Source organism: Amycolatopsis sp. lyj-108, from assembly GCF_046549005.1.
In the GTDB taxonomy this organism is placed as follows: Bacteria; Actinomycetota; Actinomycetes; order Mycobacteriales; family Pseudonocardiaceae; genus Amycolatopsis.
This window is the reverse complement of the sequence record NZ_JAJPWQ010000002.1, coordinates 622547-678459: the sequence shown is the minus strand read 5'-3', so window position 1 is coordinate 678459 and position 55913 is coordinate 622547. Positions and strand designations below refer to the sequence as shown.

Sequence of the window (55913 nt, the reverse complement as noted above, 5' to 3'; positions counted from 1 at the left end):
GCGGAGAAACCGCAGGTCGGGGCTAGAGTTTGACCATCGGGACGCTGCCGATGAGCATCAGCCGGACCTTGCCCGCGGCGCCGAAGTCGATCGTCGCCGTGGCACGCGGGCCCACACCGTCACAGGCGATGACGGTCCCGAGTCCGTACTTGTCGTGACTGACCCGGTCGCCGATGTCGAGTTTGAGCGCGACCGTTTCCTTCCAGCCCTTGCCGAACGGACTCGTGCCCGTCGACCTCGACGGCGAGGCGCCACCGCCACCGCGGCTGCCCCAGGTCGTCGCGGCACGCGGCGAACCGCCCGACGAACCGAAACCACCGGAGGACGAGGAAGGCGCGAGCCTGCGCCAATCGACCAGCTCGGCGGGAAGCTCGTCGAGGAACCGCGAAGCCGGGTTCATCTGCGGCTGGCCCCACGCGGAGCGCACCATCGAACGGGAGACGTACAGCCTCTTCCTCGCCCGCGTGATCGCGACGTAGGCGAGCCGGCGCTCCTCGGCCAGTTCCGTCGGGTCACCGAGCGCGCGCATATGCGGGAAGATCCCGTCTTCCCAGCCCGTGCCGAAGACGACGGGGTACTCGAGCCCCTTCGCGGTGTGCACGGTCATCAGCGTGACCACGCCCGCGTCGTGCCCGTCACCGTCATCGCCACCGTCGGCCGCGGGGATCGAGTCCGCGTCGGCCACCAGCGAAACGCGCTCCAGGAACGCGGGCAGCGAGCCCGGCTCCGGCACTCCGGGGTCCACGGCCTCGAGTTCGGGGAGTTCACCGTCCGGACCGGCGACCTCGGCGGTGAATTCGGTGAACTCCCGCGCGACGGTGACGAGTTCCGTCAGGTTCTCCACCCGCGACGCGTCCTGCGGGTCGTCGGACTCTTCGAGTTCCGCGCGGTAGCCCGTGCGTTCCAGGACCGCTTCGAGGATGTCGGCGACTTCGGCGCCGCTCTCGACGACTTCGCCGAGTTCGTCCATCAACTCGACGAAACCGGTGATCGCCTTGGCGGAGCGCGGGTTCAGCATCGGCACCTCGCCGTTGACGGCGCCGCGCAACGCCTGCGTGAACGAGATGCGCTCGCGCTCGGCGTACGTCGCGATGACCGCTTCGGCGCGGTCGCCGATGCCGCGTTTGGGGACGTTGAGGATCCGCCGCAGGCTGACCGTGTCCTCCGGGTTCGCCAGCACCCTCAGGTACGCGAGCATGTCGCGGACCTCGCGCCGTTCGTAGAACCGCACGCCGCCGACGACCTTGTACGGCAGGCCGAGGCGGATGAAGATCTCTTCGAACACACGCGACTGGTTGTTGGTGCGATAGAAGACCGCGACGTCGGAGTAGTCCGCTTCGCCCTTGTCCGCCAGCGCGTCGATCTCGCCCGCTACGAACGCCGCTTCGTCGTGCTCGTTGTCCGCGACGTAGCCGACGATCTTCTCGCCGTCACCGGAATCGGTCCACAGCCGCTTCGCGCGCCTGTTCGGGTTTCGCGCGATGACCGCGTTCGCCGCGTTCAGGATCGTCTGCGTCGAGCGGTAGTTCTGCTCCAGCAACACCGTCCGCGCGTTCGGGAAGTCGCGTTCGAACTCCTCGATGTTGCGGATGGTCGCCCCGCGGAAGGCGTAGATCGACTGGTCCGCGTCACCCACGACACACAGTTCGGCGGGCTCGATCCCGGCCTCGTTCGCCTCGGTGCCGACCAGTTCGCGGATCAGCGTGTACTGCGCGTGGTTCGTGTCCTGGTACTCGTCGACCAGTACGTGCCGGAACCGCCGCCGGTAGTACTCGGCGACGTCCGGATACGTCTGCAGGAGTTCGACCGTCCGCATGATGAGGTCGTCGAAGTCGAAGGCGTTGGCCTGGTTCAACCGCCGCTGGTACTCGACGTAGACCTCGGCGACGCGGCGTTCGAGGTCGTTGCCCGCGTCGGCGACCGCCGTCTCCGGAACGATCAGTTCGTTCTTGAGGTTCGAGATGTGCACGGCCAGCGTGCGCGCCGCGTACCGCTTCGGGTCGATGTCGAGATCGCGGGCGACAAGGGTGATGAGCCGCTTCGTGTCGTCCGAGTCGTAGATCGAGAAACTCGACGACATCTCCAGCGTTTTGGCCTCACGGCGCAGGATCCGCACGCACATGGAGTGGAACGTCGACACCCACATGGCGTTCGCACGGCGGCCGACGAGGTCGCTCACCCGCTCCCGCATCTCCGCGGCCGCCTTGTTGGTGAACGTGATCGCCATGACCTGGCCGGGGTGTACGTCCCGTTCGGCCAGCAGGTACGCGATCCGGCGGGTCAGCACCCGGGTCTTGCCGGAACCCGCGCCCGCGACGACCAGCAGCGGCGAGCCCGCGTGGGTCACGGCTTCGCGCTGTGCCGGGTTCAGGTCGTCGAGCAGGTCCGCGTGCCGGGGCTTGGCCGGACCGTCCGCTGGGAGATCGAAGAGGGTGTTCATCGCCGGTCCACGCTACAGCGCCGGGCGTAGGCGGTGTTGCCGCCTGCCGTCCGACGCGCGGACGGTGTTCGCGGCGGAGGATCGGATGCCATGGACACCAACGGAATTCCCTCCCGGCTCAGGGCCGCCGACACCGACCGGGAGCGGGTCGTCTCGCTCATCCAGGCCGCCGGCGGCGAAGGCCGTCTCACCCTCGAAGAAGTAGAAGAGCGGCTCGGCACTGTGTATTCCACCAAGTACACAGACGAACTCTCCGCGCTCACGGCCGATCTGCCGAAACCCGTGCCGAAGCGGCGGCCTGTCGTCTTCGGGCATCCGGCGGTGCGGGCCCACCTCGCGGTCGCCGTCGTGCTTTCGGTGCTGCTGATCGTCCGCTGGACGGCTTCGGGGGTGCCGTTCTTCTGGCCGGCGATGCCGATGTTCTGGCTGGCCATGAGCGTCCTCGTGCACGCCCGCGTCCGCGGAGCACGCCGCCGCGTCAAGCCGGAGGACGGTTTCGCTGTGGCATAATGATCGGCATGCGGCACGTGACGCGATTTTTTTACGGGACCCGGACTCCGGCTCCCGTGATCGCATAGTGCCGAAATGCCATCACCCGAAGCCCCGGAGTCCACGGACCCCGGGGCTTTACGCTGTTCCGGGGGCCAGCAGGGAATCCGGACCGAAGAAAGGTCCCGATGAACACCACACAGAAGCCGGACGCCGAAGAACCCACCGCCACGGCCGAAGAGATCGGTGAGCTCCGCAAGGAGATCGACTGGCTCGACGGCGAGATCCTGCGGCTGGTCAAACGCCGCGTCGAAGTCTCCAAGACGATCGGTGCGGCCAGGATGGCCGCGGGCGGCACCAGGATCGTCTACAACCGTGAAATGGACGTGCTGGCGCGCTACCGCGAACTCGGGCCGGAGGGACGGCAACTGGCGATGGCGCTGCTGAATCTGGGCCGGGGCAGGCTGGGGCGCTGAAGGGGACTTTCCCCGCGTCTCACGTGGCGAAAGCGCCCTTCGCCGCATGGCACGCGGCGAAGGCGTCCTTCGCGAGCGCCGCACGTGTCGTCCGTCCAGTCACGCGAAACCGCCGGTTCAGTCCAGGTGGTCGTGAGTGATGCGGACCACGGCCTCACGTCACGATCGCGTGCCGTGAGGCGAAACTCAGGGTGTTCCCCGAGCCACGACGACGCGGGACAGGGCAAACTGGACACATGATTAACCTCATCGCCGTGATCATCGCGATCGCCGGTGTCCTGGCGACATTGGGCCATCTCGGTTACCTCGCCATGCTGAACAACGCGGCGGGTAAGCGCGCGGGCGGCACGCCCATCGCCCAGTACGTCAAGACACGCTGGCCGATCGCAGCGGGTACCACCGCGGCCTCGCTTTTCGCCTGGTTGCTCACCAGTGGGGGAACGACGCTCGACATCATCGCCATTTTGCTTGCAGCGGGTAGCGGGATCACCGCCACCAAAGCTCTGCAATCGACCCAGCAGAAGTACCGCAGCGGCAACTGAGCGGCTCCACCAGCACTGATAGCGCTGCGTAACGTCACCAAGGCCCGTTCGGCCGCGCCCGACCGAGTGAAAGATCTGCAACTTGCAGAGTGGGTGAAGACTTGCGCGTGTCGAACTTTTAGTGTGGATCCCGTGAGGACCCTTGCGTCTGGGTCGGGCGATGCCCGTATGACGCGCGGGGGCGATGGCCCCGCGCGTCCCCAGTCGCATGCGCGTGCATTTGCTCACGAGAGTGCCCGGGAGTCTGCAAGCGAGGGATCCCGTGAAAGCACTGCTCCGTTCGGCTTAACCGGTGTCACATCGCCGTCAGGGACGGCCCGCGAGGGGGTCGCTCGGACATGAACGGCTGGGCGGAACACCAAGGACGGGACGGCGCCACGCACGCGGGCCGCCACCGGGCGGGCGGTACCGAGAGCTGGACCCCACCCGTGCCGCCGAGGCGGCAGCGCCCCACCGGGCACGGCCATCACGCACAGCGTGAGTTCGCCCCGCCCTCCACCGGTTCCCTGCCGCTGCCGCCACCGCGGAACAGGAGGGCGCCGAGCCCCGGCTACGCCCCATCGAGCGGCCGCCTGCCGCTCCCCCAGCCCGCTCGCGAGGTCCCCGTAGAGCACCCAGCCCGCCCGGCCCGCGTCGAGGTCTCGTTCACCGAACCGGTCCGGCCCTCCGCCGAAGAGCGGCGCGTGAAGGCCGCCCAGCGCACGAAGGTGACGCTGACCGCCCCCGCTCCCCGCCGTCCCGAGCCGGTGGAGATCGACGGTGACACCGACGACGTCCGCGTCTACCTCGCCCCGCCCGTCGACGGCCTCAGCACCTTCGACCTCGGCTCGGTGCCCGCCTCGGTGACCCCGCCCAAGACCTGGCGCAAGGCCGCCTGGTTCGCGGCGGCGGCGTCCGCGCTGGTCGTCGTCGGCCTGCTCTTCGCCGGTTCGTTCCTGGTCGGCAAACCCCTCCCGGAGCAGCAGAGCCAGGGCGGCTGGCCCGGATACCGCGGTGGCAGCCCGCTGACGCAGGAAGGCCTCGCCGGCAACCCGGCCACGCCGCCGCAGGGCGGTGCGGCAGGCAACCCGTCGAGCTCCGAGACCGATTCCTCCACCAGGGACGACCGCAGTTCCGCCAACTCCGGCACTTCGTCGGACAACGACGGCTCCGGCAGCAGCGAAACCCAGCCGGATTCGGGCGGGCCGGTCACGTCCGGGCGGCCCGCGCCGTCGTCGAGCGACCGGCCGCAGAAGCCGCCGGTCACGCCCGCGGACCGCACCACCACGACGGCCGCCTGGTACGCGTCCCAGCCGGACGCGCAGACGATGGGCGACAACACCGAGATCTTCCTCAACAACGTCACCACCGATCCCCACGAGGCCTCTTCGGTGACCTCGGGAAGCCTGAGCGAAGAAGGTGCGCAGGGCCTCCGTGAGCGCTACGCGGACGTCGCCTACTTCGAGGTGAAGAAGGTCAGCATCGACCAGCGCCGCGGCGTCACGGTCAACACCGTCGAGGTCACCCACAAAGACGGAACGAAGACCATGGAGCAGCGCACACTGACCTTCGGTGACGACGACAAGATCGTCGACGACGGCATGTAACCGTCCGCGCACGTGCAGGTGTCCTGTTCCTCTGCACGTGCGGTGCGGCGAGCGGTCGTCCCTGGTCCGGGTGGGTGACCTAAGCTGCCGTTCGTCGTATGGCGACGGCATTCCGGCGATAGAGCCTGGCCGCGAACCGTCCGCACAGGGTTACCTGGCGACTGCAGGGTCCGCACCGTTCAGAAGACGGCCGCGCGGACCAGAGGCGTCGGCCGAACGGCCCAGCGCCTGCCCCGGACCAGAGCGAGGAATTTCGTGCTTGATCGACAGCGCATACGGCGTGAGGACGCCGTACGTGTCGAGGACGTCATCCCGGAAGAGATCCTGAACGACACCCGTGTGGACCGCGAGTACCTCGAGCAGGTCTTCCGCGAGCCGCAGAAGTTCGTTCCCGCCCGCACCCGTGAAGAGCCGTCGCCGCGGCCCGAGCCCGAAGAGGACGAGCCGGAAAGCCGCGCCGCCCGGCGGGCCAAGCTGGCCGGGCTGGTGGCCGCCGGACTGCTGGTCGCGGGCGCCGTCGTCACCGCGGGCGTGCTCGCGGGCGGCCAGCCTCAAGGCACGGCGCCGGGCGCCGCCGCACCCGAGGTGATGAGCGGGGCCGCCGCGCTCGGCGGACTCGCCGTGCCGGACTCCACGGAGCCGCAGCGGAAGCAGGACACGCCGACGTCCGCGGGCATCAGCACGACGCCGCAGCCGTCTTCGGGTACCGCCTCGGGTTCGCTCACGCAGCAGGGTTCGACGTCCAGCAGCGCCAGTTCGCAGCCGGTCTCCAAACCGGCCGCGGTCACCACGGCCGAGGGCAAGCTCGAGGCGGTCCGGAAGTTCTACCAGACCGTCGACGCCGATCCCTACGGTGCGATGTCGCTGCTCACGCCGGTATTGGCCGAGTCCGAGATGGGCAGGCTGGTCGAGGCGTGGAGCGCTATGGACGCCATCCAGATCCAGGATCTCCGCGAGCAGGCCGACGGCACCATCCTCGCCGTGGTGACCATGCGCAACGCGGACGGCGGCATGGTCCGGGTCACGCAGGTGCTGGAATTCGCCGACGAAACGACCGGTCTGATCACCGACGCGCGACTGCTGTCCGCGCAGCACATGTGACGGACACCCCGCGTGTAACGGCTCTCCACCCAGTGCGATCAGAGTGTGCCGCGTGTGTGTGCGCAGAGTGAGCGCCTAGCCTTGTCACGAGTCGGTCTCGGAAAAGCCGGCACACAGACCACTACATGTGCATACGCTCCAACGCTGTGGCGTGCTGAAGGCCGCACCGCGTGCGCGGACGACTCCGCGACGTGAAGACGGAGCCCAAAGGGAGGTCGCGTGAGCGACGAGGGTCGCCTGGTCGCCGGTCGATATCGCATCGCCGGGCGGATCGGCACGGGCGCTATGGGGGCCGTGTGGCAAGCGCACGACGAGGTACTCGGCCGCACGGTGGCGATCAAGCAGTTGCTGCTGCAACCCGGTCTTGAGGCTCACGACGCCGAAGACGCCCGCCAGCGGACGATGCGCGAGGGACGGATCGCCGCCAGGCTGCACCACCCGAACGCCATCTCGGTGTTCGACGTCGTCACCGACGACAACGGCCAGCCGTGCCTGATCATGGAGTACCTGAACTCCACCAGCCTCGCCCAGGTGCTGCAGGAGGAGCGGACGCTGCCGCCGACGGAGGTGGCCCGGATCGGCGCCCAGGTCGCGGCGGCGCTGACCGAGGCGCACGCGGTCGGCATCGTGCACCGGGACATCAAGCCCGGCAACATCCTGCTGGCGCCCAACGGCACCGTGAAGATCACCGACTTCGGCATCTCGCGGGCCAAGGACGACGTCACGGTCACGAAGACCGGGATGATCGCCGGAACCCCCGCCTACCTGGCGCCCGAGGTGGCCATCGGCGGCGACCCCGGCCCGGAGTCCGACGTCTTCTCCCTCGGCTCGACGCTCTACGCGGCCTGCGAAGGCCAGCCGCCGTTCGGCCTCAGCGAGAACACGCTGAGCCTGCTGCACGCGGTCGCGGCCGGCCAGATCATCCCGCCGCGTCAGTCCGGCCCGCTCGCCAGCGTGCTCGCTGTGCTGCTGCACCCGGAGGTACGGCACCGGCCCACCGCCGAAGAGTGCGAAGAACTCCTCGACGCTGTCGCGCGGGGTGAAACGCCGCTGGGCGGTCCCGCGGACGAGACCGTGCTCGCCGCCCCGGTCGCGGGGGCGCTCGCCGGCGCGGGCGCGACCCAGGCGCTGGACAGCGAAGCGGCCGGTCACTCGGGCTCGCTCCTCGACGAGCAGGCCGCGGCGGGTTCGTACTACGACGAAGACGACTACCAGCAGCCGCCCGCGTCGGGTTACCCGGAAAACGACTATGACGGGTACGACAACTACGACGAGACGGCGCTGCTCGCCGAACGCGGCCACCCCGGCGGCGGACCGGCGCCCACCCGCGCCGTCCCGATCCCCGCGGGCGAGTACGACGACGATCCCTACGACGACGACTACGACACCCCGCCTCCGCCGCCTCCGCCCACCCGTGCGCAGACCAGCCCGGTGGACGAGGACGACGAGAAGCCGGGCGCGTGGAAGAAACCCGCGATCATCGGCGGTGTCGTGGTCGTGGCGCTGGCCGCGCTGGGCTTCTGGCTGCTGAGCCCGAACAATCCGGAGACGCCCGCCCAGGTGGGGAACTCGTCGACGAAACCGACCCCTTCGGCGACGTCATCGGCTCCCGAGACGACGGAAACGCCGACGGAGACGCAATCGGCCGAGCCGCCCAAGGAGACGACTTCGTCGAAGAAGACGTCGAGCAAGGCGAGCCAGACGGACGAGCCGGATCGGCCGACCAGCACGAAGTCGAGCCCGAAGACGACACCGAAGCCGCCGACTTCTTCCGATGATCCTCCGCCGAGCACCACGCCCACCCCGCCAGTGAGTTCGACCCCACCTGGCGCTTGATCCGAGGCTTCAATTGAGTTCTGAAGGTTCCATCGTCGGCGGCCGGTACCGCCTGGACCAGCCCATCGGGCGTGGCCGGGCGGGCATCGTGTGGCTGGCGTTCGACACGCGTCTGCTGCGCACGGTCGCGATGAAGCGCATGTACCTGCCCGTCGGCCTGCCGCCGGACCGGGCGGAGCAGGCGAAGGCCGTCGTCATCCAAGAAGGCAAGGACGCGGCCAAGTTCGAGCACGCGACCGCCATCAAGGTGTACGACGTGCTGCCCGACGGGCCGGACGTGTGGCTGGTGATGGAGTACATCCCGTCGCGCGGGATGGCGACCTTCCTCGCCGAGCACGGCAGGCTGACCGCGGAACAGGCCGCCGGGCTGGGCATCGTGCTCGGCCGCGCGCTGGCCGCGATGCACGAGGCCGGGGTGGTGCACCGGACCGTCGAACCGGGCACGGTCCTGCTGGCCGACGACGGCGGCGTGAAGCTCACCGACATCGGCATCACCGGTGGCGGGCCGAGCCCGGCGTACCGGGCGCCCGAGGTGGCGCGCGGCGAACCGGCGACTTCGGCGTCCGATGTGTTCTCGCTGGGCGCGACGCTGTACACGGCCGTCGAGGGGGTGCCGCCGTTCGGTGAGGACGGCGAGTCTTCGGAACGGCCGCCGCAGACCGCCGGCCCGCTGGCAGGCGCGCTGCGCAAGATGCTGCGGCCCGAGCCGGATTCGCGGCCGACGATGGCCGACACGGTCCGCTCGCTGAGCGCGATCACCGAGGGCAGGCAGACGGCGTTCATCCCGCCGACCGCGCCCGCCATGCCGACGGTTCCGGCCTCGATGCCGATGCCGATGAACCAGGCCCCGCAGCAGCAGCCGGTTCCGCAGTTCCCCCAGCACCAGCCGCAGCAGTATCAGCCGCCGCAGCCGCAGTACGCGCCGCCGGCGCAGCAGTACGCGCCCGCCGCGTCGGCCGTGGCGAAGTCTCCCGACACCCGGAAGTGGCTGATCGTGGCGGGTGCCGTCGTGGCGGCGATCCTCATCGGTGTGCTGTTCGCGGAACTGTTCCTGATTTAGAGCCGCTCGCGGACCAGCGTCGCCAATTCCACCGGACGGCTGAGGTACGGGCTGTGACTCGCCCGCCAGGTCACCGTCGTTTCGCAGCGCGCGGCGCAGTGAGCCACCAGTTCCGGCGCGAGCGCCCGGTCTTCGGTGCAGGCGATGTACGTGCTCGGGGTGTCCTTCCACGCCGAGCCCTCCGGCGACTCGTCGAAGATCGTGGCGGGCTCGGGACGCAGCAACGCCGTGGCGCGCTCGGCGACGGCGTCCGTGCAGTCGGCGTACATGGCCTCGCGGACGGCGGCGAGGTCGAGGTGGGTCAGGCCCGCGTCGTCGAAGGTCAAGGGCACCTGGTCGGGTTCGCGGCCGGTCTCCTCCTTGAGCCGCTCGTTCCAGTACTGAGCGGTTTCCCCCGGCTCGCTGACGATCGCGGCCAGGAAGATCAGGTGTGAGACCCCCTGAAGCCCGCTCGCGGTGAGCGCGCCGAAGGAGTGCGCGAGCACCACCGGCGGCTCGGCCGCCCGGTCGACGAGTTCCTGGACGGTCCGGGTGGTTTCGGCGATCGGACGCCCGCCGAGGTCGGGGACGGTGACGTCGGCGCCTTCCCGGTGCAGGCGTTCGACGACGTCGTCGAAATGGGCGGGCTGGTGCCAAGAGCCGTGCAGGACGATCAGGGGGCGCACCGGGATCCTTTCGCTGGCGGGTTCCCTGCCAGGTTGTCGACCGCCGACGCGGCTGTTCAAGCTCAGCCGGTTTTCGTGCCCACTCGACCAGTCACGGTTACCTGTCCGGCCCCTTCGCGGATCGCGCTGAGGAACCGTCGCACCGCGGGGTGTTCCCTGGCGTGCGCGGCCACGGCCGCGTGGATGGATCGGACCGGATCCGGACGACGGACCTTGCGGATGGCGACGCCGGGGTGCGGGGCGCCGAGGCCGAGCTCCGGGATCAGCGCGACACCGAGCCCGGCGGCCACGAATCCTTGTGCCGTCTGGTAATCCTCGGATTCGACGACGTGGTTCGGGGCGAATCCGGCCGCACCGCAGGCGTCGAGCAGGATGTCTCGGCAGGCGCCGGGGAGACCGTCGACGCCGACCCACGGATCTTCCGCGAGTTCGCCGAGATCGAGGACGCGTTTGCGGGCGAGCCGGTGGTTCTTCGGCAGGATCGCGCGATACGGGTCGTCGAGGAGGTGGATGTACTCGACCCCTTTGACCCGGGGCGCGCTGCTGGGGAGCACGATCATCGCGACGTCGGCCTTGCCCGACTCGATCTCGGGCATCGAATCGTCGGGCTCGACCAGTTTCAGGTCCAGGCGGACGCCCGGGAATTCCCGGCGCAGCGCGGCGACGGCCAACGGCACCAGTGAGGCGCCCGCCGTGGCGAAATAGCGGATGGCGAGCCTGCCGGTGCGGCCTTCCTTGAGTTCGCTGAGCGCGGCTTCGGCCTTGGCGAGCTGGGTGCTCAGCGTTTCCGCGTGTTCGGACAGCAGCGAACCGGCGGGCGTCGGGCGCACGCCGCGGCCGACGCGTTCGAGCAGTTCGACCCCCGCTTCCCTTTCCAGGGTGGACAACTGCTGGCTGATCGCGGATGGTGTGTAGCCGAGGTTCCTGGCGGCGGCGGTGATCGAACCACTGCTGATCACGGCTCGGAGGACCTGCATGCGGCGGACGTCCAGCATGGTCCGATCTTACAGTTCTGCTTAAGGCTCCCTGCAGTTATTTTCGCTTGTCCTTACGCGTCGGCGCGGCGAAGCTGAGCCAGGCACTAAGGAGGACTGGGGTGGGCGAGACGAAGACCCTGCTGAGGATCGGCGCGCTGGCGCTCATGTGGGGATCGAGTTTCTTCTGGATCAAACTGGGGCTCGGCGCGTTCTCGCCGGTGCAGCTGGTGCTGGCGCGGGTGGCGCTCGGCGCGGCGGTGCTGATCGGGCTCTGCTACCTCGGCCGGGACCGGCTGCCGTCGGGACGGCGGATCTGGGGACATCTGGCCGTCGCGGCGTTCTTCCACAACGCGCTGCCGTTCCTGCTGTTCGCGTGGGGTGAGCTGACCGTCGACTCCGGGATCACCGGCGTGCTGAACTCGACGACACCCCTGTGGGTGCTGCTGGCCGCGCCGATGATGGGCGCGCGGACGAAGATGACCGCGCTGCGGGTCGCCGGGCTGGTCGTCGGCCTCGCCGGCATCCTGCTGATCTTCGCGCCGTGGGAGGCCTCCGGCCTGGTCAGCTGGGGCGCGCTGGCTTGCCTCGCGGCGGCCGCGAGCTACGGGTTCGCGTTCGTCTACGAGGGCAAGTACCTCACCGGCACCGGCGACTCGCCGCTCGCGCTGGCCGGCGGGCAGATGCTGCTGGCGACCGGGTTCATGCTGCTCGCCATGCCGATGGGCGGTTTCGAACCGGTGCACCTGAGCACCGGCGCGGTCGTCGCGGTCGTGATCCTGGGCATCGGGTCGACGGGGATCGCGTTCGCGCTGAACTACCAGCTCCTCGCGAGCGAAGGCGCCGTCGCGGCGTCGATCGTCGGATACCTGCTGCCGGTGGTGTCGGTGCTGCTGGGGGCGGTGTTCCTGGCCGAGCCGCTGAACTTCCGGGTGATCGCCGGGATGGTCGTCGTGCTGGGCGGGGTCGCGCTGACCCGGCTCCGGCCGAAGGAGCAAGGGACCTTTGCTACCACTCCGCAGGTCGAGCGCCCTCTCGCCGCCGATAAGGTCGCGCCATGACGGAAACGACGACCCTGTGGCGCCCGACCGGGCCCGTCGAGCTCGACCTCGTCCGCGAGTCGGGCTGGCGCGAGTGGCCGCCGAGACTGCCGGAGCAGCCGATCTTCTACCCGGTGCTGAACGAGGACTACGCGATCAAGATCGCCCGCGACTGGAACGTGCGATACGACGGCGCGGGCTTCGTGACGCGGTTCGAGGTCGAGACCTCGTTCGTCGAGCGGTACCCCGTCCAGCAGGCGGGCGGGAAGACCATCCTCGAGCTGTGGGTCCCGGCCGAGGACCTCGCCGAGTTCAACACGCACATCGTGGGGAAGATCGAAGTCACCCACGAATTCCGCTGACCTGCGTTCAGCGGGCTAAAGGCGACACGACCGCGACGACGAGCAGGGCGGCCATGACCAGCTCCACCCAGAAATAGAGCCAGCTCGGATAGAACCGCTCCGGTCGTTCCGCGAACCGCGCGACCAGCCGCCCGAAGGCCATCCCGACGAGTGCGACGGCCACCGCGATCGCCGCACCCCGCTGGATCCCGCCGACGTCGAAAGCCGCGAATCCGAGCAGCACCGCGACAGCCACACCGAAGCCGCCGTATACCGCGCGCACTTCGGTCCGCGCCGTCGCCGACTCCAGCGTGATGCCGAACGGCCGGATGAGCCGCCCCGGCGCGGCGAGCCCGAGCAGCCCCATGCCGAGGAAGAACACGGCCACCAGGCCGATGAGGACAGGCGCCACCTAGACGAGACGCCGGTCGGAAGCCCAGCGCGAAAGCTCGTACCGGTTCGAAAGCTGCGTCTTCCGCAGCACGCTCGACACGTGCGTCTCGACGGTCTTCACCGAGATGAACAGCTCCGACGCGATCTCCTTGTACGCGTACCCGCGCGCGAGCAGCCGCAGCACGTCGCGCTCCCGCGGCGTCAGCAGGTCGAGGTCCGGATCGCTGATCGGCGCGGAACCCGGCCGGTCGGCGAAGGCGTCGAGCACGAATCCCGCCAGCCGCGGCGAGAACACCGCGTCGCCGTCCGAGACCCGCACGACGGCGCGCACGAGCTCCTTCGACGAGATCGTCTTCGTGACGTACCCCCGCGCCCCCGCGCGGATCACGGCGATCACGTCCTCCGCGGCGTCGGAGACCGACAGCGCGAGGAACACGACGTCCGGCAGTTCCGGCCGGATCCGGCGCAGGACTTCGGCGCCGCCACCGTCGGGCATGTGCACGTCGAGCAGGACGACCTGCGGTTTGGTCCGGGCGATGCCCGCGACCGCCTCGGCAACCGAGCCCGCCTCACCGACCACGCGGACGTCGTCGGTGATCGAATCCAGTTCGGTGCGCACTCCGGCACGGAAGAGCGCGTGGTCGTCGACGAGGAAGACCTTGACCGGCTCCCGCGTTTGCTGGTTCTCCGTCACGATGCTCCCTCGCTCGCCCTGTCCCGTGAGCATAGCGACCTCACGCCGCGCCCTTCCCCGCCTTGACCGGCATCTCCAGCTGGACCTCGGTTCCTTCACCCGGTGCGGTACGAAGTTTGCACTTGCCCCCGTGCCGTTCCATCCGCCCCCGGATGGAATCGGCGAGACCGTGCCGATCGCCCGGCACGACATCGGGGTCGAACCCCTTGCCCCTGTCCCGCACGAAAACCGTCACCGCCGTCGGCTCGACCTCGGCGTACACACTGACCTCGTCGACGCCCGCGTGCTTGGCGGCGTTGACGATCGCTTCGCGCGCCGCCTGGACCAGCGCGGTCAGCGGCTCGTTCAGCGTTGCCTCCCCCACGACGACCTGCTGCACCGAGATCGCGAACGCGTCCTCGACCTCGCCGCACGCGGCCGCGAGTACTTCGGACAGCTGACCGCTGATGGCCTCTTCCTCGGTCTTCTTGTTCTTGCCGTACCCCGACGGCCCGTACAGCCAGCCGCGCAGCTCGCGTTCCTGACCGCGCGCGAGCCGGGCGACCTCACGCGGCGAATCCGCCTGCTTCTGGATCAGCGCGAGGGTCTGGAGGACCGAGTCGTGCAGATGCGCGGCGATCTCGGCGCGTTCGTCGGTGCGGATGCGGGCGGTGCGCTCGTCGGACAGATCGCGAACCAGGCGCAGCCAGAACGGGACGGTCAGCACGGCCACCCCGAACAGCGTCGCGATCACCGCGACCAGCGCGAATTTGACCTGGTCGATGCTGCCGCTCTGCAGGACGACGACGCCGATGCCCGCCATCACCAGCGCGACGCCGGCGACCACGCGGATCGCGGCCGACCAGCCCCCGCCGCCGAGGAACGCCGTGGCGACCCCGCCCTTGGCGCCGAGGCGCCAGCGCCGTCGTTGCGACTCGTCGGCCTCCCGCCAGACGACGGCCGCGCCGATCATCGCGAGCGCCAGCGGAATGGCGACCCAGCCGCTGATGAAACCGGTCAGCGTGCCGCTGGCGACGGCGAGGCCGACACCCAGCGCCATCAGGCCGAAAGCCTGCTGCTTGTCCTTCGGCGCGGATTTCTCCGGCTCGACCTCACCGGATTGCTGCTGGACGAAAACCCACAGCAGGCCGTACGCGAGAAGGCCGACGCCGTTCAGCGCGGCGAGCAACGCGAACGCGGTCCGGACCCAGAGCACCTTGACGCCGAGGTGGTCGGCGAGACCGCCGGCGACACCCGCGATGGCGCGGCCGGAGCGGCGGCGGTACATCTTGGGCGGCTCGAACGGTGCCGGCGACAGGCTGCCGGCGACGGGCACCAGCGGGCGCTCGATGATCGTCGGCTTCACCTGTCCGGCGAGGTCGTTGGGGGCGGATTCCTGCACGTACTCCATGGTCACACGGAGTGCCGCACTGATCCATCGGGGAAACCCCTGACTCTTCCCGCTGGGGAAACCTCAGGGACGTTCCCGGATGTGGTGAGGGCCCGCCGGAGCGCATTCTTTGTGGCATGAGTGGGAGTGAGACACAGGTTCCGAAGCGCGGCCCCGCGGCCGGCTTCGAAGAGACCGTCAAGGATTTCTGGCGGAGCAGGCCGGTCCGCCCGGTGGCGGGCCGCAAGTTCGCCGGTGTGGCCGCCGGCATCGGCTACCGGTACGGCATCGACCCGACCGTGGTCCGCGTCGCGCTGGTCGCGGCGACCGTGTTCGGCGGTTTCGGCGTCTTCGTCTATCTGCTGGGCTGGCTTTTCCTGCCGCAGGAGGGTGACCCCGTTTCCGCGTTCGAGGGGATGATCGGCCGGGGACGCGCGTCGAGCTCGCCGGCGTTCGCGGTGATGCTGCTGCTCCTGCTTTTCCCTGGTCTCACCTGGACCTTGAGCGGCGGCTGGATGACCGACGGAACCGGCCTGATCGGCTTGGCGCTGATGGCCGTCGCGCTGTACCTGCTGCACCGCAACCGCGGTCAGTTCAACCGGCCGACGATGCCCGCTCCGGCTTATCCGACGGCCGCGTTCTCGATGGCGTCGGCGTCGGCGACCTCCACCTCGACGGCGACCGAGGGCGGCTGGGACCCGCTCGCGGCCGACCCGTCGGCTTGGGACCTGCCGAACGCTTCGCCGTCCGGCGGGCTGCCGCCGCAGACCCCTCCGCCGCCTCCCGCGCCGCCGGCGCCTCGCGGCCGGAAGTCGAAGATCGGCGCCGCGACCTTCGGGCTCGCCGTGCTGGTGGCCGGGGTCGGCACCGTCCTGGGTCTGGACGGCGAGACCTGGTTCACCCCGCAGCACGTCGTCGGGCTCACCCTCGGTGTGGTCGGTATCGGGCTGGTGGCCGGTTCGTTCGTTCGTGGCGGTCGCGGGCTGATCGGGCTGGCGGTGCCGCTGGCGATCGTCGGGATGGCGCTCACCACGGTCCCGTTCGAGAACTTCTCCGTGAAGGGCGGCGTCGGCGACCTGAAGGCGACGCCGAGCCAGGTGTCCGAGGTGCTGCCTGAGTACCACCGTTCGGCGGGGAACATCGACGTCGACCTGACCAAGCTGCCCGCTGGGGCTTCGGTGAGCACGAAGGTCTCGAACGGAGCCGGTAACTCGACGGTGCTCGTGCCGATGGGTGCCGAAGTGAAGGTCTCCTGTGAGACGGGAGCGGGCGAGGTCGACTGCCTCGGCCAGTCCCGCTCGGGGGTCGGCGAAGACGTCGTCGACTTCACCGCGCCGGGGAGCAACGGGCAGAAGATCACTGTGAAGGTCGAGAACGGTGTCGGGAACGTGGAGGTGCGTCGTGGCTGAGTACGACTACGACAACTACGACAGCACACAGACTCAGTCGGCTCGGCCCGCGAAGCGCGGGGTGGACGTCTTCACCCTGATCATCGGGATCGCGACGCTGCTGGTGTCGGGTTACGTCCTCTCGGACGGCGCCTCGTGGCTCCCGCAGTTCGACTTCCGGTGGGTCATGGCCGGTGGGGCGATCTTCGTCGGCGTCCTGCTTCTCGCCGCTTCGGTGCGCAAGAGCCGCCGCTAGCGGCCCCCGCTCACGATCCACCCCACTCCGAAGGCCCCGGCCCCTCGCCGGGGCCTTCGCCTTGCCCGCCCCCGGAGCGGAGGTGCCCAAGGGGCCCAGAGCGCAGTTAGCGGGCTAAACGCGATCCGGTCGCCTGGGTGCCCAGGGCCTGACAGATCGCGGTTTGCCCGCTAAACGCAAGTCGGACCGGGTGCGGTCACTCCCACTCGATGGTGCCCGGCGGCTTGGACGTGACGTCCAGTACCACCCGGTTCACCTCGGCGACCTCGTTGGTGATGCGGGTCGAGATCCGCTCCAGCACCTCGTAGGGCAGCCGCGTCCAGTCCGCGGTCATCGCGTCCTCGGACGACACCGGCCGCAGCACGATCGGGTGCCCATAGGTCCGCCCGTCGCCCTGGACGCCGACGCTGCGGACGTCGGCCAGCAGCACCACCGGGCACTGCCAGATCTCGCCGTCGAGCCCGGCCGCGGTGAGTTCCTCACGCGCGATGGCGTCGGCCGCGCGCAGCGTCTCGAGCCGCTCGGCGTCGACGGCGCCGATGATCCGGATGCCGAGCCCCGGGCCGGGGAACGGCTGCCGCTGCACGATCGTCTCCGGCAGCCCGAGCTCCAGCCCGACGCGGCGCACCTCGTCCTTGAACAGCAGGCGCAGCGGCTCGACGAGCTCGAACTGCAGGTCGTCGGGCAGTCCGCCGACGTTGTGGTGGCTCTTGATGTTCGCCGCGCCCTCGCCGCCGCCGGATTCGACGACGTCCGGGTACAGCGTGCCCTGGACGAGGAACTTGTAGTCGCCCTTGGCCTTGAGGTCGCGCTCGGCCTGCTCGAACACGCGGATGAACTCGCGGCCGATGATCTTGCGCTTCTCCTCGGGGTCGGTGACCCCGGCCAGCGCGTCGAGGAACCGGTCGCGCGCGTCGACGGTCACCAGGTTGACCCCGGTCGCGGCGACGAAATCACGCTCGACCTGGGTGCGCTCGCCGGAGCGGAGCAAACCGTGGTCGACGAACACGCAGGTCAGCCGGTCACCGATGGCGCGCTGGACCAGCGCCGCGGCCACGGCGGAGTCGACGCCGCCGGAGAGCCCGCAGATCGCCCGGCCGTCGCCGACCTGCTCGGCGATGCGCTTGACCTGGTCGTCGACGATGGACGACGTCGTCCACTGCGGCTTGATGCCCGCGATGTCGTGCAGGAAGCGGCGGAGCACCTCTTGGCCGTGCGGCGAGTGGTGCACCTCGGGGTGGTACTGGACGCCGGCGAAGCGGCGCTCGACGTCTTCGAACCCGGCGACGGCTGCACCGTCACTCGAAGCGGTCACGGTGGCGCCCTCGGGGGCCTTGGTGACGCTGTCGTTGTGGCTCATCCAGGCGGGCTGGTTGCTCGGGAGGCCGGCGTGCAGCACGCCGCCTTCACCGGCGACGCGGACTTCGGTGCGGCCGAACTCGCGGATCCCGGTCGGTTCGACCGTGCCGCCGAGAGCCTGCGCGAGCACCTGGTGTCCGTAGCAGATCCCGAGGATCGGCACGCCCGCGTCGACAAGGCCGGGCGCGAGGGCGGGGGCGTTCTCCGCGTACACGCTGGAAGGACCACCGGAAAGGATGATCGCGGCGGGGTCCTTGGCGAGGATGTCCTCGGCGGTGGCGGTGTGCGGGACGACCTCGGAGTAGACCTGCGCCTCGCGCACGCGGCGCGCGATCAGTTGCGCGTACTGCGCCCCGAAGTCCACGACGAGTACCGGACCGGTGGGACTTGGCACCTGAAACCTCCAGATCAGAGCAGTACGCTTCCCCACCATCGTCCCAGGTGGGCCGGGTCACCTCGCCGCCAACCCCCTCACGATTCAGGACAGCGGATGACCGCGAGGCGTCCTAACGTCCGGGACATGGACATCGACTGGAGCAAGGAACTCTCCGAACAGCTCGACTGGCATTGGACACGGCATCTGCGGCCCCGGCTGGACACCCTCACCGACGACGAATACCTCTGGGAGCCCGTCGAGGACTGCTGGACGATCCGGCCGGACGAGAACGGCGCTTTCACGATCGACTGGGCATATCCGGAGCCCTCGCCGCCGCCGGTGACGACGATCGCCTGGCGGCTCGCCCACATCGTCATCGGCGTCTTCGCGATGCGGAACGCGTCGCATTTCGGCGGCCCGCCCGCCGACTACCAGACCTTCCCCTACGCAGGCTCCGCGAAAGAAGCGCTGGAGCAGCTCGACGACGCCTACGCGCGCTGGCGCGACGGCGTCCGCGGCCTCACCGCCGAAGACCTCGCGCGCCCCTGCGGCGAGGCCGAAGGCCCGTACGCGGAGTACCCGCTCGCGACGCTCGTCCTGCACATCAACCGCGAGGCCATCCACCACGGCGCCGAGGTCCTCCTCCTGCGCGACCTCTATCGGGATCGCGTTTAGCGGGCTGAACGCGACGCGCCCATACTGGGGCCGGCCGAGGAAAGGACCCGTCTTGCGAGCGACTCTCATCTACGGCGCCGGCGACGTACGCGTCGAGACCGTCCCGGACCCGAAGCTGAGCGAACCGACCGACGCCCTCCTCCGGGTGGTCCGGTCCTGCATCTGCGGCAGCGACCTCTGGCCGTACGGCAGCATGCCCGCACGCGACCGCGGCGTCCGGATCGGCCACGAGTTCCTCGGCATCGTCGAGGCCGTCGGCTCCGACGTCACCACGCTCAAGCCGGGCGACCTGGCCGTCGCGCCGTTCGTCTACTCCGACAACACGTGCCAGTTCTGCCGCGAAGGCCTCCACACCTCGTGCCTGCACGGCGGCAACTGGGGCGCGAAGGGTGTCGACGCCGGTCAGGGCGAGGCCGTTCGCGTCCCGCAGGCCGACGGCACGCTGGTGAAACTGCCGCACACCGAGGACGACGACCTGCTCGCCTCGTTCCTCACGCTCTCCGACGTGTTCGCGACCGGCCACCACGCCGCGGTCAAGGCGGGCGTGAACGAGCGCACCACCGTCACCGTCATCGGTGACGGTGCCGTCGGCCTCTCCGCGGTCCTCGCGGCGAAGCGGCTCGGCGCAGAGCGCGTCATCCTGATGGGCCGTCACCGGACCCGTACGGACCTCGGCCGCGAATTCGGCGCGACAGACGTCGTAGCCGAGCGCGGCGACGAAGGCATCGAGAAAGTGCGAGAGCTGACAAGCGGCGAAGGCACGCACACCGTTCTCGAATGCGTCGGCACGAAGCCCGCCTTCGAGATGGGCGTCGGCGCGGTCCGCCCCGGCGGCACGGTCAGCCGCGTCGGCGTGCCGCAGTACGCCGAGGGTCCGATCGGCCCGTCGCTCTTCCGCCGCAACATCACCATCACCGGAGGCGTGGCACCCGCGCGCCGCTACATCCCCGAACTGCTCGACGACGTCGTCGAGGGCAAATACCAGCCCGGCAAGGTCTTCGACCGGACCATCGGCCTCGAAGAGGTCCCCGACGGCTACCGCGCCATGGCGGACCGCGAGGCGCTCAAGGTGCTCGTCAAGCCCTGACTGCAATACCTTCTTACCCATGGACATGATCACCCCGGAGCCGCGCCCCGCCTGGATCGCCGGACGCCCCGAGCAGGGCGCTTCGACGATCACCGTGCATCACCCCTTTGACGGCAGCGAAGTCGCCACCGTCGCGGTGCCCGGACCGGAGCAGGTCGAACGAGCGGTGAGCGCGGCGGCGAGCGTCGCGAAGGAGTTCCGCCGTTCCTCGGCGCACAGCCGCGCCGCGGCGCTCGACCACGTTTCGCGCGTCATCGCCGGCCGGGCCGAGGAGATCGCCGAGGTCATCACCGCCGAGAACGGCAAGCCGCTCAAGTGGGCCGACGCCGAGGTGCGGCGCGCGGTGTCGGTGTTCCGGATCGCCGCCGAAGAGGCCCGCCGGTTCAGCGGCGACCTGCAGCGCCTGGACACCGACCCCGCGGGCGAGGGCAGGCTGGCACTGACCCGGCGCCTCCCGCGCGGCCCGGTGCTGGGCATCGCGCCGTTCAACTTCCCGCTGAACCTGGTGGCGCACAAGGTCGCGCCGTCGCTCGCGGTCGGCGCGCCGATCATCGTCAAACCCGCGCCGCGCACGCCGTTGTCCGCGCTGATCCTCGGCGAGATCCTGGCGGAGACGGACCTGCCGGAAGGCGCGTTTTCGGTGCTGCCGCTCGGAAACGAGGAGACGTCGGCACTGGTCGCGGATCCCCGGCTGCCGGTCGTGTCGTTCACCGGTTCGGGACCGGTCGGCTGGTCGATCGCGGACGCCGCGCCGCGCAAACACGTCGTGCTCGAACTCGGCGGCAACGCGGCCGCCGTCGTCCTGCGCGACTGGCCGGATCCGGAAGGTGCCGCGGAGCGCATCGCGACCTTCGGCAACTACCAGGCCGGGCAGTCCTGCATCGCCGTGCAGCGCGTGATCGTCGAACGCGAAGTCGCCGAGGAATTCGTGCCCGCCTTGGTGGAAGCCGTGCGGGGACAGCGAACCGGTGACCCGTACGACAAGAACACCGATGTGGGCCCGGTCGTCGACGAGGCTGCCGCGGAGCGGATCGTCGCCTGGATCGACGAAGCCGTCGCCGCGGGCGCGAAGATCCTCACCGGCGGCAAACGAGAGGGCGCGACGGTGGAGCCGACCGTGCTCACCGACGCGCCACCGTCCACAAAGGCCTGGGCGGAGGAGATCTTCGGCCCGGTGCTCGCTGTGTCCATTGTGGATGGTGTCGACGAGGCTTTCGCTTCGGTCAACGAATCCGCCTACGGATTGCAGGCCGGAGTGTTCACCCGCGACGTGCATCTCGCCTTCTACGCGTCGACCGAACTCGACGTCGGCGGCGTGATCATCGGCGACGTCCCGAGTTACCGCGCGGACCAGATGCCCTACGGCGGCGTCAAGGGATCGGGTGTCGGCAGGGAAGGCGTCCTCGCCGCGATGCACGACCTCACCGAGGAACGGGTCACCGTCTTCACCGGCATCGACCTCTAGTCCGGGGTGACGGCCTGCGCGAATCCGAACACCTTGTCCGGGTCGTAGGTCTTCGCCACCTGCTTCAGGCGGGCGGCATTACCGCCGTAGTAGGCGGTCATCCAGTCGGGCAGGGCGGGGTCGATGTAGTTGACGTAGCCCCCGCCCAGCCCGAGCCCCGTCACCACTTCCGCGACGGAATCCGTTGCCGCGGAACGGTTGCGCGCGTCCGCCTGGCCGTAGATCTGCACACTGCCGATCGCCTTCCGATGCCAGAACGCGGTGGCGTCCGGGGCGATGTCGGCGACCGCGCCACCGAGACCGTCGACCAGCAGGTCCATTCCGCGTCTGCCTTTGAGGACCGACGTCAGCTTCGCGGGATCCGCCGGTTCTTCGAGTATCCGCGATGAGGCCACAAAGGACTGTCGGCTTTCACCGCCGGAGAAGTACTTCATCGCACCGAGATAGTCGAGCTGCTTGACGGACCGCGTAGCGCCGGAGAAGCGGTCCAGGATCTTGCCCAACGAAGCGGAATCGCCTACGTAGCAACCGGAAACGCGTGCGCCGACCGGGGATCCGCCGGACAGCACGACGTTCGCCCACAACTCCGGCGGCGCTTCGGGGAGCCAGCGTTGCCACTCGGCGAGGACGTCGTCCGCGCTGCCCGCCGGAAAACGCAAGGAGAACACCGAAACCGCCGACGGCGCCGGATCCGTGCGGAAGGTGAACGAAGTGACGACACCGAAGTTGCCGCCTCCCCCGCCGCGCAATGCCCAGAACAGTTCCGGTTCGGAATCCGCCGACGCCGTCCGGAGTTTCCCGTCCGCCGTGACGACCTGCGCGGACACCAGATGATCGCAGGTGAGTCCGTATTTTCGGGCGAGTACCCCGATTCCGCCGCCGAGTGTCAGCCCGGCGATCCCGACGCTGGGGCACGAACCCGCCGGCAGGCACCGGCCCGCGCCGCCGAGCGTGGCGTAGACGTTCTTCAACTTCGCGCCGGCACCGATCACGACCCGGTCCCCCTGAACGTCCACTGAGGACATACCGCCGAGGTCGATCATCAAGCCACCGTCGGGAACCGAGTAACCGGCGTAGCTGTGCCCACCACTGCGCGCGGCGATGGGAACTCGCCGTGCGGCGGCGGAAACGGCGGCCTGCACATCTTCAGGCTTGGCACATTTGGCGATGGCGGCGGGCTTGAGGCTGTCGAAGGCCGGATTGAACACGCGCTTGACGCTGTCGTAGTCGGAATCCCCCGGCAGGAGCAGGGAGACCTTGTTCCGCAACGCCGCCCAGTCCGGCGGGCCCGACGGCGACGAGACGCTGGTGCTCGGCGGCAAGGACGTGCCGGGAGCCGAACTGGGCGCCTGCGCGGGAGGCGCGGCGGAACACGCCGTCGCGGCCGCTCCGGCCACGGTCACCCCGGCGAGCTTGAGGAACGCCCTTCTCTCCATGCCCGTTAGACGCCCAGCGGGCGGGCAGGTTGCGGCGCTACCCCCGAAGGTGTGCGCTCACCGGCACGACCAGTGGCGTACCGGACACCGGATCGGTCATGACCTTCGCCGACAGGCCGAAGATCTCGTCGAGCAGCGGCTCGGTGAGGACCTCCGCTGGCGGCCCTTGCGCGACGATCCGGCCGTCCCGCATCGCGACCAGCTTGTCCGCGTACCTGGCGGCGAGATTGAGGTCGTGCAGCACCATCACCACGGTGGTCCCGCGTTCGTTGTGCAGCCGGTACACCAGGTCCAGCACGTCGATCTGATGCGCGAGGTCGAGGTAGGTGATCGGTTCGTCGAGCAGCAGCAGCCCGGTCTCCTGTGCCAGCGTCATCGAGATCCACGCCCGCTGCCGCTGCCCGCCGGAAAGCTGGTCGACGACCCGGCCGGCGTGCTCGTCCATCCCGGTCAGGCGCAGCGCCCGTTCGATCGCCTCGTCGTCGGAGGACGACCACTGCCGGTACCAGCTCTGATGCGGATGCCGCCCCCGCCGGACCAGGTCGGAGACGGTCAGCCCTTCGGGTGCGGACGGCGTCTGCGGCAACAGGCCGATGATCTTGGCGACCTCGCGGGTCGGCAGCTTTTCGATCCGCTCGCCGTCGAGCAGCACCGCGCCCTGCCGCGGTTTGAGCAACCTGGCCAGCGCGCGCAGCAGCGTCGATTTGCCGCAGCCGTTGGGGCCGATGATCGCGGTGACGGTCCCGTCGAGGACGTCGAGGTCGAGGCCGGTCACGACGGGCGTTTCGCCGTAGCCGAGTTCCAATTCCCGGGCACGCAGTCTGGCGTTCACGCGCGCTCCTCCTTACGGCTGCGGACGAACAGGAAGATCAGGTAGGGCGCGCCGAGGATCGCCGTCAGCACCCCGACCGGGAGCCCGGACAGTCCCGGCGTCACCCGGACGGCGAAGTCCGCGCCGACGGTCAGCAGCGCGCCGAGGACCATCGATCCGAACAGCGGCGGCTGCGCCGAGCGGACCAGCCGCAGGGCGATCTGCGGGGTGGCCAGCGCGACGAAGGTGATCGGGCCCGCGGCCGCGGTGGCGACGGCGGCCAGTGCCGCGGCGAGCAGCAGCAGGGTCCCGCGGGCGGCGTCGACCCGGATGCCGAGGCCGCGCGCGGTGTCGTCGCCGAACTGCAGGCCGCCGATGGTGTGCCCGGCGACCAGCGTGATCGGCGCGAGCACGGCCAGCGCCAGCAGGACCGGCGCGACCGATTCCCAGCCGACGTCGGCGAGGCTGCCGACGATCCACGTCGTCGCCCGCGCGGCATTGTCGACGTCTCCGATGGTCAGCAGCCAGTACACGAGGTTGTAGCCGACGGCCGACAGCGCGATGCCGATCAGGACCAGCCGGTAGCCGTCGATCCCGCGCCGCCACGAAAGCGCGTACAGCAGGATTCCCGCGATCACGCCGCCCGCCAGACCGGCGAGCGGGACGCCCAGTGTGCTCGCCAGCCCGCTGACCTGGCCGCCGGTGCCGCCGGCGACGATCACGCCGACCGCGCCGACACCCGCACCCCACGTGATCCCGAGGATGTCCGGGCTGGCCAGCGGATTCCTGGCGACGGTCTGGAACAGCGCGCCGGACAGGCCGAGGGCCGCGCCGACCCCGATCGCGGTCAGCGTGCGGGGCATCCGCAGGTCGAAGATGATCCCGCGTTCCCGCGCGGTGCCACCACCGAACAGCGTCTTCAGGACGTCGCCGAGGCCGATGTGCGAGGTGCCGATGCCGATGTTCAGTGCCGCGACCAGCACCAGCGCGACCGCCGCGAGGATCACGACGGCGAGCGTCCTCGGCCGGACCGTCCAGGCGGCCGGGCCGAGCGAGATCACCTTGGGAGCCGTCATATCCGTGCCAAGCCCTTCTTGCGGACCAGGTGGACGAACACCGGCACGCCGAGCACCGCCAGCATGATGCCGACCTCCAGGTTGTCCGAGGCGACGACGCGGCCGAGCAGATCCGCGGCCAGCAGCAGGATCGCGCCGAGTACCGCGGAGAACGGCACCAGCCACCGGTAGTCGGGGCCGCTGATCGCCCGCGCGAAATGCGGCACCAGCAGGCCGAGGAACGCGATCGGCCCGCAGGCGGCGACGGCGGCACCGGTCAGCAGCGTGATCGCGGCGACCCCGAGCAACCGCGTGCGCCCCACCCGGCGTCCGAGCGCGACGGCGACGTCGTCACCGAGCGCGAGCGTGTTCATCCCCGGCGTGTTGACGACCGCGAGAAGCAGGCCCACGGCCACGAACGGGGCGATCTGGCCGATCATCGCGGGGTCGCGACCGGCGATCGAACCGACGTGCCAGAACCGGTAGGTCTCCATTCCGCGGTCGTCGCCGAGCACGATCGCGGAGATGATGCCGTTGAGCAGGGCGCTCACCGCGGCTCCGGCCAGCGCGAGCGTCACCGGGGTGGCGCCGCGGCCGCCGACCGCGCCGAGCAGGAACACCACGGCGCTCGCGATCAGCGCGCCGGCGAAACCGAACCAGATGAACGCGTACAGGTCGTCGATGCCCAGCACGACGACGGCGAGGACGACCGCGAAGGCCGCGCCCTGGGTGACACCGAGCAGGCCGGGGTCGGCGAGCGGATTACGAGTGTGGCCCTGCATGAGCGCGCCGGCCGCGCCGAGCGCGAGGCCCGCCAGCACGCCGAGCAGCGTGCGCGGAACGCGTAACGAACGGACGATCAGATGATCCGGCACGCCGGCGGGGTGGAAGATCGCGTCCCAGACGACACCCAAAGGAATCGAACGCGCACCGAGGGCGATGCTCGCGACGCAGATCATAGCCAGAAGTGTGACGAGCAGGGCTCCCGCTGTCGGCTTCCCAACACGAACTTCCACTGTGGACATCCGCCATCCTATGCTCCGGTTAGGAAAGCCTAACCGCACAGAAAGAGTGGCCCATGACCCCACCCCGGCGCGCAGTCCTCGCCCTCGCCGTGACAGCCTGCCTGGCACTCTCCGCCTGCGGTGGCGGTGAACAGGAAGCCGCTTCCCCCGGCACCGGCCAAAGTGGATTCCCGCGCACCGTCGAACACGTGATGGGGTCGGCTCAGATCGAGAAGCAGCCCGCCACCGTCGCGGCACTCGATTCGAGCTACGTCGACGCCACGCTGGCGCTTGAGACGAAACTGGTGGCGTACACCAAATATCGCAACTACGACAAGCTGCCGGACTACCTCGGCGACGACCGCAAGTACGCCGAGGGCGCCAAGGAGATCGGTGCGCTCGAGAGCCCGGACATCGAGCAGCTGTACGACATCAAGCCGGATCTGATCGTTTCCGCGAAGGTGCGGCACGAGAAGTTCTACGCGGAGTTCAGCAAGGTCGCACCCACGGTGTTCAGCCAGACCACCGGCGCCACCTGGAAGGACAACATCCGGCTGCTCGGCAAGGCGCTGGGCAAGGAAGCCTTGGCAGAGCAAAAGATCAAGTCCTACGAGGAGCGGGCCCGCAAGGTCGGCGACGCGATCAAGGCGAAGCTCGGCAAGCCCGCGGCCGTCTCCGTGGTCCGCTTCATCGAGGGCGAGCCGACGGTGCGGCTCTACAGCAGCGCGTCGTTCCCCGGGACCGTGATGGCCGACGCCGGGCTCCAGCGCCCCGCGGGCCAGCCGGACAACAAGGCGAAGATCTCCAACGACCTCAGCCAGGAGGAGATCGGGAAGCTCGACGCCGAGGCGATCTTCATCGCCAGCTACACCGATGAGACCAAGCAGGCCGAAAACCCCATGACGAAGTTCCAGTCGAACCCGCTTTGGGGAACTCTCAAGGGAAAGAAGATCGACGTCAACGACACCACCTGGTTCACCTCGGTGAGCCTGCAGGGTGCGAACGCCATGCTCGACGACATCGCCAAGCAGTTCGGCGTGGACTCGTTCCGGAGCTGATCACGTCCTCTTTGGACGGTGGCGTCATCCTGTTCGGCGAGAGTTCGCCTTCTGATCACGCGAGTTACGCGCCCAATCACGTGAGTTCGCCGTTCAATCACGTGAGATCGGCTTTTCCGCACAAGAGCCGACGTGCGGGGATGGCGAACTCGCGTGATTACAGCCAGCGCGGGAGCGTCGGCACGTCACCGTCCAAAGAGGTTCCATCGCTGCGGCCGGTGACCCAGGCCAATACCTCGCCGCGGGTCCCGGTCAACGTCGTCAGTTCCCCTTCGCTCATCCGCCACTCGTGGCGATACCCGTTCTCTTCGGCGGCGACCAAGAGCACGGCAGGCAGTTCGCCGCCGTACATCCCGATGGCGTTGCCGACGACGGTGTCGAACTCGTCGCCGAGCAGATCGGCGACGCGGGCGAAGTCGTAGCCGAAGTCGAGGTCGGCGAGATGGATCGAGGTTTCGGAGAGCCGGAGCCAGAGCACGAACTCCGCCGAGATCTCACGCCCTTGCCTGGCTCGCACCCGGGCCTGCCACGCGCCGTCCGGCAGGCTTTCCGCGACCTCGACGAAGCGCGCGGCGGAGCCGACGACGTCCTCGGCGATCTCCTCGACGGACCGGTACGCACCTTTCTCGATGTCGCGGTCCCTGACCGTCTCACCGGCGTACATCGGCGTCTCGACGCCCGATTTCGCCCAGGTGAGCAGGTTGACCAGGCCGTCGGCGTTCCGCGCCAGGTGGGACAGCAGATGCGCTCGCGTCCAGCCGGGCAGCGCGCTGGGGCCGCGCACGGCCTCCTCGTCGATCCCGCGCACGACGCGCTCCCATTCGTCGTGCAGGGCGCGGACGCGGTTCAGCAGGACGTGTGCGCGTTCGGAAGCTGTCACATCTTCGAATCTACCGTCAGGTGAAGCCTGTCCGTTGAGGGTGGCGGCGTCCGGGCTAGCGCCGAAGCGCCGCGGGCGCGTCCGCCGGAACCGAGGGGTTCTTCGGTGCGATCGGTTCGAGCCGCGCGTACGGCGAGTCCTGTGACGGCCTGCTGTCCCGCTCACCCTTGTTGGGCCAGAACGAGAAGGCCCGCTCGGCCTGCGCGGTGATCGTCAGCGAGGGGTTCACGCCGAGGTTCGCCGTGATCGCCGAACCATCCACAATGGACAGGCCGGGGTAGTTGAAGACCCGGTGGTACGGGTCGATCACGCCGTTGTCGGGCGACGTGCCGATGGCGGCGCCGCCGATGAAATGCGCCGTCAGCGGGATGTCGAAGATCTCGCCCCAGGTGCCGCCCGCCATTCCGCCGATGCGCTCGGCGGTGCGGAGGTTGGCCTCGTGCCCCGCGGGGATGAAGCTGGGGTTCGGCTCGCCGTGGCCCTGTTTGGAGGTGTACTTGCGACGGCCGAAGAGCCCGCGTTTGGTGTACGTGGTGATGGAGTTGTCGAGGCTCTGCATCACCAGCAGGATCACCGTGCGCTCGCTCCAGCGGTAGCCGTTGAGCAGCTTCACGGTCTGGACCGGGTGCTTGACCATGAAGTTCACGGCCTGACGCCAGCGCGGCACCGCCGAATCGCCTTCGGTGGCGATGGTCTGGAGCAGGCTCATCGCGTTGCTGCCCTTGCCGTAGCGGACGGGCTCGATATGCGTGTTGTCGTCGGGATGGATCGACGACGTGATCGCGACGCCGCGGCTGAAGTTCCGGTCTTCGTCGACCGAGGTGCGGGCGGCGCCGATGATGGCCTCGGAGTTGGTGCGGGTCAGCTCGCCGAGGCGCGGCGAGAGCTTCGGCAACTTGGCGGTGTCGCGCATGCCGTGGAGCAGGTTCTGCGTGCCCCAGGTGCCGGCGGCGAGCACCACCTGCGCGGCGGTGAGCTTGTGCCGGAACTTGCGCGAGGTGGTCCCGGTCTTCTTGATGCTCACCTCGTACCCACCTGCGTTTAGCGGGCTAATCGCGCTCACGGTGGTGAGCGGGATGACCTTCGCGCCGTCCTTCTCCGCGAGGTACAGGTAGTTCTTGACCAGCGTGTTCTTGGCGCCGACGCGGCAGCCGGTCATACAGGCGCCGCATTCGGTACAGCCGGTGCGCGCCGGGCCCGCGCCGCCGAAGTACGGATCCTCGGCGCGCTCCCCCGGCTTGCCGAAGTACACGCCGACCGGCGTCGGGTGATACGAATCCGGCACGCCCATGTCCTCGGCGACGCCCTTCATCACGACGTCCGACGGCGTGACGCTGGGGTTGGTGACGACCCCCAGCATGCGGCTGGCCTGGTCGTAATGCGGGCCGAGCTCGGACTCCCAGTCGGTGATGTGGGACCACTGCGGGTCGACGTAGAACGGCTTCAACGGGCGGTACAGCGTGTTCGCGTAGACCAGCGAGCCGCCGCCGACGCCCGCGCCGGCGAGCACCATGACGTCCTTGAGCATGTGGATGCGCTGGATGCCGAAGCAGCCGACCTGAGGCGCCCAGACGTAGCGGCGAAGGTCCCAGGACGTCTTCGCGAACTCGTCGTCGGCGAAGCGGCGGCCCGCCTCGATGACGGCGACGCGATAGCCCTTCTCGGTCAGGCGAAGGGCGGCGACACTCCCGCCGAACCCGGAGCCGACGACGATCACGTCGTAGTCGAAGTCGTCTTCAGTGGTGGTGTTACTGGCAGTCACACCTTGGACTGTAACCTCGGCCACCACTTCTGACCAGAGGTAAGTTACCGGCCAGTTACCTTCCACCCGGATGCGCGAACGCGGCTGAGGCATCATCGATCGGTGGATACGGATGCCCCGGTGGCGATCGACCTGACGCGTGACGAGCGCACGGTATTGCGCTGTGGCCTGGCGGAATGGGGAGGACCGGCCGCCTGCACCGACGACCTCGCCGTCGCGATGGGCTTCAAGGACGTGCCCGACCTCTTCGAGCAGGCGCGAAGGTTGCGCGCGGCGCTGGCCGACGAAGAACCGCTACGCGCCTCGGAATGGTGCAAGACCCTGATCGCCACCGAGATCGTGTTCGCCAGCGACGTCTTCGGCTCCGGCATGGACTGGTCGATCACCACCGGCTTCGCGGACGACGAAACCCTCCCGATCCTGCGCGACCTGCAGCGAAAGATCGCCCGGGCGCTCGGCTCGGCCCACTACCACCCCCGGCCGCCAGAGCGCCTTTAGCGGGCTAAACGTGAAACAGGAGGGACGCTTGGGGCTGCTGTGACTCCTGGGGCACGTGAACGCAAAGCGGCCCGGATCGCGTTTAGCGGGCTAAACGCGATCCGGGCCGAGGAGCGAGCGTCAGCGGCGAACGGTAAGGCCGACCCGCTGGAACTCCTTCAGGTCCGAGTAGCCCGTCTTCGCCATCGCGCGGCGAAGCGCGCCGAAGAGGTTCACGACGCCCTCGGCGTCCGAGGACGGCCCGAAGAGCAGCGTCTTCAGGTCGACGGCGTAGTCCGGCCCCAGCGCCACGCGCGAACGCGGCAGCGACGGGTGCGCGGCCGCCGACGTCCAGTACAGCCCCTGCCCCGGCGCCTCGGAGGCGGCGGCCAGCGGCGCGCCCAGCATGACGGCGTCGGCACCGCAGGCGATGGCCTTGGCGATGTCACCGGACACGCTCATCCCGCCGTCGGCGAGCACGTGAACGTATCGGCCGCCGGTCTCGTCGAGGTAGTCGCGGCGCGCGGCCGCGGCGTCGACGATCGCGGTCGCCATCGGCGTCCCGATCCCGAGCACGCTGTCGGTGCTCGTCACGCCGCGGCTGGCCCCGTGGCCGACGATGACGCCTGCCGCGCCGGTGCGCATCAGGTGCATCGCGGTGCGGTAGTCGCTGACGCCGCCCGCGATCACCGGGACGTCGAGCCGTCCGATGAAGTCCTTCAGGTTCAGCGGCTCGACGTCACGCTGGACGTGCTCCGCGGAGATGATCGTGCCCTGCACGACCAGGATCTCGACACCCGCCGCGAGCAGGTCCGGCGTGAGCTCGGCGGCGTGCTGCGGGCTGACCCGCGCGGCCACCGTGACCCCGGACTCGCGGACGGTCTTGATCGCCTCGGACAGCAGGTCCAGCCGGATCGGGGCGGAGTGCAGTTCCTGCAGCTCACGCACGATCGCGGTCGGGTCCTCGGTGTCCTCTGCCGCCCGGACGAGGCGGAAGATCGCGTCCTCGACGTTCGGGTGCCGCGCCCACAGCCCTTCGGCGTTGAGGACGCCCAGCCCGCCTAGCTCGCCGACGGCCACCGCGGTTCCCGGCGACACGATCGCGTCGGTGGGGTGGGTGACCAGCGGCAGCTCGAACCGGTACGCGTCGATCTGCCAGGCGGTGGACACGACCGACGACGACCTGGTGCGCCGCGACGGCACGATCTCCACGTCATCGAGGTCATACGCCCGCCGCGCGGTGCGGCCCATGCCGATCTCGACCAGATCCCGCACGTCAAGTCCCTTCTCACCGACGACCGTTACACCCCATTGTCGCTAGGCCGCGTGGGTGACCTGCGCACGGGGCACCCGAACCGGGCCCGAAGTCACACCGGCCCCAGGTGCCCCACCTGTTTCACGTTTAGCCCGCTAAAGGCGCTCGGGTGGGGCACGTGGGACTCGAGGGTCAGAAGGAGACCTTCTCCACGGAGTCGGTCCGGAGGACGGATTCCTGCGAGAAGGCCTTCTTGTAGTCGGTCCGGATCTCCTCGATCTCGCGGTTCGCGTCGCGGTCGCTGAACGGGTACACGACGATGATCACCTTCGACTTCTCCCGCGAGATCACCCCGTCCGAGCCGCGCCACTGGCCGCGCCCGGTCAGCTCGGTGAACCCGTCCGGGAACCTCGGCGTGACGGCTTTGTCGGTGAACGCCGCGAACTCGGCATCGGTCAGCTCCCCGCCGCCCGGCTTCGTCGTCCCGAAGTACAGCTCGGTGCGCTTCCACAGCTCACCCGGTGACGTCTGGAGAGCGGCGGCCTCGGGTGCGGAAGGCGCGGCGGAAGCGGTGGGGACGGCGGAAGCCGCCACCCCGCCGCCGAGCCCGAGGGCAGCGGCGGCGAAGACGGCCAGCGCGGTACGCCGCGAAGTAAAGGACATCGGTTCCTCCCAGGGAGACTTGATCAGCGGACCAAGTCTCCCGAGAACGGAACCGAACACGTAAGTGTCCTAAAGGGCGGACTACCGGGTGGTGTAGTTCGGCGCCTCGACGGTCATCGTGATGTCGTGCGGGTGGCTCTCCTTGAGCCCCGCCGCGGTGATCCGCACCAGCTGCGCCTCCTGCAGCTCGGGGATCGTCGACGCGCCCGCGTAGCCCATGCCCGACCGCAGCCCGCCCACCAGCTGGTGGACGACGTTCGCGAGCGGCCCGCGGAACGGGATCCGCCCCTCGATGCCCTCGGGGACCAGTTTGTCCTCGCTCAGCACGTCGTCCTGGGCGTAGCGGTCCTTCGAGTAGGACTTCGCCTGGCCGCGCGACTGCATGGCGCCCAGCGAGCCCATCCCGCGGTAGGTCTTGAACTGCTTGCCGTTGACCAGGATCAGGTCACCGGGCGATTCGGCGGTGCCCGCGAGCAGGCTGCCGAGCATCACGGTGGACGCGCCGGACGCGATCGCCTTCGCGATGTCACCCGAGTACTGGATGCCGCCGTCGCCGATCACCGGGATCCCGGCCGGGCGCGCAGCCTGGTCGGCCTCGTAGATCGCGGAGATCTGCGGCACGCCGACCCCGGCGACGATGCGGGTGGTGCAGATGGAACCGGGACCGACGCCGACCTTGATCCCGTCCGCGCCCGCTTCAACCAGCGCCTGCGCGCCGGCCCGGGTCGCGACGTTGCCGCCGACGATGTCGACGGTGTCGCCCAGTTCCTTCTTCAGCAGCGCGACGGTCTCGACGACGGCGCGGGAGTGCCCGTGCGCGGTGTCCACCATCAGCACGTCGACCCCGGCGTCGGCCAGCGCCATCGCGCGTTTGTGCCCGTCCGGGCCGACGCCGACGGCGGCACCGACGATCAGGCGGCCGTTGGTGTCCTTGGAGGCGTTGGGGTACTGCTCGGTCTTGACGAAGTCCTTGACCGTGATCAGCCCGCGCAGCTTGCCCGCCCCGTCGACGATCGGCAGCTTCTCGATCTTGTGGCGGCGCAGCAAGCCGAGCGCGGCCTCCGCGGTGACCCCGACCTGCGCGGTGACCAGCGGCGGCTTCGTCATCACCTCGTGCACCGGGCGGGTGTGGTCGACCTCGAACCGCATGTCGCGGTTGGTGATGATGCCCACCAGGTTCCCGGCGGCGTCCGTCACCGGCACACCGGAGATCCGGAACCGCGCGCACAGCGCGTCGACCTCGGCGAGGGTGTCCTCGGGCGAGCACGTGACCGGGTCGGTCACCATGCCGGCTTCGGAGCGCTTCACGACCTCGACGGCGGCGGCCTGGTCGTCGATCGGCAGGTTGCGCTGCAGCACGCCCATTCCGCCCTGGCGCGCCATCGCGATCGCCATCCGGCCTTCGGTGACCGTGTCCATGGCGGCGGAGACCAGCGGGATGTTCAGGGTGACGTTGCGGGAGAGCCGGGTGCGGGTGCTGACCGCACTGGGCACCACGTCGGACTCGGCCGGCAGCAGCAGCACGTCGTCGAAGGTCAGCCCGAGCATGGCGAACTTGCTCGGGACGGGGGCGGTGACGCTGTCGCTGGTCATAGCAGGCGAACGGCCTTCCTAGCGGTGACTAATGGGGGCCGCCGTGGCTGTTTGCATCACGGCGAGGGCCTGCCCCTCATGATATCCGGGCCGGGCGGCCGCCCGGCCCGGGTGGGCGCCCGGTAGCGTGCAGGCGTGCCGCAAGATGCGTTGCCCCCAGACCCGTTCGCGGATGACCCGGACGACCCGGCCCGCGCGTTCATCGACGACGCTGACCGGCTCGACGAGCCGATCAGCGACGACGAGCGCACCGAGTTGCTGGCCGACCTCTCCGATCTCGCCGTGTACCAGGCGCTTCTCGAACCGCGCGGAGTACGCGGGATCGTGGTCGACTGCGGTGAATGCGACGAACCCCACTATCACGACTGGCATCTGCTGCGCGCCAGTCTCGAGCAGCTGCTCGCCGACGGCCGGATGCGGCCGCACGAGCCCGCGTTCGATCCGAACCCCGGTGACTACGTGAGCTGGGACTACTGCCGCGGCTTCGCGGACGGTGTCACCGCCAACGAGAGCGCCTACTGATCGCGTTTAGCCCGCTAAAGTCGAGCGACTTTAGCGGGCTAAGCGCGATCTGAGACGCATAAAGAAAGGGCCTGGTGAGAGCGATCTCACCAGGCCCTTCGGCGTTTCGGGGTGCTACGTCGTCTCGCCCGCGGCGGGCACCTGCGCTCCAGCGCCGGGCGTCGGCTCGTTCCGCGAGCCACCGGGATCGTTCCCCGAGGCCGGCGGGGTGGTCGACGTCGTGGGGGGCGGCGGTTCGCTGGACGACGTCGGCGGAGTCGGCGAAGGAGTCGTGGTGCCCGGCAGACTCGTGCCGGGGTTGCCGCCTCCTGGCAGCGACGTCGGCGGAGCGGTCGGCTGCGGGCTGGGCGGCGGCGTGGTCGTGACCGGAGTCTGCGACGGCGACTGCTGATCCGGCGGCAGCGGCTGCTGTCCGGGGTTCTGCAGCTGAGCACTCAACTGGCGGTGCTGTTCGAGCAGCTGGTCGCGGTTCTCTTCGTCGGTCACCTGGCTCAGCGCGGCCTGTGCCTCGTCGAGCGCCTTGCGCGCGTCGTCGAGACGTCCACCGGCGAGCGCGAGGTTCGCCTTTTCGAGATCGAGTTTGGCCGCCGCGGCGGCCTCGACCGACCGGGCGTGGTCGGCGTAAAGCACCTTGGTCAGTCCCCAGAGCGTGTCACCAGGCAGCGCGTCCTTCGCGGCGAGACCGGTACCGGCGAAGGCGATGGCCAGGACGGCCGCGGCGGCGGCCACCGGGACCAGCAGCCGGCGTCTTCCCCCGTGTTTGCGGGCGAGCGCGGCGGTCTTCACGGTGACGACGGCGGTGTCGACGTCGACGAGTTCCGCGAGCGGTTCGCTGTCGATGTCACGCCGCCAGGCCAGCAGCAGCGCGTTCAGTTCCTGATCGCCGAGGTCGTCGGCCATTTTCGGATCCGAGCCACCAAGGGCGTCGAGCAGCGCATCATCGGCCTGGACGGCCGAGAGATCAGCTGCGAACTCTGCTTCCGAGGGCGTCAGCCCTCTTTCGAAAGCCGTCAGTTCACGATCGGTCCCGGGGGAGAACCGATGGTCGCGATCGGTCACTCAGATCACCTCCTCAGCGGCCAGAACCTTACGTAGGCGCGCGAGGGCGCGATGCTGGGCCACCCGGACGGCGCCGGGGGTGGACCCCACGGCCTCGGCCGTCTCTTCGGCGGACAGTCCCACGACCACCCGCAGGACCACGATCTCACGCTGTTTGTCGGGAAGTACGCGCAGCAGCTGCGACATGCGCTCGTTCAGCTCGCCCTGGAGGGCGCGCTGCTCGGGGCCGACGCCGCCCTCGATCTCGTCGGGGACTTCGGCGACCGGCTCGGCACGGTTACGGGCCGCGGCGCGATGCGCGTCGGCCACCTTGTGCTGGGCGATCCCGTAGACGAAGGCCAGGAACGGGCGGCCCTGATCACGGTACGAAGGCAATGCCGTGAGCACCGCGAGACACACCTCCTGAGCAACGTCGTCTGCGGAAGCGAACGAACGCTCCTGCCTGCCAACCCGAGCGCGGCAGTACCGCACTACCAAAGGACGGATGGCCGCCAGCAACCGCTCGACCGCTTGAGGATCACCCTCAACAGCAGCGGCGACCGGCTCATCCAGTCCGTCCCCCACATTGGCCATCGCAGACAACAGTCCCAGTGTTACGTATAGGCGTGCAAAGAGTCCGGCGTGTGACTTCGGAGACCACTACCGGTGACAGCTACCGTACCGCCCGGGCCCGCCGCCTTCACTGACGGCCGTCATCGGCGCGCCGCCCTTCCGGCGAGCGCGCTGAACCCGGGTCTTCCTGGTCCCCTCCGCTCGTAGTCGAACTTTCAACGAGCCGGAACGCAGTGGGGTACGACGGTCCACCCTGCGGCGGACACGCTCGGGCCAGGGTGCCCGAGCGGTAAGGATAAATGCGCGAAGCGTGACGGGGAACACAGGTACGGGCCAGGGGTACACCCCCGGCCCGTTCGTCACCCGTTGTGCAATCTCAGCAATGAAATCAAGAAAGCGTTGTCAGGAAACAAGTCCACGGCGGAATCCGTGGGCGACCGCCTGTGCGCGGTCCCGAACGCCGAGCTTGCGGAACAAGCGGCGCGCGTGGGTCTTCACGGTGTCTTCGGACAGGTACAGCTCGCGGCCGATCTGTCCGTTGCTCTTGCCCTGGCTCATCCCACGAAGCACCTGAAGCTCGCGCTCGGTGAGCTGAACACCGGGGTCGGACGGCTGACGCGGCGCCGGCACCGAGGTGCTGGCGAGCGTGTGGGCCAGTGCGGCGACCAGCTCGGGACGCGAGGCGTCCCAGCGCAGGTAGCCGCGGGCACCGCCGGCGATGGCGGCGGCGATACTGCCCGCGTCGTCCGGGGCGCCGAATACGATCACATTCGCTTGGGGGTTCGCTGAGACGAGCCGCCGGGTGGCTTCGACGCCAGTCGGGACAGCGCGCTGGGTTCCGACCAGCACGACGTCGACCGGCTGACGGGAGTACCGGGCCAGCAGCTCGTCACCGTGCGCTACGCAGTCGATGCGACTGACCCCTGGGACCGCGGACATCACTCGAGTGAGCCCTTCGCGGACACTGCGTCGGTCGTCGCAGATCAAGACCGTCGTCACGGGGTTTCCTTCCTGCAGCCGGGTGACATTCCACTTCCCCTATCGGACGCTTTAGCCCGAACCTTGACACGATCCGGTGGCTTTTTTTGAAAGTTCTTAGCCCGGTTGCCGGAATGGGCCCTCCAACAGGCTAGACGCCCTCAGCTCGGGACCCACGGAGATTCCCGTGCGAGCCGCCTCCCGCAAGGATCTGCGTGCCGTAACACTGCGTGCAACAGTTCGGCCCCTCTGAATCGATACTCATCGGCGTGTCCTGCCGAGAAGTCGGCCGACACCAGGCACGCCACCCACAGAAGTGAATTGAATTCGTATTTCTCGGCGGTTTCGCGAGCGCTCTCGACCAGCGCTTTCGCGCGGTCCCGCTCAGCGGAACCGGCATTCACGATCGTCACCCCGAGTACAAGCTGTGATTTGACGACGTGCCGGGACGCGCCCCGCGCCCGCGCCGTTTCCAGCGCCATTTCCGCAGGTGCGATCCCCGCCTGGGAAATGTTACTCGCCAGTTCGATTTCCGCGCCCACCCAACCGGCCCTGGTCCGGGTCCGCCAGTTGCCGGTGTGCACGCCCGCACGGGCCAGCAGCCGCCGGGCGGCGGTCAGCCTGCCGCGCCCGAGGTTGTCCGCCGCGAGACCGAGGAGCGCGTCCGCCCGCGCGCCCTCGGCGTCCAGACCGTCGGGGTCGGGTTCACCTCGTGGCTCCGAGATCACCAGCGCGAGCGCTTCACCGTCGAGGACGAGCGCCGCCGCGTGCCCGCCCAACTGCCGTCGATGCGACGCCAGCGTGCTCGCGGCCAGCGACGCGACCACCGGATCCTTGCCCGCGCGCAAACCGTTCAGCAGCGTGGCCGCCGCCGCGTACCGGCCGCGGGCACCGAGCCCGATCGCGGCCAGCAGCCGTCCACGAGGCGACGCGGGCACCGCGAAGGAGTTCGGCGGCACGCCGTCGCCGAACGCGGCGGACCGCAAGGACGCTTCCATGCGTCCTTTCTATCGCCTCGCACCGACAAGAACGTGCTCGATCCGGTCGGCGGCGGTCGTCAGTTCGCCGAGCAGTTCGATCTTGTCCGGGAGCGCGGCGGGATCCCAGCCAGGACCGCAGGCGAACATCCTGCTGCGCTGACGGCCGCGCGAGACCCTGGCGAACAGGCGCGGATCCGCGGTCGCACGCCGTCCCGACCACAGCACGACCGCGGCCGGGACACTGCGGCGGACCGTCACCGCGAGCACCTCCGCGGGCAGGGAGGCGCCGAACAGCTGGGCACCGATCCGGCGTCCCGCGAGCGCCGCGGCGAGCGCGTACATGGGCAGGTTGTCGCGCTCGTCCGGCACGCAGGTCAGCAGGACCGGCCGTTGGTTACGTGGCTCGCGCAGCACCGGCGTCGCGCGGACGAGGGCGGCGTACACGCACTCGGCGAGCAGGTACTCGACCTCCGCGCCGGCGCTGACACCGCGCCAGCGCGCGCCGAGCGCCGTCAGGACCGGGGACACGACGCCGGTCCAGGCGGGCAGCACACCGAGTTCGCGGATCGTGTCGGCGAGCATGCGCTGCACCGCGCCGAAGTCCATCGCGAGCGCGGCCGTGCTCAACCGCCTGGCGAGCCGGGACGGGACGTCGTGATCCTCGGCGGGCGGCGCGGCGGCCTGCTCCTCCACTTGGACCACGGCGGTCTCCGGAGGCTCCGTCGCCGTCCGGGGCATCTGCTCAAGCGCGTACTTCGCCGCTTCGGCCGTCGAGGCGCCGCGGAGCAACGCACGCTGCATCAGTTCGAGACGGCCGATGTCGGAGCTGCCGTAGCGACGGTGACGGCCGTTGGTGTGGCGACTCGGTCCTACGCCGTATCTGCGGTCCCAGGTGCGCAGGGTGGACGGTGCGACCCCGAGCCGGCGTGCGACCGAGGCCACCGGCAGGGTGGGTTCTTCACTGCTGATCCGAGATCCCACTCGACCCAATATCCAGGCAGGCAGAGACCGGGGCAACCGGAACGGAAAGTACCGCTCACACATCCGGGGGATGCCTAACGGCTGAATCGTCATGAATCGCTTGAACAAGTATTGGCGCGCTTCTAACGTTACCGCCGTTGCACCGAATGGAGTATCCGCAGCGCAGCAGAGCAGGTAAACGCTTCGACCGGATGACGGAGGCGGTCAGGATGGCGGACACACGCAGGCTCCCGGGGCCCAACGCGGATGTATGGGACTGGCAGCTCGAAGGGTCGTGCCGAGGCATGGACAGCGCGTCCTTCTTTCACCCTGACGGCGAGCGCGGGCCGGCCAGAGCCCGCCGCGAGGCGAGGGCCAAAGCCGTGTGCCTGGCCTGCCCGGTACTGGCCATGTGCCGGAACCACGCGCTCGCCGTGCACGAGCCGTATGGGATCTGGGGCGGGCTGTCGGAATCGGAACGCGAGCACATCATCAAGGCGGACAAGCGCACATTGAGCATGTCGAACGGCTGATCCGGCCGAGTCGGCGACGCGGAAGGGCGGCATCCGGGTGGGGTGCCGCCCTTCCGCGTCTCCGGCCACCGGAGCGCGGTTAGCCCGCGAAAGTCGCTCCGCCCGCGGTCACGCTCCCCTGCCGGCGGATCGCGATTAGCCCCCTAAAGTCGCTCCGGCGAGGGGGCCGGGACAGCAAAGCGGGGCGGCACTCCGGATGGAGTACCGCCCCGCTTCGAGGGGTGGAACTAGTGCGCGTGGCCGTGACCGGCCGCGGCGGGCTCCTCATCGACCGGCTTCTCGACGATGGAGCTCTCCGTCGTGAGCACGAGCCGGGCGATGGAAGCGGCGTTCGCCACCGCGGACCGGGTCACCTTGACCGGGTCGACGATGCCGGCGGCCAGCAGGTCGGTGAGCTCACCGGTGGCGGCGTTGAAGCCGTGTCCCCAGCTCTGCTCCTGGACCTTGTTCACGATGACCGCACCCTCGTGGCCCGCGTTGGTCGCGATCCAGAACAGCGGGGCGGACAGCGCGTCGCGGACGATGCGCACACCGGTCGCTTCGTCGCCCTCGAGGCCGAGGCCGCCGTCGAGCTCCTTGACCGCGTGCACGAGCGCCGAGCCACCGCCGGGCAGGATGCCCTCTTCGACGGCCGCCTTGGTCGAAGCCACGGCGTCCTCGATGCGGTGCTTCCGCTCGTTCAGCTCGGTCTCGGTGGCCGCGCCGACCTTGATCACCGCGACACCGCCGCCGAGCTTCGCCAGCCGCTCCTGCAGCTTTTCGCGGTCCCAGTCGGAGTCGGTGTTCTCGATCTCCTTGCGGATCTGCGAAACGCGCCCGGCGATGTCGTCCTTGGTGCCGGCACCGTCGACGAGCGTGGTGTCGTCCTTGGTGACGACGATCCGGCGGGCGTTGCCCAGCTGGGCGAGCGTGGTCTCGGACAGCTTGTGCCCGATCTCGGCCGAGATGACCTCGCCGCCGGTGACGACCGCGAGGTCGTCCAGGAACGCCTTGCGGCGGTCACCGAAGAACGGCGCCTTGACCGCGACGGCGGTGATCGTCTTGCGCAGCGAGTTCACCACGAGGGTCGACAGCGCTTCGCCGTCGACGTCCTCGGCGATGATCAGCAGCGGCTTCTTGGCCTCGACGACCTTCTCCAGCACCGGGAGCAGGTCGGCCAGCGCCGAGATCTTCTCGCGGACGATCAGGATGTAGGCGTCCTCGAGGATCGCCTTCTGCTCCTCCGGGTTGGTCGCGAAGTGCGCCGACAGGAAACCCTTGTCGAACTGCACACCCTCGGTGATCACGAGCTCGGTCGCCAGCGTGGACGACTCCTCGATCGTGATGACACCGTCTTCGCCGACCCGCTCGACGGCCTCGCCGAGCAGGGCGCCGATGGCCGCGTCACGCGAGGTGACGGTGCCGACCTGGGCGATGTTGTCGCGGCCCTTGACCGGGGTCGCCTTCTCCTTGAGCACCGCGATGACCTTCTCCGCGGCGGCCTCGATGCCGCGGCCGACCGCGGTCGGGTTGGCACCGGCGGCGACGTTGCGCAGGCCGACCTTCACCAGCGACTGCGCGAGCACGGTCGCGGTCGTGGTGCCGTCACCGGCGACGTCGTTGGTCTTGGTGGCGACGCTCTTGGCGAGCTGGGCGCCGAGGTTCTCGAACGGGTCGTCGAGCTCGATCTCGCGAGCGACGGTGACGCCGTCGAGGGTGATGGTCGGGCCACCGAACTTCTTGTCGAGTACGACGTGGCGACCGCGCGGGCCGAGGGTGACCTTGACCGCGTCGGCGAGCTTGTTCACCCCGCGCTCGAGCGCGCGACGAGCGTCCTCGTCGAAACTGATCTGCTTGGGCATGGCGTGTTCCGCTTACCTTCCAGTTCTAAAGCTCGGAAAACACGAACGCCCCGTTCCCCGGCAATGCGGGGCCCGGGGCGTCATGCGCTGAGAGCGGACGTCAGTTGATGACGGCCAGCACGTCGCGGGCGGAGAGGATCAAGTAGTCCTCACCGTTGTACTTCACTTCGGTGCCGCCGTACTTGGAGTAGATGACGACGTCGCCGACGGAAACGTCGAGCGGGACACGGTTGCCCTTGTCGTCGATGCGGCCCGGGCCAACGGCCAGAACCTTGCCCTCCTGGGGCTTCTCCTTGGCGGTGTCGGGGATGACGAGGCCGGAAGCGGTCGTCTCCTCGGCCTCACTCGTCTGGACAACGATCTTGTCCTCGAGCGGCTTGATGTTCACGCTCACCGGGTTGACCTCCACGGTCGTCGAAAGCGTTGGCAGGATGAGTTACGGCTCCTACCACCCCCGCCGTCGCGGGTGCCGGGGCGTGTTCGGGCCGTGCAATTAGCACTCTAGCCATGTGAGTGCCAGCTTCGCAAGGAGGGTCCTGTCACCTTGCTTCCGGGCTCCTGACCGGCCCTTTTGTTCCGCCCGGTACCACCGGATCGCGATTAGGGGGCTAAACGCAAGTCGGCCAGGTCCGTCACCAGGGCGTCCGGGCCGACAGCGGCGAGAGCCCTGCGCTTCGCCGGCGTCTTCGCGAGAGCGATCGAAGCGACGCCGGCGGCGCGAGCGGCCAGGATGTCCGCGGCCGAATCGCCGACCATGACGCACTGCCGAGGTGAAGTGCCGAGAGCCTTCACCGCGGCGTCGAGCAGCATCGGCTGCGGCTTCAACTGCGCGGGATCGCTCGTCATCCGCGCGCTGATCCGGCGAACCTGCTCGGCGAGTTCGTGCAGCGAGAGGAACGACCGGATCGCGTCGACGGAGTTGTTGCTGACGATCGTCACCGTGAACCCCTGCGCGACCCACTCGCGAAGGACTTCCGCGACGCCGGGCGCCGGCGATATCAGCGCGACGGCCTCCCCTTCCAAGCGGTTGAGCTGCCGCTCGACGACGTGCGCGGTGTTCGGACCGCACGAGGCCGCGTAGCGGAGCACGTCGAACGGATCGGCGGAGGCATTCACGTCCGCGGGCAGATCGGGTCCGACGAGACGCTTGAGCCTGTCCGCCACCTCGCTCGCCGGCAACCTGGCGAACACGTCGCACACCGGACCGTCGAAGTCGAGGAAGACGTGGTCCTTCTCCCGCAGAAGCTCCTGCACCCCAGTCATGCCCCCACCTTGCCACCGACCTGCGTTTAGCCCCCTAATCGCGATCCGGAGGGACCTTACGGACGAAGCCGGTTTCTGGTTAGGTTCCGACATTGGGGTCGGTCCTGTTCAGCAGACCTAGTCACTGGGGGTTTACGCCCATGCCGCGTCCCTTCCGTCCTGTCGCCCTCGAACCGCTCCGGCGCCGGTCCAAACGGACCGCCGGACTCGCGGTCCTCGCCCTCGCCGCCGGCCTTCTCGCCGCCGTCCCCGCCGAAGCCACCCCTGCCGATCAGCAGCGTCAGCGGGACTTCGCGGCCGCCGCGCAGGAGTTCGGCGTTCCCGAGAACGTCCTTCTCGGCGTCTCGTTCCTGGAGTCGCGCTGGGATTTCAACGCCGGCACTCCGAGCACGTCCGCCGGTTACGGCCCGATGCACCTGACCGATCTGCGCGAAGCGGGCACGGGCACGCATCACGACGAAGGCGAGGAGGATCCGCGCGGAGACGACGCCCGCCGCGCGAAACTCCCGGTGACACCGGCGCCGAAGCCTCCCCCACCCGGCCTCCAGACCATCGACGAAGCGGCCGCGCTGATCCGACAGGACGTCGCGACGCTGCGCACGAACACCACCCAGAACATCCGCGGTGGCGCCGCTCTGCTGGCGAAGTACCAGCGCGAAACGGGTGACTGGAAAGCTGCCGTCGCGCGCTACAGCGGCGCGAAGGACGCGGCGGGAGCGCAGTCCTTCGCCGACGAAGTCTTCGACACCATCTCCAAGGGCGTCAGCCGGACGACCGACGACGGTCAGAACGTCACCCTCGCCGCGACACCGACGAGCCCCGCGCGTGCCCAGGCCGAGAACCCGAAGACGGAGTGCCCTAAGACGGTCTCGTGCCTTTCGGTGCCGGCGCCGTACCAGGAGTTGCCGGACAACGACTACGGCAACCACGACAAGGCGGACCGGCCGAAGAGCCAGAAGGTCGAATACATCATCATCCACGACACCGAGGGCTATTGGGACACGGCGATGGACCTTGTCACCGACCCGACGTACGTGAGCTGGCACTACACGATCCGGTCGTCCGACGGCCAGATCGCGCAGCACGTGCCGACCAAGGACGTCGGCTGGCACGCGGGCAACTGGTACGTGAACGCGAAGTCCGTCGGCATCGAGCACGAGGGCTTCGCCGCGAAGGGCACTTGGTACACGGAGGCGATGTACCGCACCTCCGCGAAGCTCGTCGGCTACCTCGCGCGGAAGTACGACATCCCGCTCGACCGCGCGCACATCCTCGGCCACGACAACGTCCCGGGCACGATCCCCTCGACCATCAGGGGCATGCACTGGGATCCGGGCCCGTACTGGGACTGGGCGCACTACTTCGACCTGATGGGCGCGCCGCTGTCCGGCTTCGGCCGTCCCGGTTCGCCGCTGGTGACCATCACGCCGGACTTCGCCACGAACAAGCCTGCCTTCACCGGCTGCGAGACCGCCGGGAAGCCTTGCCCGGCAAGGGGTTCCGGTTCGGTCGTGCTGCGTAGCGAGCCGAACGACACGGCGCCGCTGCTCAAGGACATCGGCCTGCGCCCGGACGGTTCGGCGAGCACGATGGCCGTCTCCGACATCGGCAGCCGGGCGGAGACCGGCCAGCGGTACGTGGTCGCGGAGCGGCGTGACGGCTGGACTGCGATCTGGTACCTCGGCCAGAAGGGCTGGTTCCGCGACCAGCGCACGACGAGCCCGGCGTTCGGCCTGGTCGTCACGCCGAAGCCCGGACTGGCGACCGTGCCGGTCTTCGGGCGCGCGTATCCGGAGGCTGAGGCGTACCCGGCGAACGTGCCGGTGCAGCAGGTCGTCCCGCTGCCGTACACGTTCTCGGCCGGGCAGCGGTACTCGCTCGGGAACATGCTCGGCTCCGAGTACTACTCGGCGACGACGTTCGACCCGGCGAACCACGTGGTCGTCAAGGGCAAGACCAGGTACATCCAGATCCAGTTCGGACACCGGATCGCCTTCGTGAAGGCGGACGACGTCCGGATCCTCCCCGCCGCCTGACCTCCGCGCGGATCGCGTTCAGCCCGCTAAACGCGATCCGCGTGGAGCGGGTCAGGAGTCCAGAGCGACCTTCACCCCGGGGGCGTGCTCGGTGTTCCGCCGCGTCTTCGACCAGCCGTTGCGGCCGCGCACCAGCCGGAACAGCGCCCGCCACGACGTGATGTAGAACGTGTAGATGTACAGCGCGTAGGCGAAGCCCATCCCGAGCCCGCGCAGGAGATTGCGGCTCTTCAGGCATTTGAACTCGTAGATCGGGCCCCACACGATGAACGGCAACAGCCCGAACGAGCCGTAGATGGCGAACAGGATCCATGCGCCGTCGTCGGCGAACCACGTCCACATCTGCGCCGGATCCCCCGCCGTGGTGAACAGCAGCAGGATGAACGGGATCGGGTACAGCAGCGAGCCGAGCAGCTGCATCCACGGCTGCGCGAGGTAGTACATCATCTCCGCCGCGCCCAGCGTGCTCACATGCGGCGAATCCCAGATCCGCCGGAGATACCGCGAGCACTGCATCGTGCCCTGGCCCCAGCGCGTGCGCTGCACCAGGAATCGCCGCAGGCTGTACAGGCCTTCCTGCTTCACATGGGAGTCCGGCGTGTACCCGGTCCGCCAGCCCGCGGTCAGCAGGTGCACGCCGAGTTCGAAGTCCTCCAGCAGCGAACCGCGCCACGGCTGCCCGTCCTCACCCGCGATCGAGTCCAATGCGGACAGTCGCGTGAACTGGCCGTTGCCGCCCATGGAGATCGTGCCGGTGAACCCGCGCGAGGTCTGGATCGCCGCGATGGCCGTGCGGAACTCGAGATCCTGCATCTGGGCGAGCTTCAGCCCGAAGGCGCGCGAGAACCAGTTCTTCCCCGGCGGGCGGGTGTCGGCGTTGCCCATCCAGACGTCGAGTTGCACCGCGCCGATCGTCTCGTCGCCGAAGAGATGGTCCGCGGCGCACACCTCGAGGCAGTTCTCCGCCGGACGGCCGTCGGCGTCGACGACCACGACGACGACGTCGTCACGGCTCGCGTCCGGGCCCATCCAGTCGTTGAGCGCCTGGTAGGCGGCGTTGAGCGCGTCCCCCTTGCCCGTCCTCGCCTCCGGACGGCGCCGGGGAACGAGGTGCAGGTAAGGGTCGTAGCCGCCGTTGCGCCGCCAGATCGACTTGACCACGCGGGCCGTGCGGTCCTCGGAGTCGTCGTCGACGACCCAGACGTGCGCGTGCCGGAACGTCGAACGCAGGTACCGCACCGTTTCGCGGATGACGGTCTGTTCGTCCCGGCACGGGACGAAGAAGTGCCAGGTGAAGTCGGCGGCGTCGCCGACGGGCGCGGGTTTGCGCCGCAGGTATGGCACGACGATCACGACCACGTACACGATGAACGCGACGCTCATGGTGAGCGCGAAAGCCTGCGTGATCGCGAGCAGGATCTTGATCGAGCCGCCGCCCATCAGGCGGCCCCGCGTTCGGCCCGCGGCTTGCGGGTGCTCAGCCAGACGAACAGCACGAGGGCGACCGCGCCGCCGATGACGCTGACCATCGAGCCGAGCAGAGTGTGACCCCAGTAATAGCCTTCGTCGATTCCCATCATGTGCACGAGCCCCACGATGGCCAAAACCCTCATCTGATTGACAAGAATGACGACGATCGCGGAAATCGCCAACGAAGAGAACAGTCTCTTCGCATTTTTGGGACGGAAATACAACATGACGGCGGTCACCAGCAACAGGGGTAGCAACATGAATGCCGAAGAGCATTCCGGCGTCATTCTTAACCCGAGTGGAGTATCGCCGGACAACCCAAAGTAGACAGTCTCGCGTTCACCGGCGACGAAGACACCCGATGTGGTGATAACCCTCAGTATCAGTCCGGAAAGCTGCACTTCGAACACCCGGTACAGGCGTTCGGCCAGCACCAGGCCGACCGCGACGGCGATCACCGCCAGCACCGCCATACGCAGCGGAAACCGGCTGGGACTCGGCAAAGGAGCGCTCGCAACGGCCACGGTGACCCTCTCAGGAAAGGCGCAGCAGACGACGGGATTCGGCGAAGCGGACAGGGACCTCGCCGACGAGAGTAAGTCAGCGAGAACCGGCCCTTCCGACGGGGGTTCACGTTTCGAACGTGATCATGAGGCCTTTCGGCACGATCGTGGAGAAACTGACTAGGCCGAAAGAGTGACACCTTCGGCGACCTGCGGAAAATCGTTCTCAAGACCACCCGATCCGGTGATCCTCGCAGTTTTTCGTTCAATTTGGGAAACACTCGGCGATAGACGATCCGCGAGCCGAGTCAGGCCAGTTGAGGATTCGTCCGCGACGGTTGTGCCCGAGTGCCGACCGCAGTTGAGAGAAACCCCCACGAATCAATTCGGAGGACCAGTTGAAGAACACGCACCTCTTGCGACGAGGCGGATTGCTCGCCGCTGTGGTGGCGAGCGTGGCTCTCGCCGGTGCGGCGCCCGCCTCGGCGGCCCCCGGTGACGGCTCCGCGTATGGCGTCAAGGTCGATGTGAAGCTCCTCGGCCTCGACGCGGTGAAGGCCGGGCCGCTCGCCGAGGCGAAGACCTCCGGGCCGACCGCCAACAGCCTCGCGAAGGCCAACCTCACCGGTGTGCTCACCGCGGGGGCCATCAACACCGAAGCCAAACGCGACGACAACTCCGGTGCGGTGACGGCCAAGGCCAGCACCGCCGATGTCGGCCTGCCGCTGCTCAAGGGCGCTCTCGGCGACGTCGGCATCAAGGTCGTCGAAGCGACCTGCACCGCGACCCAGAAGGGTGTGCAGGGTGCGACGAACCTGGTCGACGCGAAACTCGGCAGCGCGGGGGCGGTCGACTCCACGCCCGCTCCGAACACGCAGATCAAGGTCGGTCTCGGTACCGTCAACGTCGCGACGATCATCCTGAACGAGCAGATCAAGAACAGCGACGGCAGCCTCACGGTCAACGCCGTCCACGTGAAGCTGCTCGGCGATGCCCTCACCCCGCTCGGTTCCGGCGACGTGATCGTCTCGTCGGCCACCTGCGGTCCGGCAGGTCTGCCCGTGCCGCTCGCTTCGGGCGCGGGGCTGTGGATCGGTCTCGGCCTGCTCGGTGCCGTCGCCGTCCCGGTCGGTATCCGCGTCGTTCGCAACCGGCGTCCGGCGACCACCGCCTGACCAGGGTGAAGTGAGGTCGAAATGTACAAGTTGCCTGGCGCCGGAGTCGGCGTCGCCGGTGGCGGGGTGGGTGCCCTCGCCGCCACCGGGGCCGATGTCGGCTGGTGGCTGGCCGTCGGGGTGATCCTGCTGGTTCTCGGAACCATCGCGGTCATCGCCGGCTACCGCCGCACGAAACGGCTCGGTGAAATGGGGAGCTGACGCTTCCCGGACGGACCGGCCGCCGGCGTGTGCCCCTCGTGCGCCGGCGGCCACCACCCGCGTTTTGCGGGACAATCGAAATCGTGGATGAGGAGCGCGAACGCGTGGATGTGATGTTGCTGGCCGGGACGCGCCCGGAGGCGGTCAAGCTCGCGCCGCTGGCACTGGCTCTGGCGGAGCACCCACGGCTACGGCCCTTCGTCGTCCACAGTGGACAGCATCAGGGCATGGTCGAGCAGGCGCTGATCCCGTTCGGCCTGCCTGTCGACGCCTGGCTCGACATCCCGCCGCGCACCACCGGAACCCAGGCGGAACTCGTTTCCGGGGTGCTTCCCGCGCTCGACGAGCTGCTGCGGCGGGTCGCGCCCGCGGCGGTCGTCGTCCAGGGTGACACGACGACGGGACTGGCGGGCGCGCTCGCCGCGTTCTGGCTGGGCATCCCGGTCGTACACCTGGAAGCGGGGCTGCGCACGCACGACCTCGCCGCGCCGTTCCCCGAAGAGGGGACGCGGCAGATGATCTCGCGCATCGCCGCCCTGCACCTCGCGCCGACGCCGGGCGCCGCGGCCGCGCTGCGCACGGAAGGTGTTCCGCGCCAACGGATCGCCGTCACCGGCAACACCGTCGTCGACGCCGTGATCGCGATCGCCGGACGTGATCTCCCGGCTAGGGACACCGCACTCGCGTTGCTGGAGATGGAGATCGCCGAGGCGGGCGAACGCCTCGTCCTCGTGACGTCACACCGGCGCGAGTCCTGGGGCGAGCCGCTGAGCCGCACGCTCGCGGCCATCGAACTGATCGTCGCGGAGCACAGCGACGTCCAGGTGTTGTTCCCGGTGCACCCCAATCCGGACGTGCGGGAGCAGGTCGTGACCGCGCTCGGCGGGACACCGCGGGTGACGATCACCGAGCCGCTCGAGTACCCCGATCTCGTGCGCGCGCTGCGGCTCGCCGCGCTCGTCCTGACCGATTCCGGTGGTATCCAAGAGGAAGCACCGACCTTCGGCACGCCCGTCCTCGTGCTCCGAGACGTCACCGAAAGGCGCGAAGCCATCGAGGCGGGCTGCGCCTGGCTGGTCGGAACGGACACCGGCCTCATCGCCGACACCGCGGCGAAGATCCTGCGCGGCGATCTTCACCCGACGCACGCCGGAAACCCTTACGGGGACGGCAATGCCGCCGCGTTGTCGGTGGCAGCGCTGGAGGAGCTGCTCAACCTCGCCCCGGCGCCGCGCACCACCGCCGAATCGCGCTAGATCGAGACGATCTGGACCGGCAGTGCCGGATTGGCGGAGAAATCGAGCGAAGCCTGCGGCCGTCCGGCGGCGACCACGTGCGCTCCGAGCGCGGCGATCATCGCGCCGTTGTCCGTGCACAGCCGCGGCCGCGGGACGCGCAGGGTGATCCCGGCCTCGGCGCAGCGCTCGGCGGCGAGTTCGGACAGCCGTGAATTCGCCGCCACACCACCGGAAATCACCAGCGTGTCCACTCCGTGTTCCTTGGCCGCGCGGATCGCCTTCATGGTCAGAACGTCGGCGACGGCTTCCTGGAACGACGCGGCGACGTCGTCGACAGGGATCTCCTCGCCGCGGCGCTCGGCGCCTTCGACCCAGCGCGCGACCGCGGTTTTCAAGCCGGAGAAGGAGAAATCGAATTTGGCGTCACGCGGACCGGTCATCCCGCGGGGGAACGCGATGGCCGCGCCGTCGCCGTTCTTGGCGGCCTTGTCGATGGGCGGGCCGCCGGGGTACGGCAGGCCGAGGACACGGGCGACCTTGTCATAGGCCTCACCCGCCGCGTCGTCCACAGTGGACCCGAGTTCGGTGATCTCGGACGCGATGTCGTCCACCAGAAGCAATTGCGTATGCCCGCCGGAAACGAGCAGGGCGAGACAGCGGTCGGGCAGCGGCCCGTGCTGGAGCGTGTCGACGGCGATGTGCCCGGCCAGATGGTTGACGCCGTAGAGCGGGATGTCGAGCGCGGCGGCGTACGCCTTGGCCGCGGCGACGCCGACCAGGAGCGCGCCGGCGAGACCGGGTCCGGCGGTGACCGCGATGGCGTCCACATCGGACAGTTCCAGCCCGGCCTTGTCGAACGCGCGCTCGACCGTCGGGACCATCGCCTCCAGGTGCGCGCGGCTGGCGACCTCGGGCACGACGCCGCCGAAACGGGCGTGCTGGTCGACACTGGAGGCGACCTCGTCGGCGAGGAGTTCGACCGTGTCGTCGTCGTGCAGGCGGACGAGGCCGACGCCGGTCTCGTCGCATGAACTCTCGATGCCCATGATGATGCGCGGCATCAGCCCGCCACCTCGTCTCGGACCTGGGCCCGCGGGCGGGCCATCGTGTAGGCGTCGGCGCCGGAAGGCTGGTAGTAACGCTTCCGGAGGCCGATACGTTCGAAACCGTGCCGCTCGTAGAGCGTGATCGCCGCTTCGTTGTCGGTGCGGACCTCGAGGAACACCGGCGCGGCGAGCTCGTCCGCGCGGTCGAGGAGCGCCTTCAGCAGCGTGGTGCCGATACCTTTGCGCTGGTGATCGGGGTCTACGCCGATCGTGTGGATACTCGTCTCGTAGTCGCCGCGGCGGCCGACGACGGCGAGCCCGGCGTAACCGATGACCTCGTCGCTTTCATCCGGACGGGCGACGAGATAGTGGCCGCCGGCGTCCAGCTCGGCGTGGAAGGCGTAGGCGGTCCACGGCGAATCGCCAGGGAAGAGGATCTTCTCTATCTCGACACAGCGGGAGATATCCTTGCGGCGTAAGGGTTCCAGCCTCACGGCGTGGTCACCTTCTTGCGCGCGGCCGGTTCGACGGCGTCCGGGCGGCGGAGGTAGAGCGGGGTGAGCGGGGCGGGCTCGTGGTCGAAGTCGGCCGCCTTGACCAGTCCGATGGGTGACGGGAAGCGCGGCTCGATCGGCTGGACGCCGAGGGCGTCCGCGTAAAGAAGGGCGCCGTCCCCCGCCGCGACCTTGATGGTGGTCTCGAGTTCGGCCGGGCGCTGAACGTGTGGCCCGTCGGTACGGGAGCCGTCGGCCGCGTACGCGGCCCAGTAGACCTCGCGGCGCCTCGCGTCGGTGAGAACGAGGAAGGGCGCTTCTCCGGGGGCGACGTCGGCGGCGATCGCGTCGAGACTGCAAACCGGGTGGGCGGGGATGCCGAGGGCGTGGGCGAGCGACGCGGCGGTGGCCATTCCGGCGCGAAGGCCGGTGAAGGGGCCGGGGCCGACGCCGCAGACGATGGCGTCGAGGTCGCGAAGCGTGACGCCCGCGGCCTTGACGGCTTCGAGGACGTGGGGGGTGATCAGCTCGCCGTGCGCGCGCGGGTCGACCGTGACGCGGTCGCCGCGCGACTCGAGGGCGTCGCCGTCCAGGGCGACCAGGCCCGCGGTGACCGCCGGGGTCGAGGTGTCGATGGCCAGTACCAGCACGGTTACCCAGCCTACGACCAGCGCCCCGGAGCGCGTTTAGCGGGCTAAAGGCGCTCCGGCGGCGGGGCCGCTCCCCTGCCGCCGGATCGCGATTAGGGGGCTAAAGTCGCTCCGGCCTTCTGCCTGCCGGAGCGCGTTTAGCCCGCTAAACGCGACCCGCACGCTCCCCGCCCTCCGATCCCGGGGGCCGCCCGCCGGAGCGCGTTTAGCCCGCTAAACGCGATCCGGCGGCAGGGTGTGAAGCAGGTCGCAGGGGTGCGGGTGGGCAGCGCGGTACGGTCCTGCGAGGGCCGCGTGCCCCGGCCGGCGAAGTCGAGCAGGAGGTCACACGGTGCCCGATCGGTTGTTCCCCACGCTGGCGAGCGGCTCCGGCAAGGAGGCGCTCCGCTTCGGCGACACCTCCCTGACGTACACCGATCTCGCGGCCGTCGCCGGCACGCTCGCGCTCGACCTGCCGAGTGGCCGCGTCGCCGTCTGGGCGACACCGACGCTGCACACCAGCATCGCCGTGATCGCCGCACTGCTCGCCGGCGTCCCCGCCATCCCACTCAACCCGAAGATCGGCGAGCGCGAACTCGCGCACATCCTCGCCGACAGCGAGCCCGTCCTCGTACTCGCCGAACCGGGCGCCGACCTGCCCGCCGGCCTCGACGGTCTGCCGCGCCGCGACATCCCCCTCGAAGGCGCGCCTGTCGATCTCCCCGCGGAACCGGCCGAAGAAGCCCCGGCGCTCATCGTCTACACCTCGGGAACCACCGGCCCGCCCAAGGGCGTCGTCCTCCCCCGCCGCGCGATCTCGACCACCCTCGACGCGCTCGAGGACGCCTGGGAATGGACCGCCGACGACGTCCTGGTCCATGGCCTCCCGTTGTTCCACGTGCACGGCCTGATCCTCGGCATCCTCGGACCGCTCCGGCGCGGCGGCTCGGTCCGGCATCTCGGCCGGTTCTCCACCGAAGGCGTCGCACGCGAACTCGCCGCCGGGGCGACGATGATGTTCGGCGTCCCGACCATGTACCACCGCATCGCGGGCGAAGTCGGCGAAGACCCATCGCTCGCCGAGGCGCTGAGCAGCGCCCGGCTGCTCGTCTCCGGATCGGCCGCGTTGCCCGTCCATGACCACCAGCGGATCACCGCGGCGACCGGACAGCATGTGATCGAGCGCTACGGGATGACCGAGACTCTCATGAACACCAGCATCCGTGCCGACGGCGAGCACGTTCCCGGCACCGTCGGCGTCCCGCTGCGCGGCGTCGAGCTGCGGCTCGTCGACGAAGCGGGAAAGCCCGTCGAGGAGATCGAGACCGTCGGCGAGATCCAGGTCCGCGGGCCGAACCTGTTCACCGAATACCTCAACCGCCCCGACGCGACCGAAGCCGCCTTCGACGACGGCTGGTTCCGGACCGGCGACGTGGCGACCCGCGACTCGGCCGGATACGTGAAGATCGTCGGCCGGAAGGCGACGGATCTGATCAAGAGCGGCGGCTACAAGATCGGCGCGGGCGAGATCGAGAACGCGCTCATGGAGCATCCCGGTGTCGCGGAGGTCGCGGTGACCGGCGAGCCCGACGACGACCTCGGCGAGCGCATCGTGGCCTGGGTGGTGCCGGACGGTGAGCGCCCGACCGAGTCGGAACTCGCCGACCATGTCTCGCGCCTGTTGTCGCCGCATAAACGGCCTCGGGTCGTCCGGTATCTGGAAGCGTTGCCGCGCAACGACATGGGCAAGGTCATGAAGCGGGCGCTCGGATGAGCAGGCCGTCGGCGCGGTCCGTCGTCAAGGAGATCGCGACCGGTTTCGAGGATCTGGACGTTCCTCGTTCCGATGAGCCGGACGACGGGCCGATCGGCTGGCCGGGGTACCGCTCGGCACGCGAGGCCGCCGAGGAGCGGACCGGCGAGGACGAGTCCGTGCTCTGCGGGACCGCCCAGATCGGCGACGTCGAGGCGGTCGTGATCGCCTTCGAGTTCGACTTCCTGGGTGGGTCGATCGGTCAGCGGACCGGTGATCGCGTCGAGGCGGCGTTCGCGCGGGCCGTGGCGTCGCGGTTGCCGGTGGTGTCGTTGATCGCGACCGGCGGAAGCCGCATGCAGCAAGGCATGCGTGCGCTCACGCAGTTGCAGCGCATCGCGCGGGCGGCGGCAGGCGCCCGGTCGGTGCCACAGATTTCGGTGCTGCGTGATCCGACCACCGGCGGCGGCTGGGCGACACTCGGCGCGAGCGCCGACGTCGTTCTCGCGCTGCCCGAGGCCCAGGTCGGTTTCGCGGGCTCTCGAGTGCGGCCTGCCGGCGCGCCCGCTGAGGCGTACACAGCCGAAGCGAAGCTCGCGTGGGGCCAGGTTGACCGGATCGTGGCCCCCGCAGACCTTCCCGCGGTCCTTGAACGGTGGCTGCGCTTGCTGACATCGCCGACGCCGGAAGCCGCCGAGCCTCCCGACGCACTCGGAGTGACGGACTTGCCCGACAGCGGCTGGGCCGCGGTCCAGGCGGCGCGCTCCGCTGACCGACCGAGGGCCGCGGAGTACCTCGACGCGTACTTCGACTGGCGTGAGGACGTCTCGGGCGACAGGTGCGGCGGAGTCGACTCCGGCGTCCTGTGCGGCTTCGGCTGGCGAGACGGCCGCGCGATCGCGTACGCGGCACAGTGCGGGACGCCGACGCTGCCCCCGGGCTTCCGGACGGCGGCGCGTCTGGTGCGGCTCGCGTCGCGACTCGGGATCCCGGTCCTCACCCTCGTCGACACCCCGGGCGCGGCGAACGACGAGGCTGCCGAGCAGGCCGGGGCAGGCGCGGCGATCGCGGAGTTGTTCGAGGCGGTCGCGAGCGCGGCCGTGCCGATCACGACGCTGGTGATCGGGGAAGGCGGCTCCGGTGGCGCGCTCGCGTTCGCGGCGCCGGGGTCGACCTGGGTGACGCCCGACGCGTACTTCTCGGTCACCTCGCCGGAAGCGGCCGCGGCGATCCTCAAGCTGCCCGCCGACGAAGTCCCCGCTCTCGCGGATCGCCTGCGGTTACGCCCCCAAGACCTGGTCGACCTGGGAATCGCTCGCTCCGTCGTCGGCCCAAATCGCGATTAGGGGGCTAAACGCAGGTCGGCCCGCAGATCGCGGTTAGCCCGCGAAAGTCGCTCCGGCGGTCCCGGGGCTCAGATCGCGGTTAGCCCGCTAAACGCAAGTCGGGCGTGCGGGACGTCCAGGTGCCGTGCGGCTCCAGGGTGACCATGCGGACGTCGTCTTCACGACGCTCCAGCCTCACGACGAGGTAGTCGTCCGAGAGGCGCTCGGCGGCCCCCTCGCCCCATTCGACGACGAGGGCGGACCGCTCCAGTTCGGTATCGAGGTCCAGGTCGTCCAGCTGCGAGAGATCCCCGCCGAGCCGGTACGCGTCGACGTGCACCAGCGCGACCCCGGAAGCCCCAGCCGGATGCACCCTGGCGAGCACGAACGTCGGCGAGCTGACCCGACCGCCGACGCCGAGGCCGTCCGCGATCCCGCGGGTCAGCGTCGTCTTGCCCGCCCCGAGCGGCCCGGCGAGCAGCACCAGATCGCCCGCGCGCAGCGAACGTCCGAGCTCACGCCCGAAATCCATCGTCGACTCGGGAGTCGGGAAAGCGAAATTCATCAGCGTTGCCACCACCAGGTCCGCCGTTCGGAAGTCTCACCATCGGTGCCCGTGCACCGTTGCATCAAGTCGATCAGGTGGCTGTTCACCAGTTCGGGTTGTTCCAGCTGCACCATGTGCCCCGCGCCGCGGACGCGCACCAGCTCCGCGTCCGGCAGCTCCGCCGCGATCCGCTCGGCGTGCGCGATGGGCGTGAACCGGTCGGAATCCCCGCCGACGACCAGCACGTGCGCGTGCTTCAACCCGGCGAGCGCGGCGTACCGGTTGTGGCTGCCGAGCGTGTCGACGAAGTTCACGAGCCCGCGCACCGGCGTCACTTCGAGCATTTCCAGCATGAAGTCGACAAGTCGCGGAGACACGTCACGGCTGCCGAAAGCCAGTCTCCGCACGGCCTGCCGGGTCAGCTGCCCGCCTGCCGCGCGCACGAACTCGACGAGTCCCGGCTGCCAGCCGGCCAGTCCGCCGACACCGCGCGTGAGCGGGTTGTACTTCGAGAGCAGTGATCTCGGCAGGCCCCGAGCGCCGACTTCGCCCGCCGCGGTCGCGATGAACGCGACACCGGAGACGCGGTCGTCGAACAACTCGGGATGCTCCGCGGCGAGCTCCATGATCACCATGCCGCCCATCGAGTGCCCCATGAGCACGATGGGGCCCTCCGGCACCACCGAGCGCAGGACCATGTCGAGGTCGCGCGCCAACTGTTCGATGGTGCTGGTTTCGGCGGTCGCGGCGCCGGATTGCCCGTGCCCGCGATGGTCGAAGTAGACCTGACGCACCCGCGGCAGCTTCAGCGACGCGAGGTCTCGCCGCTGGAAGTGCCAGCAGCGCTTCGACAACGCGAAACCGTGCACGCCGACGACGGTCAGCTCCGGTTCTCCCCCATCGGCCGGATCGATCTCCTCGACCGCGAGCGGCGTGCCGTCCTCCGCCGCCACTGTCGAGGTCCGGTCCGGTTCAAGATCCCCCAACGGCTCGTCCACGAACGGATCCTCACTCTGCCGCCGCTGCTGTGCGGCGACGGCGATCGCGGCGGCGGTGCCGGTGGCCACCGCACCGACGCCGCCGACGATGGCCAGCAGTCTTCGTGAAGGTGTCACGAGCCTGCCTCCAGATACGTCCGTTGGATCCGTGGCCGGTACATCGAAGTGACGATCTCGTAGTCGATCGTTCCCAGCTTGTCGGCC

General features: G+C 69.4%; 56 protein-coding genes (1 of these 56 cut by a window edge). 24 read left to right on the top strand and 32 right to left on the bottom strand.

Annotated features, from left to right (window positions below):
- Positions 1-22: 22 nt before the first annotated feature.
- A complete protein-coding gene (pcrA, locus tag ACLJO0_RS09570; protein ID WP_410577617.1) occupies positions 23-2440 on the bottom strand; it encodes a DNA helicase PcrA in 2418 nt (805 codons plus the stop codon).
- Positions 2441-2530: 90 nt separating this feature from the next.
- On the opposite strand from pcrA, the gene ACLJO0_RS09565 reads away from it, so the two are divergent.
- The 7 genes from ACLJO0_RS09565 (at position 2531) to ACLJO0_RS09535 (ending at position 9530) form a co-directional block, all read left to right on the top strand.
- Positions 2531-2950: a DUF1707 domain-containing protein gene (locus tag ACLJO0_RS09565; RefSeq protein ID WP_410577615.1), complete on the top strand. Its 420-nt coding sequence runs from the start codon at positions 2531-2533 to the stop codon at positions 2948-2950.
- Between the two features lie 167 nt (positions 2951-3117).
- On the top strand, positions 3118-3405 hold the full coding sequence (locus ACLJO0_RS09560; protein WP_125796394.1) for a chorismate mutase: 288 nt from the start codon (positions 3118-3120) through the stop codon (positions 3403-3405).
- Positions 3406-3641: 236 nt separating this feature from the next.
- Positions 3642-3947: a hypothetical protein gene (locus ACLJO0_RS09555; protein ID WP_125788895.1), complete on the top strand. Its 306-nt coding sequence runs from the start codon at positions 3642-3644 to the stop codon at positions 3945-3947.
- Positions 3948-4285: 338 nt separating this feature from the next.
- Positions 4286-5533, top strand: coding sequence for a hypothetical protein (locus tag ACLJO0_RS09550; RefSeq protein WP_410577613.1), 1248 nt, complete (start codon positions 4286-4288; stop codon positions 5531-5533).
- A gap of 255 nt (positions 5534-5788) precedes the next feature.
- On the top strand, positions 5789-6634 hold the full coding sequence (locus ACLJO0_RS09545) for a hypothetical protein (RefSeq protein ID WP_410577612.1): 846 nt from the start codon (positions 5789-5791) through the stop codon (positions 6632-6634).
- Positions 6635-6853: 219 nt separating this feature from the next.
- Entirely contained in the window at positions 6854-8470 is a 1617-nt protein-coding gene (locus ACLJO0_RS09540) for a serine/threonine-protein kinase (RefSeq protein WP_410577610.1), read from the top strand.
- Between the two features lie 13 nt (positions 8471-8483).
- Positions 8484-9530 (top strand): serine/threonine-protein kinase, encoded by a 1047-nt coding sequence (locus tag ACLJO0_RS09535; protein WP_410577608.1) that lies wholly within the window; start codon positions 8484-8486, stop codon positions 9528-9530.
- On the opposite strand, the gene ACLJO0_RS09530 is transcribed toward ACLJO0_RS09535, so the two are convergent.
- Entirely contained in the window at positions 9527-10195 is a 669-nt protein-coding gene (locus ACLJO0_RS09530) for an alpha/beta fold hydrolase (RefSeq protein WP_410577606.1), read from the bottom strand. The two genes, ACLJO0_RS09535 and ACLJO0_RS09530, sit on opposite strands and share 4 nt — an antisense overlap.
- Positions 10196-10257: 62 nt before the next feature.
- Complete coding sequence (locus tag ACLJO0_RS09525; protein WP_410577604.1) at positions 10258-11190, bottom strand: LysR family transcriptional regulator; 933 nt, start codon at positions 11188-11190, stop codon at positions 10258-10260.
- A gap of 101 nt (positions 11191-11291) precedes the next feature.
- Here ACLJO0_RS09525 and ACLJO0_RS09520 point away from each other — a divergent pair, with 101 nt between their 5' ends.
- Positions 11292-12230 carry a DMT family transporter gene (locus ACLJO0_RS09520; RefSeq protein WP_410577602.1) on the top strand — a complete coding sequence of 313 codons (939 nt, stop codon included), beginning with the start codon at positions 11292-11294 and terminating at the stop codon, positions 12228-12230.
- Positions 12227-12571 carry a hypothetical protein gene (locus tag ACLJO0_RS09515; RefSeq protein WP_410577600.1) on the top strand — a complete coding sequence of 115 codons (345 nt, stop codon included), beginning with the start codon at positions 12227-12229 and terminating at the stop codon, positions 12569-12571. The genes ACLJO0_RS09520 and ACLJO0_RS09515 overlap by 4 nt, the downstream gene beginning before the upstream one ends.
- Positions 12572-12578: 7 nt before the next feature.
- Here the strand turns inward: ACLJO0_RS09515 and ACLJO0_RS09510 are convergent, their stop codons facing one another.
- Genes ACLJO0_RS09510 through ACLJO0_RS09500 form a run of 3 tightly spaced genes read right to left on the bottom strand, consistent with a single transcriptional unit; the run spans position 12579 to position 15033 of the window.
- Positions 12579-12962, bottom strand: a complete 384-nt coding sequence (locus ACLJO0_RS09510; RefSeq protein ID WP_410577598.1) for a DUF4345 domain-containing protein — start codon at positions 12960-12962, stop codon at positions 12579-12581.
- Positions 12963-13670: a response regulator gene (locus ACLJO0_RS09505; RefSeq protein WP_125680018.1), complete on the bottom strand. Its 708-nt coding sequence runs from the start codon at positions 13668-13670 to the stop codon at positions 12963-12965.
- A 7-nt stretch (positions 13671-13677) separates the two neighbouring features.
- Positions 13678-15033: an ATP-binding protein gene (locus tag ACLJO0_RS09500; RefSeq protein ID WP_125796385.1), complete on the bottom strand. Its 1356-nt coding sequence runs from the start codon at positions 15031-15033 to the stop codon at positions 13678-13680.
- 110 nt (positions 15034-15143) lie between these two features.
- Here ACLJO0_RS09500 and ACLJO0_RS09495 point away from each other — a divergent pair, with 110 nt between their 5' ends.
- The gene (locus ACLJO0_RS09495) at positions 15144-16415 is read left to right on the top strand and encodes a PspC domain-containing protein (protein ID WP_410577596.1); all 1272 of its coding nucleotides are present in this window, start codon (positions 15144-15146) and stop codon (positions 16413-16415) included.
- Positions 16408-16650, top strand: coding sequence for a hypothetical protein (locus ACLJO0_RS09490; protein WP_125790015.1), 243 nt, complete (start codon positions 16408-16410; stop codon positions 16648-16650). Before ACLJO0_RS09495 ends, ACLJO0_RS09490 begins: the two co-directional genes overlap by 8 nt.
- A gap of 196 nt (positions 16651-16846) precedes the next feature.
- On the opposite strand, the gene guaA is transcribed toward ACLJO0_RS09490, so the two are convergent.
- Positions 16847-18403, bottom strand: a complete 1557-nt coding sequence (guaA, locus tag ACLJO0_RS09485; RefSeq protein WP_125788883.1) for a glutamine-hydrolyzing GMP synthase — start codon at positions 18401-18403, stop codon at positions 16847-16849.
- Positions 18404-18529: 126 nt separating this feature from the next.
- Between guaA and ACLJO0_RS09480 the strand changes: the two genes are divergently transcribed.
- Genes ACLJO0_RS09480 through ACLJO0_RS09470 form a run of 3 tightly spaced genes read left to right on the top strand, consistent with a single transcriptional unit; the run spans position 18530 to position 21612 of the window.
- Positions 18530-19060, top strand: a complete 531-nt coding sequence (locus ACLJO0_RS09480) for a DinB family protein (RefSeq protein WP_410577594.1) — start codon at positions 18530-18532, stop codon at positions 19058-19060.
- A 52-nt stretch (positions 19061-19112) separates the two neighbouring features.
- Complete coding sequence (locus ACLJO0_RS09475; protein WP_410577592.1) at positions 19113-20147, top strand: zinc-dependent alcohol dehydrogenase family protein; 1035 nt, start codon at positions 19113-19115, stop codon at positions 20145-20147.
- A 19-nt stretch (positions 20148-20166) separates the two neighbouring features.
- Positions 20167-21612, top strand: coding sequence for an aldehyde dehydrogenase family protein (locus ACLJO0_RS09470; protein ID WP_410577590.1), 1446 nt, complete (start codon positions 20167-20169; stop codon positions 21610-21612).
- On the opposite strand, the gene ACLJO0_RS09465 is transcribed toward ACLJO0_RS09470, so the two are convergent.
- Genes ACLJO0_RS09465 through ACLJO0_RS09450 form a run of 4 tightly spaced genes read right to left on the bottom strand, consistent with a single transcriptional unit; the run spans position 21609 to position 25939 of the window.
- Positions 21609-23048, bottom strand: a complete 1440-nt coding sequence (locus ACLJO0_RS09465; protein WP_410577588.1) for an FAD-binding oxidoreductase — start codon at positions 23046-23048, stop codon at positions 21609-21611. The two genes, ACLJO0_RS09470 and ACLJO0_RS09465, sit on opposite strands and share 4 nt — an antisense overlap.
- A 37-nt stretch (positions 23049-23085) precedes the next feature.
- Positions 23086-23880: an ABC transporter ATP-binding protein gene (locus ACLJO0_RS09460; protein ID WP_410577586.1), complete on the bottom strand. Its 795-nt coding sequence runs from the start codon at positions 23878-23880 to the stop codon at positions 23086-23088.
- Positions 23877-24935 (bottom strand): FecCD family ABC transporter permease, encoded by a 1059-nt coding sequence (locus ACLJO0_RS09455; RefSeq protein ID WP_410577584.1) that lies wholly within the window; start codon positions 24933-24935, stop codon positions 23877-23879. Before ACLJO0_RS09455 ends, ACLJO0_RS09460 begins: the two co-directional genes overlap by 4 nt.
- Positions 24932-25939, bottom strand: a complete 1008-nt coding sequence (locus ACLJO0_RS09450; protein ID WP_410577582.1) for a FecCD family ABC transporter permease — start codon at positions 25937-25939, stop codon at positions 24932-24934. The genes ACLJO0_RS09455 and ACLJO0_RS09450 overlap by 4 nt, the downstream gene beginning before the upstream one ends.
- 53 nt (positions 25940-25992) lie before the next feature.
- Between ACLJO0_RS09450 and ACLJO0_RS09445 the strand changes: the two genes are divergently transcribed.
- A complete protein-coding gene (locus ACLJO0_RS09445; protein ID WP_410577581.1) occupies positions 25993-26976 on the top strand; it encodes an ABC transporter substrate-binding protein in 984 nt (327 codons plus the stop codon).
- 157 nt (positions 26977-27133) lie between these two features.
- On the opposite strand, the gene ACLJO0_RS09440 is transcribed toward ACLJO0_RS09445, so the two are convergent.
- Together ACLJO0_RS09440 and ACLJO0_RS09435 are read right to left on the bottom strand one after the other, a co-directional pair.
- A complete protein-coding gene (locus ACLJO0_RS09440) occupies positions 27134-27856 on the bottom strand; it encodes a maleylpyruvate isomerase N-terminal domain-containing protein (RefSeq protein WP_410577579.1) in 723 nt (240 codons plus the stop codon).
- Positions 27857-27911: 55 nt separating this feature from the next.
- Complete coding sequence (locus ACLJO0_RS09435) at positions 27912-29618, bottom strand: GMC oxidoreductase (protein WP_410577577.1); 1707 nt, start codon at positions 29616-29618, stop codon at positions 27912-27914.
- Between the two features lie 120 nt (positions 29619-29738).
- On the opposite strand from ACLJO0_RS09435, the gene ACLJO0_RS09430 reads away from it, so the two are divergent.
- Positions 29739-30116, top strand: coding sequence for a hypothetical protein (locus ACLJO0_RS09430; protein ID WP_410577575.1), 378 nt, complete (start codon positions 29739-29741; stop codon positions 30114-30116).
- Positions 30117-30236: 120 nt separating this feature from the next.
- On the opposite strand, the gene ACLJO0_RS09425 is transcribed toward ACLJO0_RS09430, so the two are convergent.
- The 3 genes from ACLJO0_RS09425 to guaB all read right to left on the bottom strand — a co-directional run bounded on the left by ACLJO0_RS09425 (position 30237) and on the right by guaB (position 33606).
- Positions 30237-31370, bottom strand: coding sequence for a GuaB3 family IMP dehydrogenase-related protein (locus ACLJO0_RS09425; RefSeq protein WP_125788875.1), 1134 nt, complete (start codon positions 31368-31370; stop codon positions 30237-30239).
- Positions 31371-31542: 172 nt separating this feature from the next.
- Positions 31543-32013 (bottom strand): DUF3574 domain-containing protein, encoded by a 471-nt coding sequence (locus ACLJO0_RS09420; protein ID WP_410577573.1) that lies wholly within the window; start codon positions 32011-32013, stop codon positions 31543-31545.
- An 81-nt stretch (positions 32014-32094) separates the two neighbouring features.
- A complete protein-coding gene (guaB, locus tag ACLJO0_RS09415; protein WP_125788873.1) occupies positions 32095-33606 on the bottom strand; it encodes an IMP dehydrogenase in 1512 nt (503 codons plus the stop codon).
- Positions 33607-33741: 135 nt separating this feature from the next.
- On the opposite strand from guaB, the gene ACLJO0_RS09410 reads away from it, so the two are divergent.
- Positions 33742-34128 (top strand): DUF5319 domain-containing protein, encoded by a 387-nt coding sequence (locus ACLJO0_RS09410; RefSeq protein WP_125788872.1) that lies wholly within the window; start codon positions 33742-33744, stop codon positions 34126-34128.
- A gap of 114 nt (positions 34129-34242) precedes the next feature.
- On the opposite strand, the gene ACLJO0_RS09405 is transcribed toward ACLJO0_RS09410, so the two are convergent.
- From ACLJO0_RS09405 to ACLJO0_RS09385, 5 genes are all read right to left on the bottom strand, one after another.
- Positions 34243-35187 (bottom strand): anti-sigma-D factor RsdA, encoded by a 945-nt coding sequence (locus ACLJO0_RS09405; protein ID WP_410577571.1) that lies wholly within the window; start codon positions 35185-35187, stop codon positions 34243-34245.
- Positions 35188-35760 carry a sigma-70 family RNA polymerase sigma factor gene (locus tag ACLJO0_RS09400; protein WP_037314832.1) on the bottom strand — a complete coding sequence of 191 codons (573 nt, stop codon included), beginning with the start codon at positions 35758-35760 and terminating at the stop codon, positions 35188-35190.
- Between the two features lie 381 nt (positions 35761-36141).
- Complete coding sequence (locus ACLJO0_RS09395) at positions 36142-36738, bottom strand: response regulator transcription factor (RefSeq protein WP_003073605.1); 597 nt, start codon at positions 36736-36738, stop codon at positions 36142-36144.
- Between the two features lie 140 nt (positions 36739-36878).
- Positions 36879-37715, bottom strand: a complete 837-nt coding sequence (locus ACLJO0_RS09390; protein WP_410577569.1) for a hypothetical protein — start codon at positions 37713-37715, stop codon at positions 36879-36881.
- A gap of 9 nt (positions 37716-37724) precedes the next feature.
- On the bottom strand, positions 37725-38639 hold the full coding sequence (locus tag ACLJO0_RS09385) for a MerR family transcriptional regulator (RefSeq protein WP_410578213.1): 915 nt from the start codon (positions 38637-38639) through the stop codon (positions 37725-37727).
- Between the two features lie 230 nt (positions 38640-38869).
- On the opposite strand from ACLJO0_RS09385, the gene ACLJO0_RS09380 reads away from it, so the two are divergent.
- Positions 38870-39190, top strand: coding sequence for a WhiB family transcriptional regulator (locus tag ACLJO0_RS09380; RefSeq protein ID WP_007031108.1), 321 nt, complete (start codon positions 38870-38872; stop codon positions 39188-39190).
- Between the two features lie 227 nt (positions 39191-39417).
- On the opposite strand, the gene groL is transcribed toward ACLJO0_RS09380, so the two are convergent.
- The 3 genes from groL to ACLJO0_RS09365 form a co-directional block, all read right to left on the bottom strand.
- On the bottom strand, positions 39418-41031 hold the full coding sequence (gene groL / locus ACLJO0_RS09375) for a chaperonin GroEL (RefSeq protein ID WP_410577566.1): 1614 nt from the start codon (positions 41029-41031) through the stop codon (positions 39418-39420).
- A 100-nt stretch (positions 41032-41131) separates the two neighbouring features.
- Complete coding sequence (groES, locus tag ACLJO0_RS09370) at positions 41132-41425, bottom strand: co-chaperone GroES (RefSeq protein ID WP_007031106.1); 294 nt, start codon at positions 41423-41425, stop codon at positions 41132-41134.
- A 206-nt stretch (positions 41426-41631) separates the two neighbouring features.
- The gene (locus tag ACLJO0_RS09365; RefSeq protein WP_410577564.1) at positions 41632-42294 is read right to left on the bottom strand and encodes an HAD family hydrolase; all 663 of its coding nucleotides are present in this window, start codon (positions 42292-42294) and stop codon (positions 41632-41634) included.
- Positions 42295-42434: 140 nt separating this feature from the next.
- On the opposite strand from ACLJO0_RS09365, the gene ACLJO0_RS09360 reads away from it, so the two are divergent.
- Positions 42435-44330 (top strand): N-acetylmuramoyl-L-alanine amidase, encoded by a 1896-nt coding sequence (locus ACLJO0_RS09360; RefSeq protein ID WP_410577562.1) that lies wholly within the window; start codon positions 42435-42437, stop codon positions 44328-44330.
- Positions 44331-44381: 51 nt separating this feature from the next.
- Here the strand turns inward: ACLJO0_RS09360 and ACLJO0_RS09355 are convergent, their stop codons facing one another.
- Both ACLJO0_RS09355 and xrtP read right to left on the bottom strand, forming a co-directional pair.
- Positions 44382-45770, bottom strand: a complete 1389-nt coding sequence (locus tag ACLJO0_RS09355; RefSeq protein ID WP_410577560.1) for a glycosyltransferase — start codon at positions 45768-45770, stop codon at positions 44382-44384.
- Positions 45770-46273 (bottom strand): exosortase P, encoded by a 504-nt coding sequence (xrtP, locus tag ACLJO0_RS09350; RefSeq protein WP_410577558.1) that lies wholly within the window; start codon positions 46271-46273, stop codon positions 45770-45772. Before xrtP ends, ACLJO0_RS09355 begins: the two co-directional genes overlap by 1 nt.
- A gap of 428 nt (positions 46274-46701) precedes the next feature.
- Here xrtP and ACLJO0_RS09345 point away from each other — a divergent pair, with 428 nt between their 5' ends.
- From ACLJO0_RS09345 to wecB, 3 genes are all read left to right on the top strand, one after another.
- Positions 46702-47478, top strand: coding sequence for a choice-of-anchor P family protein (locus tag ACLJO0_RS09345; RefSeq protein ID WP_410577557.1), 777 nt, complete (start codon positions 46702-46704; stop codon positions 47476-47478).
- A 21-nt stretch (positions 47479-47499) separates the two neighbouring features.
- Positions 47500-47679, top strand: coding sequence for an LPXTG cell wall anchor domain-containing protein (locus ACLJO0_RS09340; RefSeq protein ID WP_007031099.1), 180 nt, complete (start codon positions 47500-47502; stop codon positions 47677-47679).
- 104 nt (positions 47680-47783) lie between these two features.
- Positions 47784-48935, top strand: coding sequence for a non-hydrolyzing UDP-N-acetylglucosamine 2-epimerase (gene wecB, locus ACLJO0_RS09335; protein ID WP_410578211.1), 1152 nt, complete (start codon positions 47784-47786; stop codon positions 48933-48935).
- Here the strand turns inward: wecB and tsaD are convergent.
- Genes tsaD through tsaB form a run of 3 tightly spaced genes read right to left on the bottom strand, consistent with a single transcriptional unit; the run spans position 48932 to position 51107 of the window.
- A complete protein-coding gene (gene tsaD, locus ACLJO0_RS09330) occupies positions 48932-49978 on the bottom strand; it encodes a tRNA (adenosine(37)-N6)-threonylcarbamoyltransferase complex transferase subunit TsaD (protein WP_410577555.1) in 1047 nt (348 codons plus the stop codon). The two genes, wecB and tsaD, sit on opposite strands and share 4 nt — an antisense overlap.
- Positions 49978-50457 carry a ribosomal protein S18-alanine N-acetyltransferase gene (gene rimI / locus ACLJO0_RS09325; protein WP_125788862.1) on the bottom strand — a complete coding sequence of 160 codons (480 nt, stop codon included), beginning with the start codon at positions 50455-50457 and terminating at the stop codon, positions 49978-49980. Before rimI ends, tsaD begins: the two co-directional genes overlap by 1 nt.
- Positions 50454-51107 (bottom strand): tRNA (adenosine(37)-N6)-threonylcarbamoyltransferase complex dimerization subunit type 1 TsaB, encoded by a 654-nt coding sequence (tsaB, locus tag ACLJO0_RS09320; protein WP_125790036.1) that lies wholly within the window; start codon positions 51105-51107, stop codon positions 50454-50456. The genes rimI and tsaB overlap by 4 nt, the downstream gene beginning before the upstream one ends.
- 331 nt (positions 51108-51438) lie before the next feature.
- Here tsaB and ACLJO0_RS09315 point away from each other — a divergent pair, with 331 nt between their 5' ends.
- Together ACLJO0_RS09315 and ACLJO0_RS09310 are read left to right on the top strand one after the other, a co-directional pair.
- Positions 51439-52860, top strand: a complete 1422-nt coding sequence (locus ACLJO0_RS09315; protein WP_410577552.1) for an acyl-CoA synthetase — start codon at positions 51439-51441, stop codon at positions 52858-52860.
- Entirely contained in the window at positions 52857-54185 is a 1329-nt protein-coding gene (locus ACLJO0_RS09310; protein WP_410577550.1) for a carboxyl transferase domain-containing protein, read from the top strand. Before ACLJO0_RS09315 ends, ACLJO0_RS09310 begins: the two co-directional genes overlap by 4 nt.
- A 79-nt stretch (positions 54186-54264) precedes the next feature.
- Here ACLJO0_RS09310 and tsaE read toward each other — a convergent pair whose 3' ends face one another.
- The 3 genes in view from tsaE to alr are tightly spaced (each overlapping or abutting the next) and all read right to left on the bottom strand, a layout consistent with a single transcriptional unit that may run on beyond the window.
- On the bottom strand, positions 54265-54729 hold the full coding sequence (gene tsaE / locus ACLJO0_RS09305) for a tRNA (adenosine(37)-N6)-threonylcarbamoyltransferase complex ATPase subunit type 1 TsaE (RefSeq protein WP_199748615.1): 465 nt from the start codon (positions 54727-54729) through the stop codon (positions 54265-54267).
- On the bottom strand, positions 54729-55826 hold the full coding sequence (locus ACLJO0_RS09300; RefSeq protein ID WP_410577548.1) for an alpha/beta fold hydrolase: 1098 nt from the start codon (positions 55824-55826) through the stop codon (positions 54729-54731). The genes tsaE and ACLJO0_RS09300 overlap by 1 nt, the downstream gene beginning before the upstream one ends.
- On the bottom strand, positions 55823-55913 hold the 3' end of the coding sequence (gene alr, locus ACLJO0_RS09295; RefSeq protein WP_410577546.1) for an alanine racemase. 1049 nt of this gene lie beyond the right edge of the window; only the last 91 of its 1140 coding nucleotides appear in the window; its start codon lies beyond the right edge, outside the window; its stop codon occupies positions 55823-55825. The genes ACLJO0_RS09300 and alr overlap by 4 nt, the downstream gene beginning before the upstream one ends.

Coding starts and splice junctions, on each gene's coding strand:
- pcrA (WP_410577617.1), bottom strand. CDS start 2,440: ATGAACACCCTCTTCGATCTCCCAGCGGACGGTCCGGCCAAGCCCCGG.
- ACLJO0_RS09565 (WP_410577615.1), top strand. CDS start 2,531: ATGGACACCAACGGAATTCCCTCCCGGCTCAGGGCCGCCGACACCGAC.
- ACLJO0_RS09560 (WP_125796394.1), top strand. CDS start 3,118: ATGAACACCACACAGAAGCCGGACGCCGAAGAACCCACCGCCACGGCC.
- ACLJO0_RS09555 (WP_125788895.1), top strand. CDS start 3,642: ATGATTAACCTCATCGCCGTGATCATCGCGATCGCCGGTGTCCTGGCG.
- ACLJO0_RS09550 (WP_410577613.1), top strand. CDS start 4,286: ATGAACGGCTGGGCGGAACACCAAGGACGGGACGGCGCCACGCACGCG.
- ACLJO0_RS09525 (WP_410577604.1), bottom strand. CDS start 11,190: ATGCTGGACGTCCGCCGCATGCAGGTCCTCCGAGCCGTGATCAGCAGT.
- ACLJO0_RS09515 (WP_410577600.1), top strand. CDS start 12,227: ATGACGGAAACGACGACCCTGTGGCGCCCGACCGGGCCCGTCGAGCTC.
- ACLJO0_RS09505 (WP_125680018.1), bottom strand. CDS start 13,670: ATGCTCACGGGACAGGGCGAGCGAGGGAGCATCGTGACGGAGAACCAG.
- ACLJO0_RS09495 (WP_410577596.1), top strand. CDS start 15,144: ATGAGTGGGAGTGAGACACAGGTTCCGAAGCGCGGCCCCGCGGCCGGC.
- ACLJO0_RS09480 (WP_410577594.1), top strand. CDS start 18,530: ATGGACATCGACTGGAGCAAGGAACTCTCCGAACAGCTCGACTGGCAT.
- ACLJO0_RS09470 (WP_410577590.1), top strand. CDS start 20,167: ATGGACATGATCACCCCGGAGCCGCGCCCCGCCTGGATCGCCGGACGC.
- ACLJO0_RS09465 (WP_410577588.1), bottom strand. CDS start 23,048: ATGGAGAGAAGGGCGTTCCTCAAGCTCGCCGGGGTGACCGTGGCCGGA.
- ACLJO0_RS09455 (WP_410577584.1), bottom strand. CDS start 24,935: ATGACGGCTCCCAAGGTGATCTCGCTCGGCCCGGCCGCCTGGACGGTC.
- ACLJO0_RS09450 (WP_410577582.1), bottom strand. CDS start 25,939: ATGTCCACAGTGGAAGTTCGTGTTGGGAAGCCGACAGCGGGAGCCCTG.
- ACLJO0_RS09445 (WP_410577581.1), top strand. CDS start 25,993: ATGACCCCACCCCGGCGCGCAGTCCTCGCCCTCGCCGTGACAGCCTGC.
- ACLJO0_RS09420 (WP_410577573.1), bottom strand. CDS start 32,013: ATGTCCTTTACTTCGCGGCGTACCGCGCTGGCCGTCTTCGCCGCCGCT.
- guaB (WP_125788873.1), bottom strand. CDS start 33,606: ATGACCAGCGACAGCGTCACCGCCCCCGTCCCGAGCAAGTTCGCCATG.
- ACLJO0_RS09400 (WP_037314832.1), bottom strand. CDS start 35,760: ATGGCCAATGTGGGGGACGGACTGGATGAGCCGGTCGCCGCTGCTGTT.
- ACLJO0_RS09390 (WP_410577569.1), bottom strand. CDS start 37,715: ATGGAAGCGTCCTTGCGGTCCGCCGCGTTCGGCGACGGCGTGCCGCCG.
- ACLJO0_RS09380 (WP_007031108.1), top strand. CDS start 38,870: ATGACGGAGGCGGTCAGGATGGCGGACACACGCAGGCTCCCGGGGCCC.
- groL (WP_410577566.1), bottom strand. CDS start 41,031: ATGCCCAAGCAGATCAGTTTCGACGAGGACGCTCGTCGCGCGCTCGAG.
- ACLJO0_RS09365 (WP_410577564.1), bottom strand. CDS start 42,294: ATGACTGGGGTGCAGGAGCTTCTGCGGGAGAAGGACCACGTCTTCCTC.
- ACLJO0_RS09360 (WP_410577562.1), top strand. CDS start 42,435: ATGCCGCGTCCCTTCCGTCCTGTCGCCCTCGAACCGCTCCGGCGCCGG.
- ACLJO0_RS09355 (WP_410577560.1), bottom strand. CDS start 45,770: ATGGGCGGCGGCTCGATCAAGATCCTGCTCGCGATCACGCAGGCTTTC.
- xrtP (WP_410577558.1), bottom strand. CDS start 46,273: ATGGCGGTGCTGGCGGTGATCGCCGTCGCGGTCGGCCTGGTGCTGGCC.
- ACLJO0_RS09340 (WP_007031099.1), top strand. CDS start 47,500: ATGTACAAGTTGCCTGGCGCCGGAGTCGGCGTCGCCGGTGGCGGGGTG.
- tsaD (WP_410577555.1), bottom strand. CDS start 49,978: ATGCCGCGCATCATCATGGGCATCGAGAGTTCATGCGACGAGACCGGC.
- ACLJO0_RS09310 (WP_410577550.1), top strand. CDS start 52,857: ATGAGCAGGCCGTCGGCGCGGTCCGTCGTCAAGGAGATCGCGACCGGT.
- tsaE (WP_199748615.1), bottom strand. CDS start 54,729: ATGAATTTCGCTTTCCCGACTCCCGAGTCGACGATGGATTTCGGGCGT.